At 32.1% G+C, this 57,671-nt stretch carries 49 protein-coding genes (1 of these 49 running past the window's edge); 39 read left to right on the top strand and 10 right to left on the bottom strand.

Going from position 1 to position 57,671, the window contains the following annotated elements:
* A protein-coding gene (locus WA327_RS13290; RefSeq protein WP_336070503.1) for an amidohydrolase family protein crosses the window boundary here: on the top strand, positions 1–248 show its end. Its footprint begins 1,189 nt before the window's first position; the window shows 248 of its 1,437 coding nt (coding positions 1,190–1,437); its start codon lies off the left edge, out of view; its stop codon occupies positions 246–248.
* A 14-nt stretch (positions 249–262) separates the two neighbouring features.
* On the opposite strand, the gene WA327_RS13285 is transcribed toward WA327_RS13290, so the two are convergent.
* Together WA327_RS13285 and WA327_RS13280 are read right to left on the bottom strand one after the other, a co-directional pair.
* Entirely contained in the window at positions 263–733 is a 471-nt protein-coding gene (locus WA327_RS13285) for a hypothetical protein (protein ID WP_336070502.1), read from the bottom strand.
* Positions 734–1,000, bottom strand: coding sequence for a DUF202 domain-containing protein (locus WA327_RS13280; protein WP_336070501.1), 267 nt, complete (start codon positions 998–1,000; stop codon positions 734–736).
* Positions 1,001–1,145: 145 nt separating this feature from the next.
* On the opposite strand from WA327_RS13280, the gene WA327_RS13275 reads away from it, so the two are divergent.
* The gene (locus WA327_RS13275; protein ID WP_336070499.1) at positions 1,146–1,976 is read left to right on the top strand and encodes an alpha/beta hydrolase; all 831 of its coding nucleotides are present in this window, start codon (positions 1,146–1,148) and stop codon (positions 1,974–1,976) included.
* A 73-nt stretch (positions 1,977–2,049) separates the two neighbouring features.
* On the opposite strand, the gene WA327_RS13270 is transcribed toward WA327_RS13275, so the two are convergent.
* The 4 genes from WA327_RS13270 to glmM all read right to left on the bottom strand — a co-directional run bounded on the left by WA327_RS13270 (position 2,050) and on the right by glmM (position 10,566).
* A complete protein-coding gene (locus tag WA327_RS13270) occupies positions 2,050–4,461 on the bottom strand; it encodes a thiamine pyrophosphate-dependent enzyme (protein ID WP_336070497.1) in 2,412 nt (803 codons plus the stop codon).
* A 186-nt stretch (positions 4,462–4,647) separates the two neighbouring features.
* Positions 4,648–7,413 carry a metalloprotease gene (locus tag WA327_RS13265; RefSeq protein ID WP_336070496.1) on the bottom strand — a complete coding sequence of 922 codons (2,766 nt, stop codon included), beginning with the start codon at positions 7,411–7,413 and terminating at the stop codon, positions 4,648–4,650.
* Between the two features lie 237 nt (positions 7,414–7,650).
* Positions 7,651–9,150 (bottom strand): aminotransferase class V-fold PLP-dependent enzyme, encoded by a 1,500-nt coding sequence (locus WA327_RS13260; protein WP_336070495.1) that lies wholly within the window; start codon positions 9,148–9,150, stop codon positions 7,651–7,653.
* 27 nt (positions 9,151–9,177) lie between these two features.
* Entirely contained in the window at positions 9,178–10,566 is a 1,389-nt protein-coding gene (glmM, locus tag WA327_RS13255; RefSeq protein WP_336070494.1) for a phosphoglucosamine mutase, read from the bottom strand.
* Between the two features lie 59 nt (positions 10,567–10,625).
* Between glmM and WA327_RS13250 the strand changes: the two genes are divergently transcribed.
* The 3 genes from WA327_RS13250 (at position 10,626) to WA327_RS13240 (ending at position 13,809) form a co-directional block, all read left to right on the top strand.
* Positions 10,626–11,225, top strand: a complete 600-nt coding sequence (locus WA327_RS13250; RefSeq protein WP_336070493.1) for an acyl carrier protein phosphodiesterase — start codon at positions 10,626–10,628, stop codon at positions 11,223–11,225.
* Positions 11,222–12,910: a gamma-glutamyltransferase gene (gene ggt, locus WA327_RS13245; protein WP_336070491.1), complete on the top strand. Its 1,689-nt coding sequence runs from the start codon at positions 11,222–11,224 to the stop codon at positions 12,908–12,910. The genes WA327_RS13250 and ggt overlap by 4 nt, the downstream gene beginning before the upstream one ends.
* A gap of 170 nt (positions 12,911–13,080) precedes the next feature.
* Positions 13,081–13,809, top strand: coding sequence for a hypothetical protein (locus tag WA327_RS13240; RefSeq protein ID WP_336070490.1), 729 nt, complete (start codon positions 13,081–13,083; stop codon positions 13,807–13,809).
* 149 nt (positions 13,810–13,958) lie between these two features.
* Here WA327_RS13240 and WA327_RS13235 read toward each other — a convergent pair whose 3' ends face one another.
* A complete protein-coding gene (locus WA327_RS13235) occupies positions 13,959–14,483 on the bottom strand; it encodes a hypothetical protein (protein ID WP_027879772.1) in 525 nt (174 codons plus the stop codon).
* A 152-nt stretch (positions 14,484–14,635) separates the two neighbouring features.
* Here WA327_RS13235 and uvrA point away from each other — a divergent pair, with 152 nt between their 5' ends.
* The 3 genes from uvrA (at position 14,636) to WA327_RS13220 (ending at position 18,562) form a co-directional block, all read left to right on the top strand.
* The gene (uvrA, locus tag WA327_RS13230; RefSeq protein WP_336070489.1) at positions 14,636–17,470 is read left to right on the top strand and encodes an excinuclease ABC subunit UvrA; all 2,835 of its coding nucleotides are present in this window, start codon (positions 14,636–14,638) and stop codon (positions 17,468–17,470) included.
* Between the two features lie 88 nt (positions 17,471–17,558).
* The gene (locus WA327_RS13225; RefSeq protein ID WP_027879774.1) at positions 17,559–17,726 is read left to right on the top strand and encodes a lmo0937 family membrane protein; all 168 of its coding nucleotides are present in this window, start codon (positions 17,559–17,561) and stop codon (positions 17,724–17,726) included.
* A gap of 146 nt (positions 17,727–17,872) precedes the next feature.
* Positions 17,873–18,562, top strand: a complete 690-nt coding sequence (locus WA327_RS13220; protein WP_336070487.1) for a TIGR00730 family Rossman fold protein — start codon at positions 17,873–17,875, stop codon at positions 18,560–18,562.
* Between the two features lie 70 nt (positions 18,563–18,632).
* On the opposite strand, the gene WA327_RS13215 is transcribed toward WA327_RS13220, so the two are convergent.
* A complete protein-coding gene (locus WA327_RS13215) occupies positions 18,633–19,523 on the bottom strand; it encodes a lysophospholipid acyltransferase family protein (protein ID WP_336070484.1) in 891 nt (296 codons plus the stop codon).
* A 62-nt stretch (positions 19,524–19,585) separates the two neighbouring features.
* Here WA327_RS13215 and WA327_RS13210 point away from each other — a divergent pair, with 62 nt between their 5' ends.
* Positions 19,586–20,236: a rhomboid family intramembrane serine protease gene (locus WA327_RS13210; protein ID WP_027879777.1), complete on the top strand. Its 651-nt coding sequence runs from the start codon at positions 19,586–19,588 to the stop codon at positions 20,234–20,236.
* A gap of 61 nt (positions 20,237–20,297) precedes the next feature.
* On the opposite strand, the gene WA327_RS13205 is transcribed toward WA327_RS13210, so the two are convergent.
* Complete coding sequence (locus tag WA327_RS13205; RefSeq protein ID WP_407942463.1) at positions 20,298–20,810, bottom strand: peroxiredoxin family protein; 513 nt, start codon at positions 20,808–20,810, stop codon at positions 20,298–20,300.
* 64 nt (positions 20,811–20,874) lie between these two features.
* Between WA327_RS13205 and mnmE the strand changes: the two genes are divergently transcribed.
* The 25 genes from mnmE (at position 20,875) to WA327_RS13080 (ending at position 46,693) form a co-directional block, all read left to right on the top strand.
* Positions 20,875–22,281 (top strand): tRNA uridine-5-carboxymethylaminomethyl(34) synthesis GTPase MnmE, encoded by a 1,407-nt coding sequence (gene mnmE / locus WA327_RS13200; RefSeq protein ID WP_336070480.1) that lies wholly within the window; start codon positions 20,875–20,877, stop codon positions 22,279–22,281.
* A 261-nt stretch (positions 22,282–22,542) separates the two neighbouring features.
* Positions 22,543–22,902 carry a helix-turn-helix domain-containing protein gene (locus tag WA327_RS13195; RefSeq protein ID WP_286493002.1) on the top strand — a complete coding sequence of 120 codons (360 nt, stop codon included), beginning with the start codon at positions 22,543–22,545 and terminating at the stop codon, positions 22,900–22,902.
* A 4-nt stretch (positions 22,903–22,906) separates the two neighbouring features.
* Entirely contained in the window at positions 22,907–24,013 is a 1,107-nt protein-coding gene (locus tag WA327_RS13190; RefSeq protein ID WP_286493004.1) for a site-specific integrase, read from the top strand.
* A 1-nt stretch (position 24,014) separates the two neighbouring features.
* Entirely contained in the window at positions 24,015–25,085 is a 1,071-nt protein-coding gene (locus WA327_RS13185) for a DUF6617 family protein (RefSeq protein ID WP_286493006.1), read from the top strand.
* Positions 25,086–25,206: 121 nt separating this feature from the next.
* Positions 25,207–25,509 carry a helix-turn-helix domain-containing protein gene (locus tag WA327_RS13180; RefSeq protein WP_042292012.1) on the top strand — a complete coding sequence of 101 codons (303 nt, stop codon included), beginning with the start codon at positions 25,207–25,209 and terminating at the stop codon, positions 25,507–25,509.
* A 2-nt stretch (positions 25,510–25,511) separates the two neighbouring features.
* Entirely contained in the window at positions 25,512–25,793 is a 282-nt protein-coding gene (locus WA327_RS13175; RefSeq protein ID WP_336070474.1) for a helix-turn-helix domain-containing protein, read from the top strand.
* Positions 25,786–28,071: a DUF3987 domain-containing protein gene (locus WA327_RS13170; protein ID WP_286493011.1), complete on the top strand. Its 2,286-nt coding sequence runs from the start codon at positions 25,786–25,788 to the stop codon at positions 28,069–28,071. The genes WA327_RS13175 and WA327_RS13170 overlap by 8 nt, the downstream gene beginning before the upstream one ends.
* Before the next feature lie 104 nt (positions 28,072–28,175).
* Positions 28,176–28,469, top strand: a complete 294-nt coding sequence (locus WA327_RS13165) for a helix-turn-helix transcriptional regulator (protein WP_336070471.1) — start codon at positions 28,176–28,178, stop codon at positions 28,467–28,469.
* 4 nt (positions 28,470–28,473) lie between these two features.
* Positions 28,474–29,490 carry a virulence RhuM family protein gene (locus WA327_RS13160; RefSeq protein WP_336070469.1) on the top strand — a complete coding sequence of 339 codons (1,017 nt, stop codon included), beginning with the start codon at positions 28,474–28,476 and terminating at the stop codon, positions 29,488–29,490.
* A gap of 2 nt (positions 29,491–29,492) precedes the next feature.
* Entirely contained in the window at positions 29,493–31,814 is a 2,322-nt protein-coding gene (locus WA327_RS13155) for an N-6 DNA methylase (RefSeq protein ID WP_336070468.1), read from the top strand.
* Complete coding sequence (locus WA327_RS13150) at positions 31,814–33,202, top strand: restriction endonuclease subunit S (RefSeq protein ID WP_336070467.1); 1,389 nt, start codon at positions 31,814–31,816, stop codon at positions 33,200–33,202. Before WA327_RS13155 ends, WA327_RS13150 begins: the two co-directional genes overlap by 1 nt.
* Complete coding sequence (locus tag WA327_RS13145) at positions 33,199–34,926, top strand: AAA family ATPase (RefSeq protein ID WP_336070465.1); 1,728 nt, start codon at positions 33,199–33,201, stop codon at positions 34,924–34,926. Before WA327_RS13150 ends, WA327_RS13145 begins: the two co-directional genes overlap by 4 nt.
* Positions 34,927–34,940: 14 nt before the next feature.
* On the top strand, positions 34,941–36,968 hold the full coding sequence (locus WA327_RS13140; protein ID WP_336070463.1) for a Piwi domain-containing protein: 2,028 nt from the start codon (positions 34,941–34,943) through the stop codon (positions 36,966–36,968).
* Positions 36,969–36,977: 9 nt separating this feature from the next.
* Positions 36,978–37,790 (top strand): AraC family transcriptional regulator, encoded by an 813-nt coding sequence (locus WA327_RS13135; RefSeq protein ID WP_286493031.1) that lies wholly within the window; start codon positions 36,978–36,980, stop codon positions 37,788–37,790.
* 77 nt (positions 37,791–37,867) lie between these two features.
* A complete protein-coding gene (locus WA327_RS13130) occupies positions 37,868–38,344 on the top strand; it encodes a hypothetical protein (protein WP_336070459.1) in 477 nt (158 codons plus the stop codon).
* A complete protein-coding gene (locus WA327_RS13125) occupies positions 38,344–38,922 on the top strand; it encodes a phosphatase PAP2 family protein (protein WP_225604075.1) in 579 nt (192 codons plus the stop codon). Before WA327_RS13130 ends, WA327_RS13125 begins: the two co-directional genes overlap by 1 nt.
* Position 38,923: 1 nt before the next feature.
* Positions 38,924–39,352 (top strand): DoxX family protein, encoded by a 429-nt coding sequence (locus WA327_RS13120; protein WP_225604076.1) that lies wholly within the window; start codon positions 38,924–38,926, stop codon positions 39,350–39,352.
* The gene (locus tag WA327_RS13115; protein WP_225604077.1) at positions 39,349–39,894 is read left to right on the top strand and encodes a phosphatase PAP2 family protein; all 546 of its coding nucleotides are present in this window, start codon (positions 39,349–39,351) and stop codon (positions 39,892–39,894) included. The genes WA327_RS13120 and WA327_RS13115 overlap by 4 nt, the downstream gene beginning before the upstream one ends.
* Positions 39,873–40,988: a chromate efflux transporter gene (gene chrA / locus WA327_RS13110; RefSeq protein ID WP_336070454.1), complete on the top strand. Its 1,116-nt coding sequence runs from the start codon at positions 39,873–39,875 to the stop codon at positions 40,986–40,988. Before WA327_RS13115 ends, chrA begins: the two co-directional genes overlap by 22 nt.
* A gap of 5 nt (positions 40,989–40,993) precedes the next feature.
* Entirely contained in the window at positions 40,994–41,608 is a 615-nt protein-coding gene (locus WA327_RS13105; RefSeq protein WP_336070452.1) for a sigma-70 family RNA polymerase sigma factor, read from the top strand.
* A 124-nt stretch (positions 41,609–41,732) separates the two neighbouring features.
* Positions 41,733–41,978: a thioredoxin family protein gene (locus WA327_RS13100; RefSeq protein ID WP_225573212.1), complete on the top strand. Its 246-nt coding sequence runs from the start codon at positions 41,733–41,735 to the stop codon at positions 41,976–41,978.
* 1 nt (position 41,979) lies between these two features.
* Positions 41,980–42,954 (top strand): permease, encoded by a 975-nt coding sequence (locus tag WA327_RS13095; RefSeq protein ID WP_225573213.1) that lies wholly within the window; start codon positions 41,980–41,982, stop codon positions 42,952–42,954.
* 3 nt (positions 42,955–42,957) lie between these two features.
* Entirely contained in the window at positions 42,958–43,314 is a 357-nt protein-coding gene (locus WA327_RS13090; protein ID WP_336070447.1) for a hypothetical protein, read from the top strand.
* A 390-nt stretch (positions 43,315–43,704) separates the two neighbouring features.
* Positions 43,705–44,730: an ArsO family NAD(P)H-dependent flavin-containing monooxygenase gene (locus WA327_RS13085; protein ID WP_336070445.1), complete on the top strand. Its 1,026-nt coding sequence runs from the start codon at positions 43,705–43,707 to the stop codon at positions 44,728–44,730.
* A 1,528-nt stretch (positions 44,731–46,258) separates the two neighbouring features.
* A complete protein-coding gene (locus tag WA327_RS13080; RefSeq protein ID WP_225604083.1) occupies positions 46,259–46,693 on the top strand; it encodes a DUF6943 family protein in 435 nt (144 codons plus the stop codon).
* Positions 46,694–46,849: 156 nt separating this feature from the next.
* Here WA327_RS13080 and WA327_RS13075 read toward each other — a convergent pair whose 3' ends face one another.
* A complete protein-coding gene (locus WA327_RS13075) occupies positions 46,850–47,653 on the bottom strand; it encodes a hypothetical protein (protein ID WP_225604084.1) in 804 nt (267 codons plus the stop codon).
* Positions 47,654–47,745: 92 nt separating this feature from the next.
* Here WA327_RS13075 and WA327_RS13070 point away from each other — a divergent pair, with 92 nt between their 5' ends.
* The 5 genes from WA327_RS13070 to WA327_RS13050 all read left to right on the top strand — a co-directional run.
* Positions 47,746–48,237, top strand: coding sequence for a thermonuclease family protein (locus tag WA327_RS13070; protein WP_225604085.1), 492 nt, complete (start codon positions 47,746–47,748; stop codon positions 48,235–48,237).
* A gap of 221 nt (positions 48,238–48,458) precedes the next feature.
* Positions 48,459–51,230, top strand: a complete 2,772-nt coding sequence (locus tag WA327_RS13065) for a triple tyrosine motif-containing protein (RefSeq protein ID WP_336070439.1) — start codon at positions 48,459–48,461, stop codon at positions 51,228–51,230.
* 230 nt (positions 51,231–51,460) lie between these two features.
* Positions 51,461–54,613: a TonB-dependent receptor gene (locus WA327_RS13060; RefSeq protein WP_336070438.1), complete on the top strand. Its 3,153-nt coding sequence runs from the start codon at positions 51,461–51,463 to the stop codon at positions 54,611–54,613.
* A 12-nt stretch (positions 54,614–54,625) separates the two neighbouring features.
* Entirely contained in the window at positions 54,626–56,113 is a 1,488-nt protein-coding gene (locus WA327_RS13055; protein WP_336070435.1) for a RagB/SusD family nutrient uptake outer membrane protein, read from the top strand.
* A gap of 16 nt (positions 56,114–56,129) precedes the next feature.
* On the top strand, positions 56,130–57,671 hold a 1,542-nt coding region (locus WA327_RS13050; protein WP_336070433.1), incomplete at its 3' end, for a carbohydrate binding domain-containing protein.

Raw genomic sequence — 57,671 nt, 5'->3', positions numbered from 1 at the left:
CAAAAACACACAAAATAATGAATGATTTAGGAAGTATTGAAGTTGGTAAAACAGCAAACTTTATACTTACTGAAGATAATCCGTTATCAGACTTGTCAACGCTACAAAAACCAAGTTTTGTCTTTATTAGAGGACGAAAATTAGATAGAGAACAACTTAACGACTTTGACCAAAAAGCAAAAAATCGAAGTAATTTAATAGCTACAGGTTTACGTTACGCAGAAAATATGTTTGTTGAAATGCAGTAAATTTTATAGATAAACTATAAATCTTCTAACTCTAAATTGTAATCATACTGTAAGTCTTCATGTAGGTTTTTTACTTTCTTTTTAATTGCTATAATATTTCTGTCGTAAAGATTGGTTAAGGTCGTGTTTCTGGATATTGAAGGTTTCATTGCTTTTAATTTCTTACAGAAATACAAAAGAAGTTCGACTTCGGTTTCTTTATTAAGAGAATAACGGATGTATTTTTTAGTATTGCGTAAAATTTTGCGAACACTTTTCTTTATATAAAAAAAGCTGTTGGTGTTAATTTGCTCAAATTGTTCGTCAATTTCAGCTTTTATAGTTTCAATATAACCAGATTCGTAGTCGGCTTCAAAAAGTAAGTAGGTAAGTAGTTCTTTATTTTCTTTTTTAAACCTTGATAATCGCAGACAAAGCTCGGCTAATTCTTCGTTAGATTTATTTTTTAACTCTTTACGTATATTGGCAACAGTAGCAGATTTCATCTATATTTTGTAGTGTTTTCTAATCGTATTTTTAACTCTAAAGAGTCTAAAAATACCAATTAATAAAATGACAGGAGCAATAGCAATCAAAACAACTCCGAAGGTTTTTAAGTCTTCAAAAAGTTCAATTTTTAAAATAGTTATACCAGTACCTAAAATGACTAAAAAGGTTCTAAAATAGGCTAAAAAAGTCCTTTCGTTAGCTAGTTTAGTACGTTCAATAGCTAGCCAATCTCTTGTTATTAAGTCTTTTTTAGGTGTGCTCATGGTTTGAAAATTTAGCTTAAAGGTATTAAAATATTATCACTCTGTTTGTTTATTATTTAACACAATAGAAGAATAGTTTATCACTAGTTTAACATCAAAACGCGCTTTAATACTTAACTTTAAGTAAACCAATTAAATTTTAATTATGCCTTTTATTACAAATGAAAATACAGAAGAAATAGTAGATATTTTTTATGAAGATTATGGCGAAGGACAACCAGTTATTTTAATTCATGGTTGGCCACTAAGCAGAAAATCTTGGGAGCATCAAGTTTGGAAGATTGTAGAAGCTGGTTACCGTTGTATATCTTATGATAGACGTGGATTTGGGATTAGTTCTTTCCCATGGAATGGGTACGATTACTCATCTTTAGCAAGCGATTTAAATGAAATTATCACTCAATTAGAATTAGAAAATGCCATTATTGTTGGTTTTTCTATGGGTGGAGGAGAAGTTGTTAGATATTGCACCGATTACGGAACAGATAATATTGAAAAAGCGGCATTAATAAGTAGTATAATTCCTTTAGTAAAACAAAAAGGCGATAATCCTTCTGGAGTACCAGAAAAAGACTTGTTAGGCATTAAGGATGCTTTAGAAAATGACCGTGTTGGATTTTTAAAAGAATTCTCTAAAGGGTTTTACAACTACGAAGAAAATAAAGATAGAATTAGTCAAGCTCAATTAGATTATGACTTTATTGTAGCCTCTCATGCATCGCCACGCGGTACAATTGAAGCGGCTAAAGCTTGGATGCACACCGATTTTAGAGACGAATTAAAAAATGTAGACGTGCCAACGTTAATCATTCATGGAGATGCAGACAATACCGTGCCTATTGAAACGTCATCAAAACAAGCTGCTGAAGGAATAGTAAACAATACATTTCATATTATTAAAGGTGCGCCTCATGGTTTAAATATCACACACAAAGAAGAATTAAATAATCTATTAATTAAATTTTTAGAGCAATAGAATTTGATAAAATACAATAAAAAAGCGCATCTAATTTAGATGCGCTTTTTTTTTAATTAAAACTTAAAATTATTTATCTCAATTTAGGAAAATCGGATGGATTAGCTTCGTGTATTACAGCATAAACAGCTTCAAAAACATCTTCTATAGATGGTTTTGAAAAATAATCTCCATCTGTTCCATAAGCAGGTCTATGCGGTTGCGCAGCTAATGTTTTTGGTACGCTATCTAAATATTTAAAAGCGCCTTGTTTATTAATAATTTCATCTAAAATGTATGCTGAAGCTCCGCCAGGCATATCTTCATCAATAACCATTAAACGGTTTGTTTTTGCTACACTTTTTACTATATCATGATTTAAATCGAAAGGTAATAACGATTGTACATCAATAATTTCTGCGTCTATACCGACTTCTAATAATTCTTTAGCTGCTTGCTCTACAATTCTAAGCGTAGAACCGTAAGAAACTAATGTAATGTCAGTACCTTCTTTTACAGTTTCAACAACACCAATAGGTGTTTTAAATTTACCTATATTATTTGGTATAGGTTCTTTTAAACGATATCCATTAAGACATTCTACAATCAATGCAGGTTCATCACTTTCTAATAATGTATTGTAAAAACCAGCTGCTTTAGTCATATTTCTTGGGACTAAAACATGAATACCTCTAACAAGGTTTAAAATACCACCCATTTGTGATCCAGAATGCCAAATACCTTCTAATCTGTGTCCGCGAGTACGTACGATTAATGGTGCTTTTTGTGTTGATTTTGTACGGTAACGCACTGTTGCTAAATCGTCACTAATAATTTGTAGCGCGTACATTAAGTAATCTAAATACTGAATTTCAGCAATAGGACGCAAGCCACGCATTGCCATACCAATACCTTGACCAACAATGGTTGCTTCTCTAATACCGGCATCTGCCACACGTAATTTGCCATACTTTTCTTGTAAGCCTTCCAAACCTTGGTTAACGTCTCCAATATTACCAGAGTCTTCACCAAAAACTAAAGTCTCTGGATACTTACTAAAAATAGCATCAAAATTATCACGTATCACTACACGACCATCAACTTGTTCTGGTCTTTCATCGTATGTTGGTTTTACTTCCTTAACGTGAATTGCAGCTGTTTCTGTTTCGTTTAAAAGGTCTGAGCTGTATTTTGGTTGAATTTCTGCAAAATAGTTTTCAATCCAAGTTACTAATTGATTTTTAGCTTGGCTTTCTTCAGAAATCACATAACGTAAAGCTTTTCTAGCTGTAGAAATGACGTCTTTACGGTTAGGTTCTTTAATATCTTTAAGCTCGTTAGCAAGTTTTTCAATAAATACTTTATTAGCGCTAGTTGCTGCTAATTGAGTTAGTAATGAAATAATTTCTGACTTTTCTTTAAGAATTGGTTTTAAGTAGCTTGTCCAAGCTGCTTTTTTACCATCTCTTACTTGTTTTTTAATGTCTTTTTCAAGAGTTTCAAGCTCGTCTTCTGTAGCAATGTTGTGTGCAATCATCCATTCACGCATTTTTACGTTACAATCGTGCTCTCTTTCCCAAGTTAAACGGTCTTGAGATTTGTAACGTTCATGAGATCCTGAGGTTGAGTGACCTTGAGGTTGCGTTAATTCTAATACATGAATTAAAACAGGCACGTGTTCTTCTCTGGCAATTTTACCTGCCATTTCGTAAGTTTCGATTAGGTTAACATAATCCCAACCTTTTACGCGTAAAATTTCGTATCCTTTATTGTCTTTATCACGTTGAAATCCCTTTAAGATTTCAGAAATATTTTCTTTAGTTGTTTGGTGTTTTGCGTGTACAGAAATACCGTATTCGTCATCCCAAACGCTAATAACCATAGGGACTTGTAAAACACCAGCAGCATTGATGGTTTCAAAAAATAAACCTTCACTTGTACTTGCGTTACCTATGGTTCCCCAAGCAACTTCGTTTCCTTTGTTAGAAAATTTTGCAGCGTCAATACCGTCTACATTTCTATAGATTTTAGACGCTTGTGCTAGACCTAATAATCTAGGCATTTGTCCCGCAGTAGGAGAGATGTCTGAGCTTGAGTTTTTCTGTTTTGTAAGATCTTTCCAGTTTCCGTTTTCGTCTAAACTATGCGTGGTAAAATGTCCGCCCATTTGTCGTCCAGCACTCATAGGTTCTTCTTTTAGGTCTGTATTGGCATACAAACCAGCAAAAAACTGCTCAATATTAAGCTCATCAATAGCCATCATAAACGTTTGGTCACGGTAGTAACCAGAACGAAAATCTCCGTTTTTAAAAGCTTTGGCTAATGCTAGTTGAGGTACTTCTTTACCATCACCAAAAATTCCAAATTTTGCTTTACCCGTTAACACTTCTCTACGACCAAGTAAACTACATTCTCTACTAGTTACAGCTACTTTGTAATCGTTAAGGACTTCAGCTTTAAAGTCTTCAAAAGAAAGGTCTTTTTTTGTGTTAGTTTTTGTTTGCATATTATAGGAATAAGTTACGTGCAAAAATACGTATTAAATCTGATTTTTGCAATGTGTGATTATCTTAAAATAATACGAAAAATTAAATTAAATAAACAATTTTTTGTTAATTTCTTATTATTTAAGAAAAATATCAAATTTGGTTAAGAATTTTTTAATAATCAAAAACTTAAAATAACAGAGTTTTTAATACCATCTTCTTGTAAATAAGCCTAGTAAAGTTTGAGGTGAAAGTGTGACGATAAAACGTATTTTTTGATCGTAGTTTGGTTGACCAATTTCCCAACCTAAATTAGAATATACTGGTAAATAAATTTCAAAATAATCTTCAACAAGATTTAGTCGAATACCTGAATCGTAAACAAATTTAGGACTAAAATTTTGACTTTTTATAACACCTACATCACCATATGCCATGATGTATCTCCAAATTGTAGCACTTGTGTTTACTGTTGTAATCCATTGATTGGTATAAGGTTGTTCTAATTTAGATTTAAAACCACCTTCTGCAATGATTAATTGCTGACTTAATAACCCTTGTTCCTCACTACGTCCTAAATAATCATAATCAAATAGATAATCTGTTGGTCTGTCTAAAGCAAAGCTGAAAAAATCTGAATCTTGATAGGTATTGTTATACAAGAAAATACCAGAGAATACTCTTAAATTAAATTGGTTGTTTTTTTCGGTTAGTGTTCTAAATTCTAATGTAGTAGAGGCTTTTCCGAAATCTTTTGAAAGTTGTAAATCTACATTCCAGTATTTTGAATCTTTTAGATTTCTGTCATTGATACCATATCTGGCATTAAATACGCCGTATTTTGGCTCTCCTTCAGTTTCAAATTCGCCAGTAGGATCAATTTCACGGTCAATGCTTACGTATCTAAAATTAAGAAACTCTCTTTTGTTGTCTCTAAGATTTTTATGATTTCTAAAAGTAAAATCTATATAAGGTGTAAAACTAGTGTAAGATAGGTTTGGTGCATAATTATAGTAATTACCAGAAATACCATAACGTGTTCTAAAGTTATTAGAGTTTTCTGGTCTTGCAGAATAAGAAACCGATGCACTACCAACTAATTGCTTACTTTTTATACCAAATTTTGGACTTAATTTGTAGTTTAATCTTTTACTCAGCAATGTTTTATTATACAGTTTTAATCCAGGTGAAAGTCCGTCATAAAAGTTATACTCAAACTCAGGCATAAAAAATACTTGGCTGTAATTTGGATCTTCTATGTCTTTAAACAATCTAAATTGTAAAGGCTTATTGGTTAAGAAAAATCCATTAAGTTTTTTAAAGTTATTACGCTGGTTAAACTCTGGTACGATATTGTCATAGTTTAAAGCCAATTGATCAGCTTCGGTTTTTTCTACTTTTATTTTTTTTGTGCCTTTAAATCCTTCAATCCATTGTTTAGAAATTACCGTGTCATTTTTTAGCTTAAAAAGTGCAATTGGCATTGTGTTGTCACGAATGTTTTTTATTGTAATTTCTAAAGAATCTTCAGTTTTTTTAACTCTTTTAATACGATAATCTATTTTTTTACTTGTAGATACATAGTCTTCAAAAAACCAATCTAAATTTTTGTCGGTTTTATTTCTAATGAAATTCTCAAAATCTGTAGCTGAAACAGGTTTCATTTTACTAGTTTTTACAAACTCAGACAGACTGTTTTCAATGGTTTTGTTTCCTATATAATCATCTAAATAGTTAAGTCCAACAGCAGCTTTATATTTATTAGATATGTTTTTATTAAACTTAAGTAAGCTGTCTTTTGGCATATCTAACGGTTGATCCAAATTAGTACGTGCCATGTGCATATATAAAAATGGATATTGGTCATTAAACTCTAAATCTGAAGCATGAAAAGAACGTACGCCCCAAATATTAGCTAGTTTACCAAGTATTTTTTGATTAGGATAGTTTTCTTCTACATATTTCATTAAATAGTAAATCTGAATACCATCCAATACCCATTGGTCTTTTCTTGGGTTAATTAGTAAGGTGTTTTCTAAATAGCTTCGTAGAGCTGTTTTTAAGATTTTAAGTTCGTATTGAAACGTATCATCAAACGGTCTTATAAAATCAGGTAATAGGTTAAGACCGTAAATAGGGTCTTTTTTATAATCTATCCACGTTAACAACATTTTATCATGCGGATAGTCGCCTAAATTTGTATTTATAAATTGAGTAACTCTATCTGTAACTATAGCGACTTCGGTTGGATCTAAATCTTCTGTATCAATATTAGATTTGATGTCGAAAAAGTCTGTTTCTATCGTTTTGTAATCATTGTTTTTTACTAAAGAAAACTTGGTTGTTAAAACATCTTTTCCTTGTAAAACAGTAGTAACATTTTCTCCTCTTGTGATGTTTTCTATAGTATTTAACTCAGAAATAGGAGTAAAGGATTTAGGATAGGTTACCGTTAAATTAACATCAGATTTTGGTAAGTATAAATCGTCTAAATCCTTATTGCTATAGTAATGCCAAGTCCCATCAAAAATAGCAGGAGTTATATACCAAAACCGTAAGTTATATTGACCATCATCGGTTACACCGTAACGAGTAAACTTGTTATTTGGGATTTGTACAATGTAATTTAAAGTTAAATTATAACTGCTTTTAGGTTGTAAAGGCTTTTTTAATGCAACTTTAATGATGTCTATATGCTTTTTGTCTAAACGGTCAAAAAACAAAGAAGTATTGTCCTGACTTATTTTTGTAATAGCCGTATAACCACGATCTTCATTTTTTGCAAAGTGAAAAACAGTTTTAAACTCGTCTGCAAAACGCTCGGCTAAAGGAGATGTTTTTGAAGAATAACTATGACTCCAATCGTTAAGGTAAATAGTATCTAAAACCTTGTTAGAATTGTTGTAATAAGTGATGTTTTGAGTGATTGCAATACTGTGATTGCTGGTGTCAAAAACAGCATTGATATCCATTTTATTTTGGCTTAACGCCGAAATGGAAAGCAAGCAAAATACAATGAAAGTGTAGTTAAATTTCAATTTTCTTTTTATAGCTTTTAAAAATTATAGCAATACAATTTTCTTTGAAAATAAGGTTTTCAATTTGAAAAGTGTACAGCAATTAACAATTTTTTTTTGACTTTTATAACGAAAGAAAATCGATATTGTTTTAATTGTCTGAAAATGTTTTAGTTGTATTTGTTTAAAACATTATAATTCAAACCAATCTGAAACTTTAGTTGTTTGCTTTGGGATGTATGTTTTATGAATAAATTCGTTATTTGCTTTGTTATACTCATAGTCTTCAGCCCATTCTTTATGGTTTTTAGCTAAAGCCTCAATACTTTCGCATACATAATCTACTTCTGCACAAGTTGTAGTTGGGTGAATAGACATGCGTATCCAACCTGGTTTGTGCGATAAGTCGCCTGCTGTAATTTCACAAGTTAAAGAGTGAGATTTTTCTTTGTCAACGTGTAATAAATAATGTCCGTAAGTACCAGCGCAACTGCATCCGCCGCGTGTTTGAATACCAAATTTATCATTCAATAATTTAACACCTAAATTGAAGTGCAAATCTTCAATATAGAAAGAAAATACACCTAATCTATCTTCGTGTTCTGCAGCTAAAACATGTACGTTTTCAATATTTTTTAAGCTTTTAAAAATATGATGAGACATTTCATGCTCTCTATCTAAAATATTTTTTACGCCCATTTGCTCTTTCAGCTTAATAGCTAGAGCCGTTTTTATAGTTTGTAAAAAACCTGGTGTACCACCATCTTCACGATCTTCTATATTGTCAATATATTTGTGTTCTCCCCAAGGATTTGTCCAACTAACAGTACCGCCACCAGGACAATCAGGAATCATGTTTTTATATAGTTTTTTATTAAAAACCAATACGCCAGACGTACCTGGTCCACCTAAAAATTTGTGAGGAGAGAAAAATACAGCGTCTAAATAAGCGTCTTTGTCTTCTGGATGCATATTGATATCTACATAAGGTGCAGCACAAGCAAAATCTACAAAACAAACACCACCATGTTTATGCATGGTTTTAGCAATTTCGTGATAAGGTGTTTTTAAACCAGTAACGTTAGATGCAGCAGTAACAGAAGCTATTTTTAAAGGACAATCTTTGTGTTTTTTTAGTAACGCTTCTAAGTTTTTCATGCAAAATAGACCGTCTGCTCCAGCAGGAATAACTTCTACTTTTGCCATAGTTTCTAACCACGATGTTTGGTTAGAATGATGCTCCATATGTGTTACAAAAACCACTGGTCTAAGTTCGTTAGGTATATTAGTGTATTTGCTTAAATTTTCAGGAACTTTTAACCCTAAAATACGTTGAAACTTATTGACAACGCTTGTCATACCATTTCCAGCAACAATTAAAACATCATCTTTATTACTGTTAACGTGTCCTTTAATGATTTGTCTTGCTTTGTGATACGCATTAGTCATTGCGGTACCAGAGACTGTAGTTTCGGTATGTGTATTGGCTACAAAAGGACCAAAATCATTTATTATTTTATCTTCAATCGGTCTGTACAATCTACCAGAAGCTGTCCAGTCTGTATACACCATTTTTTGTGTTCCGTAAGGCGATTCAAACTCTTGGTCTATACCTATAATATGTTTTCTAAATTGAGAGAAATAAGTCTCTAATGTTGAAGTTTCGGTTCTTTTAGTGTTTGCTGTGTACATAACCTGAAAATTTTAAGCTATAATATACTAAATATTAGCGATTTCTTTAATTTCTGAAATAATTTTAGCTGCCAAAGTATCTGCTTCTTCTTGAGATTTTGCTTCAGTATATATTCTAATAATTGGCTCTGTATTACTTTTTCTTAAATGTGCCCAACTTTCAGCAAAGTCAATTTTTACACCATCAATAGTGGTTAAATTTTCATTACTGTATTTGTTTTCCATTGCTTTTAAAATAGCATCAACATCTAAGGTAGGCGTTAATTCTATCTTTTCTTTGCTCATAAAGTAGCTGGTGTATGTTTTTCTAAGTTCGCTAACGCTTATTTTTTTATCGGCTAATAGACTTAAAAATAAAGCTACTCCAACTAATGCATCACGACCATAATGAGAAGCAGGATAGATAATTCCGCCATTTCCTTCGCCACCAATAACGGCGTTGTTTTTCTTCATTAATTCTACAACATTTACTTCTCCTACAGCTGAAGCTTCATAAGTTCCTCCGTGCTTTTCGGTAACATCTCTTAAGGCTCTGGTAGAGCTCATATTACTAACTGTATTACCAGGTGTTTGACTTAAAACCCAGTCTGCACAAGCTACAAGCGTATATTCTTCACCAAACATATTTCCGTTTTCATCCATAAACGCTAAACGGTCCACGTCTGGATCTACAACTATTCCAAAGTCTGCATTATGTTTTTTTACAGCATCACTTAAATCGCCCAAATGTTCTTTTAAAGGTTCTGGATTATGAGGAAAATGACCTGTTGGATCACAATATAATTCAATAGCTTCAACACCTAAACGTTCTAAAAGTAAAGGGATAGCAATACCGCCAGTACTATTTACACCATCGACAACAACCTTAAAATTAGCGTCTTCTATTGCTTTTTTATTCACTAAATCTAATGCTAAAACTTCCTCAACATGCAAATCAAAGTAAGCGTCGTTTTTAGTGATTTTACCTAAATCATCAACTTCTACAAACGTCATGTTATCAGACTCGGCAATTTCTAATATTTTTTGCCCTTCTTCACCATTTAAAAATTCACCTTTCGCGTTAAGCAACTTTAGAGCGTTCCATTGTTTTGGGTTATGACTTGCAGTTAAAATAATGCCGCCATCTGCGTGTTCCATTGGTACGGCAAGTTCTACTGTTGGAGTTGTTGACAACCCTAAATCAACCACATTAATACCTAAACCTACAAGTGTATTCATCACTAAATTTTGAATCATATCACCAGATAAACGCGCATCACGACCAACTACAACTTTATAATCTGTTTTATCGCGTTGTTGTTTTAGCCATGTACCGTAAGCCGATGCAAACTTTACAGCATCAATTGGTGTTAAGTTATCGCCAACGTTACCGCCAATGGTTCCTCTAATTCCTGATATAGATTTTATAAGTGTCATTATGTTAGTTATCTTTGTTTTGTTGATTTTAAAAGTGTAAAAATACATATATTTATTGAATGAACTACTTAGCGCATATCTACCTTTCTGGAAATAACAAAATGCTGACTATTGGTAACTTTATCGCCGATGGAATACGTGGTAAAAAGTATAAAACCTACCCGATAGAAGTTCAAAAAGGTATATTATTACACCGTCAAATCGACACCTTTACAGATGCGCATCCAACAGTTAGGCAAAGCACTAAAAGGCTTCATAAAAATTACGGACATTATTCTGGCATCATTGTAGACATTTTATATGATCATTTTTTAGCCAAAAACTGGTCAAAATATTCTGATGTGCCATTAGAAGATTATGCCGAAAATTTTTATCAAATCTTAACTGATAATATCGACATTTTGCCACAACGCATCTTAAAAATGATGCCACATTTAATTTCAGGAAATTGGTTGTTAAGTTATGCGACAAAAGAAGGCATAGCAAAAGTATTAGACGGAATGAATAAGCGCACCAAAAACCGATCACAAATGAATTTAGCTACAAAAGAACTTGATTTATTTTATGACGAATTTGAAGCTGAATTTACCTCTTTTTTTGAGGAGCTTATCGCATTTTCAGAAGAAAAGCTAATCCAAATCAACCAAGAATTATCATGAAATACAGGTTACTTTTAATAATTGTTTTTCTTTCATTTTTCAATTGTAAAGAAGACAAAAAACTAACAAAAGAAGGTGTAATTGCAGATAAAGCTATGATAGTTTCAGCAAGAGCTGAAGCTTCAAAAATAGGAGTAGAGATTCTTAAAAATGGCGGAAACGCTTTTGATGCTATGGTAGCAACAGATTTAGCTTTAGCGGTATGTTACCCTTATGCTGGAAATATTGGTGGTGGCGGATTTATGGTTTACCGACTAGAAAATGGTGAAATTGGTGCGTTAGATTATCGCGAAAAAGCGCCACTTGCAGCTACAAAACAAATGTATTTGGATAGTTTGGGTAATGTCGTCCCTAATTTAAGTACAAAAGGCGGATTGGCTGTTGGCGTGCCTGGTACTGTTGCTGGTTTATTTGCAGTACACGACAAGTTTGGAAGTTTGCCTATTCAGACCATTATGCAACCTGTGATAGATTTGGCTAATCGTGGTTTTGTTGTCACTAAAAAGCAACAAGCTGTTTTAGATGAAAAACGAAAAGATTTTCTTGAAGTTAATAAAGATACCATTCTGTTTGCTAAACAATGGAAAGCTGGTGATACGATTAAAAACAAACAAATGGCAAAAACATTGGTTAAAATTATGATAGATGGTCGTGATGCCTTTTATAAAGGTGAAATCGCAGATTCTATAGCAAATTTTATCCAAAGGAATGGTGGAATCATCACAAAAGAAGACCTTGCAAAATATGAAGCCAAATGGCGAGATCCAATTACATTTACTTATGATGATTTAAAGATCATTTCAATGTCGCCGCCATCAAGTGGTGGAATTTGTTTAGCGCAAATTATGAAACAAATTGAACCTTATAATTTAGATGAATTTGGGCATAATTCCCTTAAAGCCATTCAAGTAATTACAGAAGCCGAAAGACGTGCGTATGCCGATAGAAGTTTTTATTTAGGCGATCCTGATTTTGTAAACATTCCGCAAAACCAATTAATTAGTGAAAGTTACGCGTCTAATAGAATGAAAGATTTTAGCTTTGAGTCAGCAACGCCTTCAACTAAAATAGCACATGGTGATGTTCAGGTTATTGAAAGTGATGAAACAACACATTATTCTATTGTCGACCAATTCGGTAATGCAGTTGCGGTAACCACTACATTAAACTCTGGTTATGGTTCTAAATTATATTCAAAAAGCTTAGGTTTCTTTTTTAATAACGAAATGGATGATTTTTCAAGTAAACCAGGCGAGCCAAACGTATACGGATTAATTGGAGCTGAAGCTAATAGTATTTTACCAGAAAAACGTATGCTAAGTTCTATGACGCCAACAATTGTAGAAAAAGACGGAAAACTATATATGGTTGTTGGTACACCTGGCGGATCTACCATTATCACTAGCGTGATGCAAGCTATAATTAATGTGCATGAATTTGACATGAGTATGCAAGAAGCAGTAGAAGCGCCTAGATTTCATCATCAATGGTTGCCTGACGAAATTAGAGCAGAACCAAACGCTTTTAATGAAAAATTAACCAATAAATTACAAGAAAAAGGATATATTATAAATATAAATCGTACACCTGTAATTGGTAAAGTAGATGCTATTTTAGTAAAAGAAAACGGGCAATTAGAAGGTGGCGCAGATCCAAGAGGCGACGATACCGCAGTTGGATTTTAAAATATCATCTACGTCAGTTCGAGTGATTTTTTGTAATAACCAAGTGTTTGTAATTAAATGTTGGTCACTGAGCGTAGTCGAAGTGAGTTGAATTGAGTCAAAGTTGAACAAAAAATTGTATCGAGAACAATTTTAATTTCAAATCTAAAGTTTTTGAAAATCGTAATATTATGGCAATAAAAGCAAAGAAAATATTTAAAATAATTTTAGGAGTAATTATCTTTTTTACACTACCATCATTACTGTTTTTTGGATTTGTATACTTTAAATATGCAGAAGATTTACCTCAAATAAACCCAACAGAAAAAGCGGATATTTTAGCTAATAAAATGTTAGAAGCTTTAGATTACGAGGCTTATAAAAATACCGATTATATAGAGTTTACTTTTAAACAAAGACACAAATACCAATGGAACAAATTAGAAAATACTTGTAATGTATTTTGGAGTCATTTTAGAGTAGAGCTAGATTTAAATGACAAAAGCAACTCCAAAGTATTTGTACAAGATCAAGCGTATAATGGCGTAGAAAAAGAGAAATACGTACAAAAAGCAATAGATTATTTTAATAATGATACGTTTTGGTTAGTAGCGCCATATAAAGTTTTTGATGCTGGAACAAAACGAAGTATTGCCAAAAACGAAGACGGAGAAGAAGGTTTGTTAGTTACTTACACAAAAGGCGGAAGTACACCAGGCGATTCTTATTTATGGCATTTAGACGAGAATTATAAACCTAAAAGCTTTCAAATGTGGGTAGATATTTTGCCAATTGGTGGTTTGGAAGCAACATGGAGCGACTGGAAAACTACCGAAACAAATGCGCAATTACCAACCTTTCATAAATTTATGTTTTTAGGTTTAGAGTTGGATGATATTAAAACTTCGAGGTCAGAATAAAACACGAATTATCACTAATATGTTTGGCAAATAATTAATAAGAAAACAAAGTTTAACTACATAATTTTAGTTTTGCTAACTGCTAACTGCTAACTGCTAACTGCTAACTGCTAACTGCTAACTGCTAACTGCTAACTGCTAACTGCTAACTATTTCTTTTTCTGCCCAACAAACTGTTGTTCTTTCAGTTTAAATAAGACGTTAAATGTGGTTAAACTACCATAAATACGTGTAATATATTGCTGTAAATCTATTTTTTCTTGTTCTTCAAGATTGCTAGAGTTTATTTTTTGTTCCATCACACGCAAACGATCACGAACCATTGTAATCTTATGAAAAAAGTCTTCAATTTTTATCTCCTTACTTTTTAAATTGTCGTCAGCTGGTTTTAATTCCATTGTGCCGCCTTTCCATTTGTCGCCAATATGCACAACTTCAGAGACATCACTGTATTTTTTTAAGATACTTACCAAGCTACTTTCAATATCAAAAAAGCTAACTGTATCTACCTCGTTTTCGGCAGCTTCAATAGTTTCAAAATCATCATCTAACGGTATAGTTTCTAATCCGTTTTCAATAAATGTTACCCAATATTGTTGACTGTCAACATTGGTAACAACGCCTTTTCCGTATGATGTATGATTAATTCTTGATCCTATTCCTAAAAGTTTCATTAGTATCTGTTTTTTAATTTCCGTGACAACGAAAATATAAAAAATCACAAAGACTTCATTAAGAAAATGATAACTAATTGCACTTCAAAAAGATTGATAAAAACCGTATCTTTGCAACTTTGCCAATTCACAGATATTTGCTAAAAATTGCTATGACAAATTTTGAAGAAAACATTGAAGTTAAAGGCGCAAGAGCACATAACTTAAAAAATATAGACGTTACCATTCCACGAGAAAAACTAGTTGTGATTACTGGTTTGTCAGGAAGCGGAAAATCGTCTTTAGCGTTTGATACCATTTATGCCGAAGGACAACGTCGTTACATCGAAACATTTTCGGCGTACGCTAGACAATTTTTAGGCGGATTAGAACGACCAGATGTAGATAAAATAGATGGTTTGTCGCCCGTAATTGCTATAGAGCAAAAAACAACCAGCAAATCACCACGATCTACCGTTGGTACCATTACCGAGATTTATGACTTTTTAAGACTATTATTCGCAAGAGGTAGTGACGCTTATAGCTACAATACAGGCGAAAAAATGGTGAGTTACAGTGATGAGCAAATTAAAAAATTAATTAAAGAAAGTTATAAAGGTAAGCGCATTAACGTGTTAGCGCCAGTGATTAGATCTAGAAAAGGACATTATCGCGAGTTGTTTGAGCAAATTGCAAAACAAGGTTTTGTAAAGGTGAGAACAGACGGCGAAATTAGAGATTTGGTTAAAGGCATGAAACTAGATCGTTACAAAACACACGATATAGAAATTGTTATAGATCGCTTAAAGATAGATGAAAATGTAGATAACGATAAACGTTTAACCGAGACAATCAATACAGCAATGTATCATGGTGATGACGTGTTAATGGTGATTGATCAAGATACGCAAGAAGCACGTTATTTTAGCCGAAATTTGATGTGTCCAAGTTCAGGGATTTCTTATCCAAATCCAGAACCTAACAACTTTTCTTTTAACTCGCCAAAAGGTGCTTGTCCTAAATGTAACGGTATTGGAACCTTGTATCAAGTTAACGAGAAAAAAATAATTCCGGATGATTCTTTGTCTATAAAAGCTGGTGCATTAGCGCCACATGGACCAGAAAAAAAGAGCTGGATTTTTAAACAGTTAGAAACTATTGCACAACGCTATAATTTCAAATTAACAGATCCGTACAAGTCTATTCCAGACGAAGCAAAGCAGGTGATTTTATATGGCGGAAATGAGAAGTTTTCTGTTGAAAGTAAAACATTAGGTATTACCAGAGATTATAAAATAGATTTTGAAGGTGTCGCTAATTTTATTGAAAACCAGTACAATACAGCAGAGTCAACATCTTTAAAACGTTGGGCAAAAGAATATATGGACAAAATTGAATGTCCAGAATGTGAAGGTAGTAGATTACGTAAAGAGTCGCTTTATTTTAAAGTAAACGAAAAAAATATTGCTGAATTAGCCAATATGGACATAAGCGAGCTTTCTGCTTGGTTTGGCGATTTAGAACAACATTTAAGCAAAACGCAACTAAAAATAGCAGAAGAAATTATAAAGGAAATTCGTGCCAGAATTCAATTTTTATTAGATGTAGGATTAGATTATTTGTCGTTAAACCGAAGTTCAAAATCCTTATCTGGTGGAGAAGCACAGCGTATTAGATTGGCAACACAAATAGGATCGCAGTTAGTTGGCGTGTTATATATTTTAGACGAACCTAGTATTGGCTTACATCAACGCGATAACGAAAAGCTAATTAACAGTTTGGTGTCTTTACGTGATATTGGTAATTCTGTAATAGTTGTGGAGCACGATAAAGATATGATAGAACGTGCCGATCATGTCATAGATATTGGTCCGCGAGCAGGAAAACATGGAGGAGAAATTATAAGTGAAGGTACGCCAAAAGCGTTATTAAAAGGAAATACCATTACAGCGCAATACCTTAATGGTAAAATGGAAATAGAAATCCCCAAAAAGCGTCGTGAAGGTAACGGTAAGTTTTTAGAGCTTAAAGGCTGTACAGGTAATAACTTAAAGAATGTTTCTGTAAAATTTCCGTTAGGAAAAATGATAGGTGTTACAGGTGTTTCAGGAAGCGGAAAATCGACGTTAATTAACGAAACGTTGTATCCAATTCTAAATGCACATTACTTTAATGGTGTAAAAAAATCAATGCCTTACAAAAGCATAAAAGGTTTAGAACACATTGATAAAGTGATTGATATTAACCAATCGCCAATTGGTCGTACACCACGAAGTAATCCAGCAACATACACTAAAACTTTTGACGAAATAAGAAGTCTTTTTGCCAAAATACCAGAAGCGATGATACGTGGTTATAAACCAGGTAGATTTAGTTTTAATGTGGCTGGCGGAAGATGCGAAACTTGTAAAGGTGGCGGATTACGAGTAATTGAAATGAATTTTCTTCCAGACGTTTACGTAGAATGTGAAACATGTCAAGGTAAACGTTTTAATCGCGAAACTTTAGAAATAAGATACAAAGGAAAAAGCATTAGTGATGTATTAGATATGACCATTAATGAAGCGGTAGACTTTTTTGAAAACATACCTAAGATTCATAAAAAACTAAAGACGATAAAAGATGTTGGATTAGGTTATATCACTTTAGGACAACAAAGTACAACGCTTTCTGGTGGAGAAGCGCAACGTATAAAATTAGCAACCGAGCTTAGCAAACGCGATACAGGAAATACTTTTTACATTTTAGATGAGCCAACAACAGGACTTCATTTTGAAGATATAAGAGTGTTAATGCAAGTGTTAAATAAATTAGCTAATAAAGGTAATACTGTGTTAATTATAGAGCATAATTTAGATGTAATTAAAACGGTAGATTATATTATAGATATTGGTTATGAAGGCGGTAAAGGCGGAGGACAAGTAGTGGCAGAAGGATCTCCAGAAGAAGTTGCAAAACATAAAAAGAGTCATACAGCACGTTTTTTAAAGAAAGAATTAAACTCTTAATAATTAGCTAATTACGATTTTGTTAACATATATTGGTGATTTAGATATGTAACTTTAAGTAACATTAACCATTAAAAACCAATATATTATGAGAAGTATTCTTTGGCTAGTAGCCGTAATTTGTATCATCATGTGGGTTCTTGGATTTTTCGGAATTGTTTCAGGAATGGGAACCGGAAGTTTAATACATGTGTTATTAGTAATTGCAGTAATAGCAGTGCTTTATAACATCATTTCAGGAAGAAAACCACTGTAATTTTTAGTATAAAATATTCATTTTTAGAATGTTATATAAAGGTTAGCAATATTGCTAGTCTTTTTTTGTTTAAAAAATGTGAATAGAACAGCTAAATCCTTTCAAATCTATTAAATTTGTTTGTTTGAATTTTTTAAAACTATAATATGAGAAAAGAACAACATCCTAAAGGTTGGAATGAAAAGAAAACAAACGATTCTTGGGCGATTTTTAAAATCATGGGTGAGTTTGTTAACGGATTTGAAAAAATGAGTGCAATAGGACCAAGTGTATCTATATTTGGATCTGCACGTACAAAACCAGAACATAAATACTATAAATTAGCAGAAGAAGTAGCTTCAAAAATTGTTAATGCCGGTTATGGTGTAATTACTGGTGGTGGACCAGGTATTATGGAAGCAGGTAATAAAGGAGCTCATTTAGCTGGCGGAACATCTGTAGGATTAAATATAGAATTACCTTTTGAACAACATGATAATCCTTATATAGACTCAGATAAAAGCTTAGACTTTGACTACTTTTTTGTAAGAAAAGTTATGTTTGTAAAATACTCACAAGGATTTGTAGTTATGCCTGGTGGATTTGGGACTTTAGACGAATTATTTGAAGCAATAACCCTAATTCAAACTAATAAAATTGAAAAATTCCCAATTATTTTAGTTGGTACCGAGTTTTGGGAAGGTTTAATGGGTTGGGTAAAAACTACACTTTTAGATAGCTTTGGAAACATCAGTCCTGGTGATATAGATTTAATACATTTAGTTGATACTGCAGATGAAGTAGTAGATATATTAGATAAATTTTATGAAGAATACGGATTAAGTCCAAACTTCTAGACAAACAAAAAGTTTTAAAAAAAGAAATTTCAGAAGATAACTAGATGTTGTTTTCTGAAATTTTTTGTTATTACATGAATTCTTTTGGCACTTTATTTCTGTGTTTCCAGCGTTTATGCGTCCATAAATAAAATTCTGGAGCTTCGTGAATTTGTTTTTCTACTAATTCAAAAAACTGATCTGTAATTTCGTAATCTTTATAATCATGCGGGTTTTCTGCAATTGTAGTAATTGTAGTTTCGTAGTAACCTCTTTTAATTCTTTTTACACCAAAAAACACTACGGTCATATCCAAACGTTTAGCCATTAATTCGGCACCAGTATAAGCAGGTACTTTAATGCCCATAAAATCTAACCAATGGTAAGCTTTATCTGGTTTAGGGCTTTGGTCTGCAGCAAAGCCATTAATTGTTAATTCGCCTTTATTTTTGGCTTTTTGTAAAACTTCAAAAGTTTCTTTAGTAGTTATTAAATAAGAGTTGTAACGTGCTCTAATACGTTTTACTAAACGATCAAAATACTTATTGTTTAATCGTTTGTATATAGCATAACCAGTGTAGTTTATATAGGTTTGTAATATAAAAATCCATTCCCAGCTGGCATAATGCGCAGTCATCATTACAATACTCTTACCTTCTTTTTCGTGTTTTTTAAGCTCTTCAATATTTTTAAAAGTGAAGCGTTTCTTCATTTCTTTTTCAGAAATAGTCATTGATTTTATAGCTTCAACAACCATATCACATAGATGATGATAGAATTTTTTTGTTATGGTTTTTATTTCAGCTTCAGATTTTTCAGGGAAAACAAGTCTTAAATTTTCCTTTACGGTTTTTTTTCTGTAGCCAATAATACGGTAGATTAAAATGTACAATCCATCGGAAAAAGCGTAAAGTAATCTAAAAGGTAAGATAGAGATTAACCACAAAAAAGGGTAGATTAATATGTAGGCAATAAATTGCATGATGCGTTCTTAGTTTAGCTTGGCAAATATATAGTATATTTGAATGAAACTTAAATATTGAAATGGGTAATTTAGCAATTGTTACAATAATTATAATCGCTGCAAACGTTATAATATCTTATAAAGGATTTGAAGATTATGGTTTTTTTGATAAGTATAAATTTAATGTTGGTGCCATAAAAAGAGGCGAACAATTTAGATTGTTTAGTTCTGGATTTTTGCATGTAAATACACAGCATTTATTATTTAACATGATTACGCTGTATTTTTTTGCAAACAATGTAATTGCATATGTTGGTTCACTTAAATTTATAATTATTTACGTAGTTAGCTTAGTTGCTGGAGGATTATTGTCGCTATATTTTCATAAAGATGAATACCATTACAGCGCAGTAGGAGCAAGTGGAGCAGTTACAGGTATTTTATACGCTGCAATACTGCTTAATCCAGACATGAGTTTGTTTTTCTTTTTTATTCCTGTTCCAATTCCTGGTTATGTTTTTGGTATTGGATATTTATTATATTCTATCTACGGAATGAAAAAACGTATTGGTAATATTGGACATGATGCGCATTTTGGAGGCGCAATTGGTGGTTATGTAACTACTTTAGTTTTTGTTCCGTACTTGTTTCAAATTAATTTAACAATGGTTGTTGTTTTAGCATTACCAATCATTTTATTGTTTGTAATGAAAAAGTTAGGCAAAATCTAAATAAAAAAACTCCGATGTTTTATCGAAGTTCTTGATTTTCCACGAAAGTGAAATAAAAATTTTAATTCGCTAATAACTCAGAAACTTTATCTTCTAAAGCTTTACCACGTAAATTTTTTGCAACAATCTTACCGTCTTTATCCAATATGTAAGTAGCAGGTATTGATCTTACACCATAAGTTTGTGCAATTGGCTCTTGCCAACCTTGTAGGTTAGATACATGTTTCCAAGTTAGTTTATCTTGCTCGATAGCTTTTAACCATCTGTCTTTTTGTTGTGCTTTATCTAAAGAAATCCCTACAATTTCTAAACCTTTATCGTGATATTGGTTATACATTCTAACTACGTTTGGGTTTTCTTTTCTGCAAGGTCCGCACCAACTAGCCCAAAAATCTAAAATAGTGACTTTGGCATCTACATCGTTAATGCTTAGTACTGTACCATCAGGAGTTGGTGCAGTAAAAGTAGGTGCGTAATCACCAATGTTAGTTCCAAAAACTGTGATTTCCTTTTTTTCCTCTTTACAAGAAAACAATGCTAAAACCGAAATAATTAATATCAAAGTGTTTTTCATTACAAATAAGTTTGCAACAAATATAAACTATAAAAGTTGAATAAAATATGCATATTTTTGCACTATGATATATAACGATACCATAGTAGCTTTAGCAACCGCTTCTGGCGCTGGTGCAGTTGCCATAATTAGATTATCGGGTAAAGATGCCATTAGGATAGCAGCAGGTAATTTTAAGTCTGTAAAAAGCCAAAAGTCGCTTAGCGACCAAAAGACGCATACCATACATTTGGGACATATTATTGACGACAACCGCGTGATAGATCAGGTTTTAGTATCGGTTTTTAAAAACCCAAATTCTTACACAGGTGAAGACGTTGTTGAGGTTTCTTGTCATGGATCGGTATATATTCAACAAGAAATTATTCAGCTATTTTTAAGAAAAGGTTGCCGAATGGCAAATCCTGGCGAATTTACTTTACGTGCTTTTTTAAACGGAAAGCTAGATTTAAGCCAAGCCGAAGCTGTAGCCGATTTAATTGCAAGTGATAATGAAGCATCACATCAAATTGCAATGCAGCAAATGCGTGGTGGCTTTTCTTCTGAGATTGCTAAGTTGAGAGAAGAGCTTTTAAATTTTGCGTCTTTAATTGAGTTAGAATTAGATTTTGCTGAAGAAGATGTTGAGTTTGCAGATCGTACACAATTTAAAGATTTGGTAGATCGTATTTCTTTCGTTTTAAAACGTTTAATAGATAGTTTTGCAGTAGGAAATGTGATTAAAAACGGTATACCTGTAGCAATTGTCGGAGAGCCAAACGTTGGTAAATCTACATTACTTAATGCACTTTTAAATGAAGAACGTGCCATAGTAAGTGACATTGCAGGAACAACCAGAGATACCATTGAAGATGAGCTTGTAATTAATGGTATTGGTTTTAGATTTATTGATACAGCAGGAATTAGAGATACAAAAGATGTTGTAGAAAATATTGGAATTAAAAAAACTTTCGAGAAAATTGACCAAGCGCAAGTGGTAGTCTTTTTATTTTCTGCTAACGAATTTAAAGCGCAAAGCGAACGTTTGATTGTAGAGGTAGAAAAGATTAAAAATAAGTTTCCGTTAAAACCAATGTTAATTGTTGCAAATAAAGTAGATCAATTATCTGCGGAAGAAAAAGAAGAAGTATCACAATCTTTAGGTACAATCCAGCATATTGATGCATTGATGATTTCGGCAAAAAATAACGAAGGTGTCGAAGACTTAAAAGAAAAACTAATAGGTTTTGTTAATACCGGTGCGCTTAACAATAACGAAACTATTGTTACAAATACACGTCATTACGACGCTTTATTAAAAGCTTTTGAAGAAATCCAAAAAGTGAAATACGGTTTAGAAACTGGACTTTCTGGAGATTTGATGGCAATAGATATTAGACAAGCCTTATTTCATTTTGGAGAAATAACAGGAGAGATTACCAGCGATGATCTTTTAGGTAATATTTTTGCTAATTTTTGTATCGGAAAGTAATTATCTTTCTTTTGTTTTCTAACTACTTGTTTTTATTGATTTTATAAGATTTTATCATCTCTTTTTTGTTGCCCAATTGCTCTTTATTTCTTATATTTGTTGTTCAATTGTTGCCCTAATAGCTTATCTGTTGCCCAAATCATAAAGCAACAAATCAAAGCGAAATGATGCACCATATAGCACCACCAAGCAACATTGAGCTACAAGTAGCACCAAATGAGCAGTACAATTAAAATACCGAAATTCTGTCAATTCTGTGGAATGGCTTTTGTTGCACAAAAGACCACCACTAAGTATTGCGGTCATACGTGTGCAAGTAGAGCCTACAAACAACGTAAGCGAGAAGAAAAAGTACAATCCACCCTATCCGAGCAAATAAATAATAGCAAGCCTACATCTTCCGAAAACTTGCAAACTCTGCAAACCTTACCTACACAAGCAGGAAATCATATCAATCTAAGAGATAAAGAATTTCTAAGTATTAGTGAAGCTGCCAATTTATTAGGTGCAAGCAGATGGACTATTCAGCGGATGATAAAACGCAATCAATTGAGCATTGCAAAATTAGGTAGGCGTACTATTATAAAACGGACAGAAATCGATAATCTCTTTAAAATTTAGCCTTATGAAAGTAACATTAAGAAAACGCAAGAAAGGAAACAAAATCAGTTTGTATTTAGATTACTATGCCAATGGTAAGCGAGAATATGAATACTTAAAATTGTATCTAAAACCTGACCCAGAAAAAGGTTCACTTACTAAGGCAGAGAAAGACCAAAATAAAACGATACTACAATTAGCTGAAAGTATCAGAGCCAAAAGGCACTTAGAAATTCAGAATAACATTTATGATTTTCAAGACAAGGAGAAACTAAAAGGAAGTTTCCTATTATACTTTGATGCACTCACAGAAAAGAGAAAAGCCAGTTTAGGTAATTATGGCAATTGGGATAGTGTTGGTAAGCATCTAAGAAAATACAGTCCAAGAGATATTTCATTTGATAGAGTTAATCGTGAATGGGTACAGGGCTTTAAAGATTATTTAGACAATGAAGCTAAAACCAAAAGTGAAAACGAATTATCTCAAAATTCCAAGTACTCCTACTTCAACAAATTAAAAGCAGCATTAAAACAAGCGGTTAGAGATGGGATTTTAAAATACAATCCTGCAGAGCAAGTCCAGGGATTTAAACAAGGAGAACCACAAAGAGAGTTTTTAACCTTAGAAGAAGTTCAAGCATTAGTAAAAGCAGATTGCGAAAGCAAGCAGCTAAAAACTGCGTTTTTATTCGCTTGTCTTACTGGTTTAAGATGGTCAGATATAAATAAGTTAATTTGGTCAGAGGTGCAACATTCTGATGAAATGGGCTACTACATTCGTTTCAGACAACAAAAAACCAAAGGAGCGGAAACCCTACCAATATCCGAGCAAGCTCGTAATATGTTAGGAGAAGAAAAGGAAAAAACGGAGCGTGTATTCAAAGGCTTAAAATATAGTGCTTGGCACAATGTTAAATTAGCTCAATGGGTACTTCGTGCAGGTATTACTAAAAACATCACGTTCCATTGTGCAAGACACACCTATGCAACCCTACAGCTTACAATGGGTACAGATATTTACACCGTATCAAAATTATTAGGTCATAGAGAACTGAAAACTACTCAGATATATGCCAAAGTAATAGATAACAAGAAGAAAGAAGCAGCTAATAAAATTCAACTCGATTTATAATATGGAACTAACTATTTTTAAAAGCATCATTTATGGCGACCTAAAACCTTGGGCAAGTGATGCGGTCAATGAAAAGTTTTACAGACAAAATTTGTCTGCAAAATTTATGAAGCCTACACAGACTATAAACGAGTATTACAAAGCGTTAAAAGAAATCCACAAAAACAAGCCTAATCTATTCAAGGAAGATGGTTTGGAAATCTACCTACTGCAAGCAGATACAGATATTAGCCACGACATTCTGCATCCATTAGTTGAAATCCAATTAGAAGAACCAATCACAGCAACACAAAGGTTTTATCATTACTTGCTTTTAAATGAAGCTACAAGACTATCAGACAGAGTTTTTAAGTGTGTAAATAAAGACATTGGAGAGATTCAGAAAAAAGAGATAGTTCAAAACGTAGTGAAATCTTGCAAAGACCTATTATTAAGAATAGGAACAGACCAAGACAGTTTTACCAAAACCGACTTAACAGCTTATGTTGTTCCTCAACTCATTACTAACGTAATTCGTTTTCTAAAGGAAACCGAAAAGTTATATCCTCAATTCCTTTCGGAATTACCGTCAAATAAAAATGAGCTTTACGGAGAACTACTTCAACAGCCTATTCCAGATATAGATATTGACAAAACAACGCCTGAATTTGAAACTGTAAACAATATTCTTTTAGGTATTGATGATTATAAGTTTGAAAAAGATACTCGTTTGTCTTTTGGTTTTACTGGAGATACAACAAAGCTAAAATCCACCTTATCAGCTTTAAATATACACGTAGAGTTATTGAATGAAGATAAAACCACAGTAGAGCAATTAGTAAGTGTATTAACAAGCAAAGATTTAAAGATAGGTGCTCCTCAAATTCATTTAGGTTGTGAGACAACACAATTCAGTTACATAGTTTCAAAAATGGAGCAACACTTTAGCAATTTCAATCCTACAACTATTGAACAATCAAACCTCTTTTATTCTAAAAAAGGAACGGATTTGAAACGTAATAATTTGTATAAAAATAAGAACAACTACCCTAAAGAACAAGACACTATTGATGACATTCTCAGACAACTGTAAATAAAAACAGTAAGATGAGTAAGATATAGTAGTAAGACGTTACCTTCTTACTGATTACCAACCTGTTACGATAGAAGTTTGCAATAGAATTTATTGTAAAACTTTTAAAAATCGTAACAAAATGAGTAACGAAAATTTAATTTTAGAAAAGCTCAACAGACTTGAGCAAAAGATAGAGGAACAAAACCTCTTAAAGAAAGAAGTACTAAACTTCAATGATGCTTGTAGCTATTTAGATATAAGTGCTTCACATCTCTACAAACTTACCAGTCAGAAATCCGTTCCGCATTTCTGCCCACAGGGTAAAAAACTCTATTTCAATCGTACCGAGTTAGACGAATGGTTACAGCGTAACCGTCAATCTTCTACAGACGAAATCGAAAAAGCAGCAGCCAATTATCTAATTCAAAACAAACGCAGTTAGATATGGGCTTTTATCATCCTTTAGACGAAAAGTTAGAGCAGATAGACGATAGACTATCAGAACTAACGCTTATGCTTAAAGACAAGCAAAGAAGCAATCCTGACCAAGTGTTTTTCGACACCCAAGAGTTTCTACAGATAATGAATGTAAGTAAGCGTACCGCTCAATATTGGCGAGATAGCGGACTCATAGGCTATTGCCAAATTGGGTACAAAATCTATTACCGCTTATCAGACATACTCCAATTGTTAGATAAAAATTTTAAAGCACCTATCAATGGATAATAATCACATAAATACTTCTAAAATGGCATCATCAACTATATATAAACATTTCAATCAACCCATAGAAAATAAAGCCTTACTACTAATAGTAAAGGACGTTATTGAGGGCAAATACAAAGAACCTATAGAAGCTATCCGTATGGCTATTGGAATGGGTAAACCAGAACGAGCAGACCAATTCAAAAAAGAATTAGTAGCCTTTACACCTTCAGCAACTTTTGAAGGCGGTCGTAAAAAGGAATACTTTAAAATGTACAGCGGATTTGTACACTTAGATTTTGATAAGTTAGAACCAGACGAGCTTCAAGAAGCAAAACAGAAAATACAATCCATTCCTTACACTTTTGCTTGTTTCACAAGCCCAAGTGGTAATGGCCTAAAAGTTTTTATTGAAGTAGATTCTACTATGGAGAAGCATAAAACCGCTTATGCACAAGTGCAAGCGTTTTATGAAAAAGAAGTGGGTATTGAAGCAGACCCAAAATGTAAAGACATTACAAGGTTGTGTTTTGTGTCTTATGATCCTAACGGATATAAGAATATACAAAACGAAAAGTTCAAGGTAAAAACCGAAAGGGTTTTAGAACCAATCAAACCAACAGCACCCAATACAGTAGTAACCCAAAATCTAAATTCTAATGAAAACAATAATAGTTCAGAAATCTTTACCGAGTGTATCACATTCACCGAAAACAAAGAAAGCTATGCAGAAGGCAACCGAAACAATTTCATATATCAATTGGCTTGTAATTGCAACAGGAGAGGAATCGTGTATGATGATACTTTGCATCTTATTCTAAATACTTACGACCTAAACCAAGAAGAAATAAAAGCATCTGTAAAATCGGCTTATGATAACAACGTTATGCAATTTGCGAGCTATCCAAGTCATAAGAATACAATACAACCAACTGAGATAGTAAACAATGAAGACTACCTAAAAAATACACCCACTTTTGACGAACAATTATTTGATAATCTACCAGAGATTTTAAGAAAAGGAACAATGGCATTTACAGACCCAAGAGAACGTGACGTGTTCTTTACTGGTGCATTGTCTATTCTTAGCGGTTGTTTACCTAATGTATCGGGCGTTTATGCTCAACAGACGGTATTTCCTAATCTGTTTTCGTTTATCATAGCTCCAGCAGCAAGCGGAAAAGGTGCTTTAAAATTTGCCAAAATATTAGCAGACCCATATCAAGAAAGTGTATTAGAACAAAGCAATCAAGATAAGTCCATTTATGAAGCTGAATTAGCCCAATACAAGGTAGAACAACGTAACCGAAAGAAAGACGACACAGAAACTCCAGAAGAGCCTGTAAAACCACCTTTTAAAGTCGTATTCATCCCTGCAAATACATCTTATGCAGCAATTTTACAACACATACAACAAAATGAGGGTAAAGGAATTATTTGCGAAACAGAAGCTGATAGTATGGGAGCGGTTTTTAAACAAGATTGGGGCGGATATTCTGATATGCTCAGAAAAGCGTTTCATTCTGAAACCATTTCTGTTTCAAGAAAAACAGATAATGAATATGTAATTATCAAAGAGCCTAAAATATCTGTGGCGTTATCAGGTACGCCTGGTCAAGTTGCCAATATCATTGCATCCGCAGAAGATGGTTTATTCAGTCGCTTTTTATTCTATACATTTAAAGTAGAGCAACTTTGGAAAGATGTATCGCCTTTCGGCAATACCTTAAATTTAAACGACCATTTTGAAGCCTTATCGCAGAATGTATTAGAAATGATAAACTTCTTAGAAGCGAATCCAACGCAAATACACTTATCCAAAGAACAATGGCAAACGGTTAATTATACAGGGCAACAATGGTTAACAGAAGTAACCACCTTTACAGCAGAAGAAGCTGGAAGCGTAGTAAAACGATTAGGCTTAATTCTGTATCGTATTTGTATGATATTATCCACGCTTCGCAAGTTTGATAATGGCGATTGTACCGAAAATGTTACGTGTACAGATGAAGATTTTGAAATGGCGTTATTGATTGCAAATGTCTATCTACAACACAGTTTGTTAATGTATAACAACCTACCAAAGAAAGAAGAAACAGGCGTTTTTAAAGGTGCTAATAATAAAAAGCAATTTTTTGAAGCCTTACCGCAAAACTTCAAACGTGAAGAAGCCATCATCATAGGAAAGAAATACCAACTTAAAGACCGTTCTATTGATAATTTGCTCAAAACCTTATTAGGTTCACATCTCTCGCAACCCAGTTACGGACACTATCAAAAAACTACAGATAAACTGTAGTTTGCAATCTTTGCACTTTTTTCAATTCTTCTTGTGGTTTTTGTTCTTGTTTATTTTTTATTTGTCTATATTTGACAAATGCAATTAACACAAATAAGCAAAGGATGAACAAGTTTGGAGACTTAATACGGTCTAAAAGAGAAGAACAAGAAATGCTACTCAGGCACTTATCCGCAGAGTTAGACATTGATACCGCAATGCTTAGTAAAATAGAAAGAGGAGAAAAAACCGCTAAACGAGAACACATAGAGCCTTTAGCAAAACTTTTTAAACTTGACTATAACGACCTGTTTTCACTTTGGTTAGCAGACCAAGTATTTCAGTTGGTAGAGAATGAAGAACAGGCATTGCAAGCCTTAAATATTGCAGAAGAAGAACTCGTAAAACTTAAAAAATAATCAAGTGAGCGAATTAGTACCCAACAACAATAACTTTATTCTATACACCGCCCCAAGTGGTGATGTAAAAGTTCAGGCTATTTTGAATGACGAAACCATTTGGTTAACTCAAAAAGCTATGGCAGAACTTTTTTCGGTAGGTGTTCCCGCTATAAGTAAGCATTTAAGCAACATTTTTGAAAGTGGAGAATTAGAAGAAAAATCAGTTATTTCCATTTTGGAAACAACTGCATCTGATGGTAAAAATTACAAAACCAAATATTACAATCTAGATGCCATTATTTCTGTGGGTTACAGGGTAAATTCCACCAAAGCTACCCAGTTTCGTATTTGGGCTACCAAAACTCTAAAAGAATATATCATTAAGGGATTTGTAATGGATGATGACCGTTTAAAACAAGGTACATCGGCTTTTGGTAAAGATTATTTTAAAGAATTATTAGACAGAGTACGTTCTATTCGTACCAGTGAGCGTAGAATATACCAACAAATTACAGATATTTTTGCTGAATGTAGTATAGACTACGACCCAAAATCAGACATTACCAAAAATTTTTATGCTACCGTACAAAACAAATTTCACTTTGCTATTACAGGCAAAACAGCAGCAGAAATTATCTACCTAAAGGCAAATAGTAAAACCGATAATATGGGCTTGACCACTTGGAAAAATGCTCCAGAAGGTAGAATTTTAAAACAAGACACCAAAGTAGCCAAGAACTATCTACAAGAAAAAGAAATTAAACAATTAGAGCGTACAGTATCAGGTTATTTCGATTACATAGAAAACCTTATAGAACGTAGAAATACCTTTACTATGGAGGCTTTGGCAGACAGCGTAAACAAGTTTTTAAGTTTCAACGAATACAAAGTATTAGAAGGCTTAGGCAAGGTGTCTCATCAACAAGCCGTCAATAAAGCAGCAAAAGAGTACGATAGCTTTAACAAAACACAAAAAATAAATTCCGACTTTGATAAACACATCAAAGCATTGGAACAAAAAAATAAAAAATCTAAATAACTATGTCATTAGAACTACAAATAAACGGTAACAAAATATTTGCTCCCCTATTAGGGAAAGAGTTGATAATGACTCCTGAAGAACACGTAAGACAAAAATACATTTGTAGATTAGTAAATCATTATGAATACACTTTAGAGCAAATGGCACAAGAAGTAAAACTAACAGGCTCTAAAAGAGGAACAGGAAGAGCAAGTGCAGATATTGTAATATGGAGAAGCAAAGAGGATAAACTCAAAAAACTGAATCCAATTATTGTGGTAGAATGTAAAGCCGATTACATTACCATAAAATCAGAAGATTACTATCAAGGTCAAAACTATGCTCGCTTTGCGAATGCTCCGTTTTTTGTAACTACAAACGAAAAAGAAACCAAGGTTTTTAAAGTCAATTTAGCTGTTACACCAAAAACATTAAGTGATGAAATTTTAGATATTCCAAACGCTAAAGAAGCCAATAGTAATGATAAAATTCAGAAGTTATTAGAGCAAACCAAAGCATTTGAAAGAGACGAGTTTTCTAAACTACTGTTTCAATGTCATAATGTAATTCGTAATAACGACAAACTATCTCCAGAAGCAGCATTTGATGAAATAAGTAAAATTCTGTTTATGAAAATCAGGTACGAACGCAATCCTGATGAAGATAATATTTTCACATTAAAGCAATTTGAAAAACAAGAATCTAATTACGAGAAAAATATTCGTCCTGTTAATGTAAAACGTAATGGTCCAAAAGACGACATCCCTTATATGGATTATTGGTTTGAATTAACTAAAGATGAATTTGAAGAAGATGAACTTTTTGATGTCAATGATAAAATAAGAATCAAACAAGGTTCATTTAAAGAGATAGTAAAGAAACTACAGAAATATAACCTTTCTACAACCTCTGATGATGTAAAAGGTATTGCATTTGAACAGTTCTTAGGCGGAACGTTTAGAGGAGAATTAGGGCAGTTTTTTACACCAAGAACAGTCGTAGATTTTATAGTAGAAGTTTTAGACCCTCAAGAAGATGAAGTAATGTGCGACCCTTGTTGTGGTTCTGGTGGTTTCTTAATCAAGGCTTTTGAATATGTAAGAGAAAAGATTGAAAACGATATTAAATTAGAAAAAGACAAGGTTAATAAAACCTTTGACGAGATAAAAACAACAGACCAAGATGAAGAGAAGCTAAATGATATTTCTAATGAAATCATTCACAAATTAGGCTTTGAAACACAAATCAGAAAACGTGAAGAACAAGAAAAAGCCAAAGAAGCTGGCAAGTACATATCTCGTTTAGAAAAATTATCATCCGCTTGTATCTTTGGTACAGATGCCAATCCTCGAATGGCTCGTACTGCCAAAATGAATATGATAATGCACGGAGACGGTCACGGAGGTGTGCATCACAGAGATGGTTTATTAAACATCAACGGAATATTTGAAAACCGTTTTGACGTCATTTTAACCAATCCGCCTTTCGGAGCAAGAGTAGAAAAATCTTTATTAATTACTAAAGCAGACCAATTAAAAGATGAAAAGCGTATCGCAAAATACAAGCAAATGTATGGAGAAGAAACATACGCTAAAGCTATGCTTCAAGTAGATAATAACATAGATAAACCATTACTAAACACCTTGCATATTGGTAAAAATGGTATGAGTGGTTTAACAGAAGTATTATTTATAGAAAGATGTATCCGCTTATTAAAACCAGGCGGAAGGACAGGTATTGTATTGCCTGAAGGGGTTTTGAATACACAAAACTTAGCAAAGGTTAGAGAATACTTTGAGAGTACAGCAAAAATCATCTTAATTACCTCTATTCCGCAAGATGTATTTATGAAAAGTGGAGCTACTGTAAAATCCAGTTTAGTATTCTTAAAGAAGTTTACCAATGAAGAAGCTAAGCAATGGAAAGACTACACCGCTCAAGCTACTAAAACGGTTAAAGCAAAATACAAAGACGAGTTAGAAGAAATTAAAACCAAATTAGCTCTAAGAGGCAAAGATGCTTTAGATGCAGCTACTAAAAAAGAATTACGCCAACAGAAAAAGAAAATTGAAGCTCAAATTCAAGAAGAAATAAAAGCAATTGTAAGAGATAAATTTGATTATGAAATTCCTATTGCAACAGTAGAAAAAGCTGGGATTAGTAGTACTGGGGGTAGTTCAGATAACGAATTAACATTAATTCAAAATGAGTATACTCCATATCGTGTAAAAAAAGAATTATGGAAAGAACTCAAACCAAAGTTTGAGTACAAATGGAGCAGTAAAACAGGCAAAGTAGAACGTATTAAAAATAATACCGAAAACCAATTAATAGAATGGTAATGGAATCTACTCTGCAAAATATCAATTTTATTAAGTTTTCGGAACTTTATAATTGGAGTGTTAGTCATTTATTAGGTCAAGACTTTGAATACAACAAAAAATTCCCATTGGTTAAAATTGGTAAGTTCCTTACCAAAAACAATAATGTTGTTAACCTTGACAATGATACCATTTACAAAAGAGTGACAGTAAGTGGAAATAATGGAGGCGTAAGGCTAAGAAATACAGAAATAGGTAAAAATATTGGAACAAAAAGACAATTCATTGTAAAATCAGGGCAGTTTATATTATCAAAAATAGATGCTCGTAATGGAGCAATGGGCTTAATTCCAGAAGATTTGGAAGGTGCCATTGTTACTAATGATTTTCCAACGTATAATGTAGACACTACAGCTATTTTACCTCAGTTTTTATTACTTATCACAACAACTAAAAAGTTTATTGAGTTTGCTCAAACCTGTAGTAGTGGTACTACTAACAGACAAAGAATAGACCTTAAAAAATTCTTAGATGTTCAAATTCCATTACCGCCATTAAATGATGCTGATGCTATAAGACAAGGTTTAGAAACAGACATTACGCAAGAAAAATTAATAGAAGAGTACAATCAGAAATTAAAGACAGCTGAATTAGCTAAAAAAGAAGCAGTAAACAAAGAAATTGAAATAGAGAATTACCTCTATAAACAACTTGGTATTATAAGAAATGTAGCTATTGAAGAAAAATCAGGTTTAACTTTTGTAAAATTTAAAGATTTAAACGATAGGTGGGATATTTATAAACCATCAATATTGAATGACGCTAAATATGAATTAATACCATTTAAAAATTTAATATTAAAAATTAGTACTGGCACGACACCGCCTTCTGCAAGAAAGGATTATTTTAATGGTTCTGTCAATTTTTATACTCCAACAGATATTGGAAAGGAGATTTACTTATATAATTCTACGAGAACATTAACCCAAAAAGCTATTGATGATAAAAAAGCAAGAGTTTTTTACAAGAATACATTACTGTTTGTTGGTATTGGAACTATAGGGAAAGTTGGTATTGTAAAAAATGAAATAGCCACATCAAACCAACAGATTACAGGGATTGTTGTAGATGAACAAAAAGTGAATCTTGAATTTTTATTTTTTTATATAAATATTTTCAGGTCAGAAATTACAAAGGAACAAACTAAAACTACGATTCCAATATTAAATCAAAAGGGTATTGAGCAAATAAAAATCCCTTTACCTCCATTAAACATACAAAAGTCTATTGCAAAGCAATTAATCTCAATGAGTAAAGCTATGGAAGACCAATACAATTTATCAGAAGATATGAATTTCAAAGCCATTTTAGATTTTGAAAATATAATTTTTAATTCTGACAACATATGAAATTACAAGAATTAAATATTCAAGGGTATAAAAACTTAAAAGATGCTGCAAAAGTATCATTTGACTTTACTAATTGCACTAACTATACAGCTTTAATAGGTTTAAATGGTTCTGGCAAGAGTAATATTTTAGAAGCGGTCAGCTTAATTTTCTCAAGTTTGTATCACAATACTGCAACTGATTTTAGTTATGCTATATCCTACACGTTTGAAGATAGTTTAGTAACTGTAAATAATGGTGTGATGTCTGTTCAGCAAAACGGTTCAGAAGAAGTCACGGCAGTTGCTAAATCAGCTCATAATAAATATTTACCTACCAATGTAATTGCTTCTTATAGTGGGGAAGAATTAAGGATGTGGGAGAATATTTATATAGAAAGCTATTCTGATTTTTTTAAGGATATTAAAAAACAAACTTCGTTTGTTCCTAAACTTCTTTATATCAATAAATTTTCTTGGGAGTTTGCTTTAATTGCTCTATTGAGTTCTGATGCCCCAATTATAAAATCTTTTATAAAGGATATTTTAAAGATTGGAGAAAATGTAGAAGTACAATTTACCATAGAAGAAAAAAACTATGGATTGTATGAAGATAATGAGGCTCTGTCTTTAATTAAGAGGTTAGTTAGTTTGCAAAAAGAATCTGCAAATAATTATATCCCTATTCAAACCATTTCAACTTTAGAACTCGGTCAACAGAATAATAAAGATTTAACACAAAAACTGTTCTATTATCTTTTCATTACTGGTATGCCTGTAAAAGGCGAAAAAATAAAAGCAGATAAAATTATCAGAAAAACTGATATAAAGTTTAATAATATTGATGTTAAAAAATTAAGTGAGGGAGAAAAAAAACTAATACTTATCTACACTATTACACACCTACTTGCAGATAATAAAACACTTATTTTATTAGATGAACCAGATGCACATATCCACATTGAACGTAAAAAAGATATTATTGATATAATCGATAAAGAAGATTGTTTTACGCTATTCACAACACACTCACCAAAGATTCTAAACTGCATTGACGAAAACAATATTAAACTAATCAAAAACACTAAGGAAACAGGTGTAGAAGTATTGAAGTTAGATAGAATTAATGCGTTAAGCGAAATCACAAACGGAGAGTTTTCAATTATTGATGCAACATTAGCATTAAGTACATCTAAAGATATTTTATTGGTTGAGGGTACAAATGATTATAACTACATAATGCAAGCTATTGAAAAATTAAGTCCTGATTATGATGCTTATGATTTTCATATTATCAATTGTGGTGGTGCAGACAATGTTCCTGCGGTTGTTGAGCAGTCTTTATTATCAATTTTAAAAGACTCTCAATTATGCTTATGTACTTTTGACTATGACGGTCAAGGCAGAAGAAATTATGACAAAATAGTAGAGATAGCAACAAGAGAAGGTAAAACCAACTTAAAAGCTATGTATCATACAAAATTGGATGGAACACCTCATATAAATAATGAGGATTTTTATATGGAAGACTATTTCCCTGTTGATGCTTATAAAACTGATATAATCAATACCATTAATGGAAAAACCTCATTTAAGCAACTTGAAGAATATCAAAAACCTAAAAGTATTATTCAAAAAAAATATGAAACTTTTGATAGTTCTAAATACGAGAATTTCAGAGTAATATTAGATGAAACCTTAAAGATTAAAAGAGAATTTCATAATCCACCAGTACCAACAGCTTAAACAAAAAATAGCTTATGAATAACCTTACTATAAATATCATTCCATTCAAACACCCTTCTATTCAGAAGGAGTTTGGATTTTATACCGAGAAAAAAGAAGGTTATTTCCCTATACACAGAACCGAGCTTCCCAATGAGTTATGGGATAATCAAAAAGAAGAAGTTGTAAAACATAAATTCTACTATACCAATTTTGAAGATACAGAAGATTGCATACTCAAAACAAAAGTAGATTTATACAGCAGTACCAAGTTTGCAAAGCACCTTTATACTCGTTTGGTCTATCAATATTTCATTGCTATTGCAGATGCAATACAATTCAATTATGTGGGCGATATAGAAGTATGGTTATTAGATGCTAAAGCATCAACAACCAAATACAACAGCTATAACAAATACACCCTAAAAATTGAATTTTCAGGTTTAACAAAAAGTCCTGCATTGCTTTTATCTTATGATAGCACTTCTAAAGTTGCTACCAAAAGTATTGATGAAATCAATATTCCTACGGAATATTTCAAAACAGTAGTTTACAACAAAGAAATACAGCGTTTTAAATACCTTACAGAAGATGCAAAACAGCATTTAGACCAAGTATATCCATTACTCAATATACCGCTTAAAAACCATTTAGAAATACCGCATACTGTACCAAGAAAAGGCAATAGGTACAAGCCTTACTTTAATCACATAACCACTTTTTACAACAACTATCTAAATACAGATGAATTTAGAGCCATACTACCATTAGATGAAAATGGCTTTTTCGATATTCCAGAAGATGAAGTATTACAAACACATTATCACTCAAACAATTTAAGGTTTTATGATGGTGTAGGTATAGACCCAAAAGCAGGAATGAAAAAGCCTGGTCCCTATAAAGCAAGTCCACACGATAATGTAAGGTTCTTTTTTATCTACCATAAGCCTGATAGAAAAGATTATGTAATTCCCTTGTACAATTATTTTGAAAAAGGTTATAAATCTTACTTTCCACCACTTAAAAAACATATTCGTCAACCATTTTATATGGATAACGATACCAGTTTAGCATTTGATAGTCCTGATACTGCAATAAAAGAAATCAAACATCATCTAATCAATTTAGAGAAACAACCAAATACAAGATATGTTGCGGTTTATGTAAGCCCAATACATAAAGAGGATGAAGATAACAAACACTTATATTATCAAGTAAAAGAAGAGCTTTTAAAGCACGAAATAACCTCACAAGTAATTTACAAAGAGAGTATCAATAATGCCTATTTTGGTGCATTCTTAGAGAATATCACACCTGCATTGTTAGCTAAAATAGACGGTATTCCTTGGCGTTTAGATAGAGAACTGAAACAAGAGTTAATTGTGGGTGTAGGTGCTTTTAAATCAATGGAAACCAATACTCGTTTTGTAGGTAGTGCATTCTGTTTTAATAACAAAGGAGAGTTTAAAGGATTTGATTGTTTTAGAGATAATGAATTTGACTTAATAGCTGGAGCAATAGGAAAACAGATTTTAAAATTTGTTGTGGATAATGATAACAAAGCAGAAAGGCTAATCATTCACTACTATAAGCCAATAAGCAAAGACGAAATAGACCCAATTCAAAAAACTTTAGGTAGATTAAAATTAGATATTCCAATAGTTATAGTAACTATCAATAAAACAGAATCAAGCGACTATGTAGCGTTTGATACCAATGATGATGCCTTAATGCCTTTAAGTGGTACAATCATAGAAATTGCACATCTAAAATATTTGTTATTCAACAATGCCAAATACAGTAGTAACGGTTTTGCAAAAGACCATCCGTTCCCTGTAAAACTAAGTCTATATTGTACAGAACAAGACTATTTTGAGGATATAGCAATTGTAAAAGAGTTGATAGACCAAGTATATCAATTCAGCAGAATGTATTGGAAATCTGTAAAACAACAAAACTTACCAGTAACCATAAAATACCCAGAAATGGTAGCTCAAATATTCCCTCATTTTGAAGGAGATAAACTACCTGACTTCGGTAAAAATAACCTTTGGTTTTTGTAGTAAATAAAGATGGATATTCAAATACAAAATAAGGCTAAAGATGTTTCCCTTTTTAAAATTGCAAAATTTAAGAAGCATATTAGAAAAACATCACCCCACAAACATAACAGTTATTTCGAAATCATTTTTTTAACCAAAGGATCTGGTTCACATACAATTGACACAATAGAATACAAAATTCAACCACCTGTAGTATTCAATATACGTAAAGAACAGGTTCATTTTTGGGACATCAAAACAGAACCTGAAGGGTTTGTTTTAATTATTAAAAAAAACTTTATTGAAAACTGTATAGATAAAGATATTAAAAAGCTAATTTCAGAACTGAGTGCCTTAACTTGTCTATTTCCTAATAATACCACAGTAATTGATATGTCAAATATATTATTAAAGGAATATGAAGGTGCAAAAATTAAAAACCATCAAGTTATAGAAGGATTGTTAAAAGCTCTGTTAGCAAAGTTTCTTGAATCGAAAATTGTAAGTAGTCCTAAAATAAAATGTAGCTCAATCTATCAAGAACTTATTTTGCTTTTAAGTAAAGAAAATGAACTTACAAACAAGGTAAGTCATTATGCAAAATTACTAAATACCACTCCACAAAACTTAAATGCTATATGCAGAAAAGAATCAGGTCAATCTTCTGCTGAGGTAATTTCCAATTATATTATTAACGAAGCTAAACGCCTTTTGCTTTATACTGACTTAACGGTTAGTGAAATTGCAGGCAAACTTGACTTTAAAGATAATTCTCATTTCACTAAATACTTTAAACGAAACGTAGGTGATACCCCAATTGCTTTTCGTAAAGCAAATGATTAAGTACCATACATTTTTCAAATAGACCATATTATTAGTCTTGTGTTGTATAATTTTACACCATAATTAAATCACAACATATGAAATGGCTAATATATATTCTCACAGCACTTCTACTTTCTTCTTGTCGAGAAAACCAACAACAAATAGTAGAAGGAAATTGGATAAAAGGTACGGAACAAGAAAAAATTGAAACCATCGAAAACCAATTTAGGGGTTTTGATATGGCAATGGTAGAAACAGGATACCGCTATCAAGAACTGTATTGGGCAGGACAAGATGAAAATTGGGAATATGCTGATTACCAAATTGAAAAAATCAAAAAAGCGATTGAGAACGGCTTGAAAAGAAGACCCAAACGTGCAAAATCCGCAGAACATTTCTTAACCGTTGCAATTCCAGAAATGGAAAAAGCACTCGAAAAAAGAGATACCCTTGTATTCAACAAAAATTTCCAAATCTTCACCAATAACTGCATTAGTTGCCACGCAATGGGAAAAGTGCCAAGCTTTACTATAAAAAAACCGCTTTATAGACAATCACCAATTAGAAAATAATGATAGAATTTATTAATCAGATAGATATTGAAATTCTATTATGGCTGAATGGTAATCACAATCTATTTTGGGATGCTGTAATGTGGTTTGCAACAGGTACATTCACTTGGCTGCCATTTTATATGATATTGTCATTTCTGTTAATATGGAAATATAAAAGGGACGCAATATTGATGATTCTGTTAATAGCATTACTGATAACAATAAGTGACCAATTAGCTTCAGGCATATTTAAACCATTTTTCGAAAGATTGCGACCAAGCCATAGTCCTTATTTGATAGGTAAACTTCATTTAGTAAATGATTATAGAGGTGGTAAGTTCGGTTTTATTTCTTCTCACGCAGCCAATGTATTTTCATTAGCATTTTACTTGACATTAGTGACTAATGAGAAATTAAAATGGATACCATACGTGCTTATTCCTTGGGCAATCTTTGTAAGCCTTAGTAGAGTTTATCTTGGTGTTCATTATCCATCCGACATAATAGTTCCAGCGATTTTAAGTATACCAATAGCTTGGATAGTAGCTCGAATTTATAAAACGTATAATCCCATATTGATAAAAAAAATTGCTTAAAATGTTTAAAAAAACAATTAGTACTGATATATCAAAAACAACCATCATTATTCGCTTAATGGTTGGTGCTGTTTTTCTATCGGAAGGTATTCAAAAATTTCTATTTCCTGCCATTCGGGGTGCAGGACGATTTGAAAAAATCGGACTTCCATCACCAGAATTTCTCGGTGCATTTGTCGGCACGTTTGAAATTGTTTGTGGCACGTTGATTTTACTTGGCTTGCTTACCCGATTGGCAAGTGTTTTAACACTCGTAATTATGTTGGTTGCCATTGTTACAACAAAATCAGACATTTTAGCCAATGATGGATTTTGGATAATGATGCACGGAAGTCGAACTGATTGGGCAATGCTTTGGGGAAGTCTATTTTTAATTATTAAGGGCGGTGGGAATTGGTCGATAGATAAAAATATGTACAAAACCAAATGAATTTCTTTTTACAAATCGATTATGAATTTTTAAGATGGATTCAAGCAAATAGAATCGTTTTTTTAGATCCATTATTTTATTGGATTTCTTCATATACCTTCATTATTTCAATTATGATATTAGGTTTTATTGGTCTATTTTATATTAAAAATAAAGTAAAGTCATTCCAAATAAAGTACTACAGCCTTTTATTAATATTTATAGCTTCCTCAACATTCAGTTTAATTTTAAAATATATTGTAAAGCGGCCACGTCCATTTGTAGTACATCCTGCCATCATTCAATTGTATGAAACAAGTACCTTTTCATTTCCATCAGGTCACACTTCAATTGCTTTTACCTTAGCATTTAGCTTGGTATTCTTTTCATTAAAAAAATACTATGTGATACTTATTTTTATTTGGGCTCTTTTAGTAGCCTATTCTAGAATGGTATTAGGTGCTCATTATGTCTCTGATATAGTAACTTCAATTTTAATAGGTTTTATGTTTAGTCTATTAATCAAACCAATTTCAAAAGAATGGATAGTAAGAAAAACTTAAAAGAAGTAGCAAAACTTTTTTTTAAATTAGGAAGCATTGCTTTTGGCGGTCCTGCCGCCCATATTGCAATGATGGAAGATGAAGTCGTTAAAAAAAGAAAATGGATGAGTCATCAACATTTTCTTGATTTAGTTGGAGCAACAAATTTAATTCCAGGACCTAATTCTACCGAAATGACAATGCATTGCGGTCACGAAAGAGCAGGTTGGAAAGGCTTGATTGTAGCAGGTGCTAGTTTTGTTTTTCCAGCTGTTGTTATTACAATGATTTTTGCGTGGTTATATCAACAATACGGACAACTTCCAAAAGTTGAACCTTTCATTTATGGAATAAAACCAGCGGTAATTGCCATTATTCTTGGAGCAGTTTACCGACTTGGAAAAAAAGCACTCAAAAATGTAGAACTCGGTATTTTAGGAGCATTGACATTGATTGCTTGTTTGCTTGGTGTCCACGAAATTTTGGCGTTGTTTGCTTGTGGGCTTTCAGGTTTCATTCTATATTTTATTAAAAATTCAAAAAACACATTAAACAGTTTTACTTCACTTCTTTTATTACAAGTAGTAATAACACCGAGTACTCTAAAGATTCTATGGACGTTCTTTAAAGTAGGTGCTTTGCTTTATGGTAGTGGTTATGTGTTATTTGCCTTTCTAGATGCAGAATTGGTTTCTACAGGTTTATTGACTCGTAAAGAATTAATAGATGCCGTAGCAGTTGGACAATTTACGCCAGGACCCGTTTTATCAACCGCTACATTTATCGGATGGCAATTAGGTGGTTTTTGGGGTGCAATAGCTGCAACAATCGGTATTTTTCTTCCTTCATTTATCTTTGTAAGTATTCTTAATCCACTTATTTCAAAAATGCGAAGATCGAGAGTTACAGTAGCTTTTTTAGATGCTGTAAATATTGCAGCAGTTACTGTTATCGTAGCAGTTTGTGTAGAAATGGGAAAAGAAACGTTGACGGACTGGCGGACAATTTTAATTGCCACTTTGAGTCTTATTACTGTTTTCGTCTTTAAGAAAATAAATAGTGCTTTTATTGTAATTGGTGGTTCACTTATAGGATATTTTTTATCTTTGATATAGAATATATGGATTCACTTAAAACAAAAAATAAAGAATGTTGTAACATCAATGAGGTAGTACAAGAATTTTATGAATTCTTGAAAGCTTATATCATAAAGAAAACAAACGATATAAACCTTGCTGAAGATATTGTTCAAGAGGTGATGCTCAAATTGGTAGAGTCTCATAAAAAAAACATAGAAGTTAATAATATCAAAGCTTGGTTGTTTCAAGTAACTCGCAATACCATTGCGGACTATTATAAGGACTATTATAATAAAAACAAAATTGAATTTAATTTTAATGAAGATTGGAAAGAAAATAGTATTTCTAGTGATACAGTTTCTTCCATTTTAGAGTCTGATTTTATCATCCCTATGATTGGTTTGCTGCCAGAAAAATATGCGAAGCCATTACATCTAAGCGATATTGAAAACATTCCTCAAAAAGATATTGCTCTACAACTTAACCTTGGTTTATCCGCAACAAAAATGAGAATACAGCGAGGTAGAGAAAAATTAAAATCCCTATTTATAGAATGTTGTGATATTCAATATGACAAATCAGGTAATTTTTCGTCGTGCACAATAAAACCTCACTGTACACCATTACAAGAAATAGAAAAAAAAATAACTAATTAACCATTGATACATAGTTGGTTATGAGTAATCTCTCAAAAAAATACTTTTTTTTGTTCCTAAAAATGTGTCTTTTTTAAAAGATTTCAGACTTCGTAATAAAGTTTAATAATTAAAAACATTTATTATGAACACTGAAGTTAAAATTTTACACTCTTCTTGTTGTGCAAAAGGTTCCCCTATTAAGGAACAATTAGAAAAATTAGCACAAGAAAACAATCTGTCAATTACTATTGAGGAACTCTCAGAAATGCAAGACACTATGGTCTATGGTACAATGTCTTTTCCTTCATTAGTAATTAACGGTAAGGTTCACGCTTATAAATCATTTAATTCTGATGCAGAACTTCTTGCAGCACTAAAAGCAGCATAATATGGAGAAGTTGACAGAATTATTATCTAGTTTTTCAGACTATATAGTGTTTGAATTATTAGGTTTAGACCAATCAGGGCTGTTTGCAACAGCCCTTCAATACTTTATTGCCACGTTTATTTTAATAGCTTTTTTGGTTGTGATAGTAACCTACGTTATGGGTATCATCACCAGTTATTTACCAATGGATAAAATACGTGACTATTTAGAACGCAATAAAAAATCAGGTTTAGGAAACATATTAGCCTCTTTGTTGGGAGCTATTACCCCTTTTTGTTCGTGCTCATCAATTCCATTATTTGTAGGAATGATGCAAGCTAGAATTCCATTGGGTATTGCATTATCTTTCTTAATAACCTCACCTTTAGTAAACGAAATAGCTATTGTATTATTTTGGGTGTCTTATGGTTGGAAGGTTACTGTAATTTATATTTTATCTGGTATTGTTTTAGGTGTTATAGGTGGGATTATTCTTGATAAAATGGGAATGTCAGCTCATATTGCAGAATGGTTAAAACAATTGCATTCTAAAACTGAAAAAACTATTGAAGATAAAAGGTCTTTAAAACAGAAGTTTCCAGAAATACATAAAGAAGCCTTAAGTACATTAAAAAAATTAGTGCCATACATCTTTATTGGTATTGGAATAGGTTCTTTTATTCACGGTTATGTGCCTCAATCCTTTTTTGAAGAATATATTTCAGAAAGTAACCTTTTTGCTGTACCTATTGCAGTGATTATGGGAATTCCACTTTATATTGATGCTGTAGGTGTATTGCCAGTGGTAGAAACTTTGGTGGATAAAGGTGTACCATTAGGTACGGCTATTGCCTTTATGATGGGATCTATTGGTTTATCGCTTCCCGAAGCTTTACTCTTGAAAAAAGTGATGCAAAAAAAACTAATCATTGCTTTCTTTTCAGTCATCGGAATAGGAATGATTATCTCAGGTTATGTTTTTAATTTAATATTTTAATTTATGAAATCAATTTTATCATCCATAAGTGCTGTATTTGTAGCATTAGTCGCTTGCACTTGTTGTGTTGGTCCATTAATGGCTTTTGCAGGAATGTTAGGAGCAATTGTTTCTCAATTGGTATGGCTAGCAACAATAAAACCGTATCTTATAGCATTCAGTTTAATAGCAGTTTCTTACAATTTATATAGAGCATATTTTCCTAAAAAAGAACAAGCTTGCTGCACCATAGAAAGTCAAGAGACAATAAGTAAACTAGATACTAAACAAAAGAAATCATTATCATTTCTACAATCAAAAACGTTTTTATGGTGCGTTGCCATTATAACATTAATCATATTAATTCTACCATATATTTAAAAATTTAATAATTATTAAATCAATAACATCTCTTATATTAACACTAGTATTTGCTACAAATATTTTAGCTTTTACCCATAATAACGATACAAATATTCATCAGAAAATTGAAGGAAACATTGTTATCTCTGATACTGTTAAAAAAACGTATCAATTAGAAAAATTCACCCAATCTTGTTGTACAGGAATTGTAGAATATTCATTAAAGAAAAACGTTAAAGGTTTTATTAAAGCTGTTTCTAACACTAAAAAAGGTCAAATAACCGTTTGGTACGATAGTACAAAATCTACCGATAAAGAAGTAAAAGAAGCCATTAACAAAACCCCTTATAAAGTAATTAAAGAAATTAAGTAAGGGCTTATTATGGCAATACCTAATAAAATATTTGATTGTATAATAATAGGTGGCGGGCAGGCGGCTTGTCCGTTGCTTATTTTTTAAAAAGAAGTAAACTAAATTATTTAATTCTAGATGCAGAAGGTAATTCCGGTGGTTCTTGGTTACATACTTGGGATAGTTTAAAATTATTTTCACCTTCTCAATATAGCTCACTTTCTGGTTGGCAAATGCCTACAACTAAACAAGAATATCCTACAAAGGAAGAATATTTGAGTTATTTGTCCAATTACGAAAAACGATATAATTTCCCAATACAACGAAGTACATTTGTTGAAGAAGTTGTTAAAGAAGGAGAATTATTTAAATTAAAAACCAATCAAGGAGTATTTATTAGTAAAACTGTTGTAAGTGCTACAGGTACAGCTCGTTCACCTTTTATTCCTATATATCCTAAAATTGATGAATTTTTAGGTATGCAAATACACTCTAGTGCTTATAAAAATAGTTCACCTTTCAGAAACAAAAGAGTAGTTGTTGTTGGTGGGGGTAATTCTGGTGCTCAAATTTTAGCAGAAGTTTCTAAAGTAGCTTATACAAAGTGGGTAACACTAGATAAACCTACGTTTCTACCAGAAGAAATTGACGGTCGTTACTTGTTTAATCAAGCTAATGAAAAGTATCTTAAGAAAAAGAATACTTCAAATACTTTACAAGTTTCTTTGAGTGATATTGTACAAGTTGAAAGTGTGAAAGATGGATTAGCACGTAACGTATTTAAAGATCATCGTCCATTTTCCTCATTTTATAAAAACGGTGTAATTTGGCAAGATGGAAAAAAAGAAGCTTTTGATGCCATTATATGGTGTACTGGTTTTAGACCTTATTTGAACCATTTAAAAAAATTAAATATTATTGAAAATGATAAAGTAATAACAAAAAATACGCGAGCAGTTAAAGAGTCAAATTTATGGCTAGTGGGTTATGGTAATTGGACAGGTTTTGCTTCAGCAACCATTTATGGCGTTGGTAAAACTGCAAAAATTACAGCAAAAGAAATAATTAATTCATTGTCATAACTCCCCATTTGCTTCCAGTAGGTTCTTTTCGTTCGCTCGTACCTTACTTACTACAATCACCCACTTCCTGCAACACTCAGGAAGAGTAGTCCTTTATTTAATTTGCCTAACATTTATTATCTTTGTGTATAGTTAATGACATTTCAATTTTCAAAAGTATATAGGTAATAACATTTGTTAGTTAATAAAGTCAAATGATAATACCAATAATGTAAGTAAACTCATTAGCCAAATATGTTAATTCAGCAGAATGTATTGGAAATCCGTAAAGCAACAAAACTTACCAGTAGCCATAAAATACCTTGAAAAGGTAGCTCAAATATTTCCTCATTTTGAAGGTGATAAACTACCTGACTTCGGTAAAAATAATCTTTGGTTTTTATTACGGATAAATAATAAGGTGTGCCACAGGCACGACTTTAATAACGGTTGGTTCCGTAGGTTTCTTTCCCCAGCCTATAAAAATCCAACGTTATTCGTGCCTCATAACTCCTCTGTCTTTTTATAGGCTTCCGCTCTTCCAACGCTACAGTTGTTATTTTCTGTCACACTTTTTGCAATCCAACGCTAATTATAGCCCATTAATATCCTCGTTCCTTCGGTAGTAAAGAGCTATGCCACCACACAAAAGCAAAAAGGCGTATGCACTCCAAAGTACCGCTCTGTGCAACTTGTGCCAGAAAATAACAACCCAAAGCTACATTAACATAATGTGGCATTATAGTACATACCACAAGGGCTTCATTGCATTACGGGCTAAAGCCTATGTCCTATAATAACATTATGTTAAGTATCCGCTCATTGCCAACGCTTTAAACCTACTTCACCAACCGAAAGACCACAATTCCCCAACCACCCTTTTCAGCGGTCAGAAAAAAAATAAACTATGAGTTAATGTCGGTTTATAGTAGGTACATTTCATTCTCTCATTTCGTGCCTACATTCTTTCATTGCATATACCCACTAACACCTAATAATGCAAGCAAGAGTAGCTCATTCTCTACACTCCACTAAGCGACACACTATTCCATTACGCAATCCGTATGCAAGCCCACCGCACAACAACTTTGCAGTAAATTGTAAAGTTTGCAAAGTCTGCAACCCTGCAATGCATACAGTATTACTTCATTCCATCCCACCGCATTTAGTTCCGTTTCTTTCAATCGCTACACTTGCCACACACCAGCCCACGCTTTTAGAATAGGTATAGTTTATTTTTTTTCTGGTCATATTTCCCCAAAGGAATTGAACAACCAAATAAGCATTTTACAAATAAGAGAGTAAGTAAAAAATGTTATGCCAAAAGAATAAAAAAGATAGCAAATGTAGGTGGTTACAATTGGCCCTTCAAGTTCAAGCCCTACGGGTTTTGAAAAAAATCTCCACCCTATCGGGTAGTATTTTTCCCAAAAAACTTGCTTGTCCAATCTCCACCACCTGATGAGATGGCTTTCTTTTTTTTTCGTTTTTTTCTTTGTCAAAAAATTTTGTGAAGGGGATTTCGGAAGCCAACTAAAATTCTCGGAAAATGACAAAATTCACTCTCAAAACTTACAGACCAGCAGCCGAAACTGAAAAGCCACATTTCTACATTTTGAACAAAGGGATGAACAGCGGAAAGCCACTTAAACAACCTTGCCCGAATTGCTTTATTTTGATAGCACCCACAGAGGAAGCTAAAGAGCAGTTATATTGGCTATGTTTTGGGCTATGGCGTGCAAAATCCTTTCATTACTATTTAAAAGGTTCAGTTATTCCGTTCATCACAAAAAATGACCTTAAACAAGGCATTTTGAACGGATTTGAACAGGCAAATAATGATATTTCTATTTTCAAAAAGTCAGTCAAAGCCTTACAACTTTTAGAAGAACAAGAAAAGGTTTATAAACTCAACCTAAAACTAATTGATGATGCACGTAGGGCGGTTTTCTATCGCTATATTTCTAAAAAGAGGTATTCCTAGGGCTACTCATATTTGAGTACTGTATAAGGCATATTTTAGCCCAATAAGATTGCACCGTCTTAATAAAAAAATGCAAACCCTACAAAGTGCCAAAAAGAAAAGCCTACTCAAATGAGCAGGCTTTCTTCTAATTCCATAAATCTCTAAAATGGCATCTTAGAATATTTCGGAAATCTTTAAGGCGTTACCTTGTGCAAACACATAGTAGTTTGAACCTACTTCTTGATAAAACTCAATACCGATAGAGTTTAAAACACTTACATCAGTTGTCATAGTTGGAGAACCTGGTAATGTAGCAACCAATGAAATTAATGCAGTAACTGAATCAACAGGTAAATAGGCAGAATACTGAACATCTTTTAATTCGTTCAAACTTGCTTCTTTAGGCTCATAAACCTTTGTAGTAGTGTTAAACTCATAATCAGACAATACTGAAATAGCATTGATAATTCTAAAATGAGTTGCACCGGCTGGTATGTTTAAGTAATTCAACGGATTGAATGCGGGAACATCCAAAGTTGAACTATCACGAGAACCAGCAGGAGTAATTGTGAACGGAGCATTAAAAGCACCATTGAAAGAAGTGAATCTGTTAAAGTCAAATCCTTTCAAATAGTTTGGCACTGTCGAAATCAACACAGCTCGTTTACCTCTGGCTTCTGAACCATCTTCTAAATTGATTTTCTTCATTATAGCAGTCAATCTTCCAGTCACTTGACTATCTGCCATATTTTTCATTAGACTTGCTAATCCAACTCTAACGGATTTACCTGCCATAGCACAACCACCAAATTCGTTCATATTTTCACGAGTTCTTTGGAATGCGGGATCAGTTGCAATTTGTTCAGCAGTTGGACCACCAGTCAAACCTGCAAAATAACCTTCATTTCCTTTAATTTTAAAATGTCTAATATCTCCAAGAGTACCGACATATTTTAGGGGACCTTTCTGTCTTGCCATTTCTTTAAATTTTTAAATGTTAATAATAATTCTTACTATTACAAAGATAAACCTAACATATTGAATATCAATTCGTTAATAAACGTAAACAAATGCAAACAAGTGCTAATAAACAAACAAGGATAAGAACACACTATGAAGTGGTTAAAGTTTTGGATGGAGACGGACTAATCGTAAAAAATATTTTCACAAATGATGAAGAAGAAGTTAGGCTATTAGGTATTGATGCTCCAGAGATTAAACTATGCAGAAAATTAAAGCAAGATGAAAGAGAAGTGAATATCTCAGGCACATATTTAATTGAACTGGGTTACAAGTCAATGAAGTTTTTACTAAAAAAAGCCAAACCACAAACAAGCGTTACTATAATTCAAGAACAATCAAATCTTACAGATGCTTTTGGAAGAACATTAGCTTATATAATTTTGCCAAATGGCAAAACGCTTAATGAAATAATGGTCAGAAGAGGTTATGCAAAGCCATACAACAATGTATTCTGCGAAGAGTTACCAAAGTACCAAGCACTTAATTTGAGGGCTAAAACAAAGAAAAAAGGTTTATATTCGCTTATCAATTCGTTCTAATCTCCCTACATTTACTTGCTTTTATTATCTCTTATTTATAGTTTATTGTTGCCTATTTGTTGCCCAATAACCATAACTAACTGATATACAGTACTACTTTACTTTTTGTATCGGGAAGTAAGACTATCAATTTAATACCTTAAAATTTAACCATACATTTTGTATATTGTGATATGCAAAAATGTAATTATACTTCTAGGTTAAAACATATTAAAACCCTTGTGAACATTGGTTTTTTGTTTGTTGTTATGGTAGTGCAATCTCAAAATTTACCACCTATACAATATTATTCACCTAAACAATATAACGCAGCAAATCAAAATTGGGATATATCTCAATCTTCAGATAAATATATCTACGTTGCTAACTCTAAAGGCTTATTAGAGTTTAACGGAGCTAATTGGAATTTATACAATTCACCTAACGAAACTGTAATTAGATCTGTACATGTTTTAGAAGATAAAATATATACAGGTTGTTATATGGAATTTGGTTTTTGGCAAAAAACTGAAATAGGAGATTTGCAGTACACGTCTTTATCTTCAAAAATTAAAGAAAAGTTGCTAGAAGATGAGCAGTTTTGGAATATAGAAAGCTTGGATAATTGGTTGTTATTTCAGTCTTTAGATAGAATCTATATTTATAATATATCGGATGAAACTTTTAATATCATAGATTCTGAAGAGTCTATTTTAAAGATGTTTAAAGTTAATAATGCTATTTATTTTCAAGATAAAACAAAGGGTTTGTTTGCTTTTGAGAATAGCAAACCTAAGTTGATTTCCAACGATGCAGCAATTTTAAATGACATTGTAGTTGGCTTTTTTCCTGTAAAAGAACACTTTTTAGTAATAACTCAAAATAGCGGTGTTTTTCAGCTAAAGAATAATCAGTTATCAAAATTTTCAGATATACTAGACGGATTTTCGGTGTATAGTAGTTTAAAATTGAATGATAAAACACTAGCTATTGGAACGATATCTAATGGTATCATTCATCTAAGTACCAACGGAGAGATTATTAATAAAATTGAACAAGAAAATGGCTTAGGTAATAATACTGTTTTATCTGTTTTTGAAGATGTAGACCATAATTTATGGCTAGGAATGGATAATGGTATTAGTTGTGTTAATATGGAATCTCCATTTTTAATTTTTAATGACGAAAAAGGAGACTTAGGTACCGTTTACACATCAATTATATTTAATAATAAGCTTTATTTAGGTACAAATCAAGGATTGTTTTATAGAGACGAAAAAGATCATAATTTTAAGTTTATAGAAAACACAAAAGGACAAGTTTGGTGTTTAAAAGTGATTGATAGCCAATTATTTTGTGGTCATAACAGAGGTACTTTTTTAATTGAAAATGATATAGCTCAATCTATAGCAAGTGTTGATGGTACTTGGGGAATTTTACCAATTAAAAACCAGCCTAATTTGCTTTTACAGGGTAATTATAATGGGCTTAATATACTTGAAAAGAAAAATGGCAAATGGAGGTTTAGAAATAAAATAAATGGATTTAATAATTCATCTAGATTTTTAGTTTTTATAGACAAAAATCAAGTTTTGGTTAATCACGAATATAAAGGCGTTTTTAAAATAGATATAAATGATGATTATCAGTCAATTAGTAAAGTCCAAAAGCTTAATTTTTTAGGAAAAGGATTATTTTCTTCAATAGCTAAACACAATCAGAAAATCTATTACGCTTCAAAAAATGGAGTTTTTGTCTCTAGTGGTGATAAACTAGAATTTAAAAAGGATACTATTCTTTCAAATTTATTTGAAGAACAAGGATATGCTTCAGGAAAATTAGTTTCTGATCAAAAAACCAATACCTTATGGATGTTTACCCAAAAAGGAATTAACTATATCAAGCCAGGTAAATTAAGCAATGAGCCAGAAATCACGTTTATTCCTTTGTCAAATTCTCTAAGAGAGAATATTTCAGGTTATGAAAGTGTGTCAAGTATTTCTGCTAATAAATTCATTTTAGGAACCTCTAAAGGTTATAAGATATTAGATATTTCAAAATTTGAAGCAAGTGCTTATAATGTTCATATTAATGAAATAAACATAAATCCGCTTTCAAGTAAAAAAGAACTTATAGACATTTCTGAAAATGGAATATTTAAAAATAAACAAAATAATATAGAGTTTAGTTACAGTATTGCAGAATATGACAAGTACTTAGAAGCAGAATTTGCTACAAAACTTGAAGGTTTTTATGAAAAATGGAGCGATTGGAGTAATACATCTAGTATCTCTTATAAAAATTTACCACCTGGTGATTATACATTTAAAGTAAAGGCTAGAGTAGGAGATAAAGATGTTAAAGAAGCAGTAGTTTATAATTTTAGTATTGAAAAACCTTGGTACTTATCAACCACAATGGTTTTTGTATATCTTATTTCAGCGCTTGTAGTTTTATTATTGGTAAATTATCTATACAAGCTTTATTATAGAAAACAAAAAGAAAAACTACTTCAAAAGACACAACGAGAACTAGAGTTAAAAGACTTAGAAAATAAGCAACATTTAATGAAGCTTAATAACGAAAAACTTAAAAATGAAATTGAAAGTAAAAACCGTGAATTAGCTGTTTCTACTATGAGTTTGATTAAAAAGAATGAATTTCTTAATACAATAAAAAACGAGTTAACAGAAAAAGTAGATACATCTAACCTTAAGCCTGTTATTAAAATTATTGATAAAAACATTAACAATAAAGACGACTGGAAGCTTTTTGAAGAAGCTTTTAACAATGCAGATAAGGACTTCTTAAAAAAGATAAAATCTAAACATCCAAAATTAACATCTAATGATTTAAGACTATGTGCTTATTTACGTCTTAACTTATCTTCAAAAGAAATTGCGCCACTTTTAAATATCTCACCAAGAAGTGTAGAGGTTAAACGATATCGTTTGCGTAAAAAGATGGATTTACCTCATGAAACAAATTTAACAGATTATATTTTAGAGTTGTAAAACACTACAACTGTTAAAAATAACTATACAATACCACAACATCTACTTTAAAATTATAATTGTAAAAAATAAACTTTTAAAAGGCGAAATCGTTCAAATGTTAAATTATCACTATGTTTTTTAACATTTTTTAAACTTTTTTTTGTCATGTATGTTTTTTGTAGCGCTAAATATTAAGAATTTGTTAATGAAAGAGGTTAATTTTGAGAAAAGCTCAAAATATATAAAAAATGAAAAAAATATTTTTTTCGGTTTTACTCTCCATTTTTGCTATTAGTGCATATGCGCAAGAGTATACCATTTCAGGAGTTGTAACCAGTCAACAAGATGGATTACCGCTTCCCACAGTTAGTGTTGTAATAAAGAATACAACAAAAGGTACAGTTACAGATTTTGACGGTAACTATACAATTAACAATGTCCAAAAAGGAGAAACACTAGTGTTTTCTTATTTAGGATTTGAAACCAAAGAAATAGTTGTTAATAATGGTAACAACATTGATGTAGCTCTTACAGAAAATGTAGAGTCATTATCAGAAGTCGTAGTGATTGGTTATGGATCACAAAGAAAAGAACTTGTTTCTGGTGCTTATACTAGTTTAGATTCTGATAAAATTGTTGAAAATAACCCAACAAGAATAGAAGAAGCTTTAAAAGGTAGTGCAGCAGGTGTACAAGTAAATTCTTCTTCAGGTTCACCAGGTGCAGCATTAAACATAAGAGTAAGAGGTATTACTACTAACGGAGATAATAGTCCGTTAGTTATTGTTGATGGTGTAAACATTGGTAACGATTTAAGTATTATTGATCCAAATGATATAGCAAAAATAGATGTTATTAAAGATGCTAGTACAGCTATATATGGTGTACAAGGTGCAAATGGTGTAATATTAATAACAACAAAAACAGGTAAAGCAAATCAAAAAACACAGTTTTCTTATAATTCATTTGTGTCTATTCAAGAAGCAGAAAACCGAATAGAATTAATGAATGCAAATGAATATGCAGCCTATGTAAATGAAAATGAAGCGATTGATGGCAATTCTATACCGTACCCTAATTTAAGTGCTTTAAATAATGATACAGATTGGCAAGACGAATTATTTACCACAGCTCCAATAATAAGTCATAGTTTAAGTGCAACAGGAGGATCAGAAAAAGTTAAATATGGTTTTAGTGCAACACATTTTACACAAGATGGTATTATAGCACCAGATAAATCAAATTATAAAAGATGGACACTAAAGAATAATTTAAGTGTAGATTTAACAGATAAGCTTAATGTTAGCACTCTGTTACTTTATACTAATATAAGAAGTAAGGGTATTCCTGAAGGAGGAAGAGGATCTGCATTGTATTATGCTTTAAACGCTTCTCCATTAACACCAGTTTTTGATGGTACAGATGGTTCGGGTATTTCAAATGGGTATCAATATATTGGTACAGAACAAGGTAATGAAATTATTAATCCTCTAGCTTTAATTAATAATACTTTTAACGAAGGAAGAGCAGATAGATTTACTGGTAAAATTGAGCTATCTTATGATATCATTAAAGATTTAAAAATTAATTCTAGATTAAACTTTAATTACTCTGATTTTGGAGGAAGAGAATATTATCCATTGCAATATTATGGACCAAATAAAGTAGTTAATAATGTACTTCTAGATCCAAATAATCCAAATCAATTTGATTTAGATAGAAATAATGATGGACTAAGAGATGTTTATAGTACTGTTGCAGAAAACTCACAACATAGCTTTGACTATACTTGGGAAAACTTTTTAACCTATAATAAATCGTTTGGTAATCATAATTTTACAGGGTTATTAGGTACCTCAATCAGAAGTGTAAAATATAAAGGTTTTTTTGGCTCTGGTCCTTTAGTTAGTGGTCCAGATACTTGGGATAATGCATATTTACAAAATACACAATCAATAATCCAATTAAAAGATGATGTAATCACTCAAAGTTTAGTTACTAGTGCAGATGGAAGAAGTGAATCTCGATGGTACTCTTTATTTGGAAGACTTCAGTATGATTATTTAGGTAAATATATGTTCTCAGGAATCCTTAGAAGAGATGCCTCTACTAGATTTGGACCAAATAATAGAGTAGGGTATTTTCCTTCATTATCTGCAGGTTGGTTAGTTTCAAACGAAGACTTTTTTAAATCAAGCTTATTTAATAAACTAAAACTTAGAGGAAGTTGGGGTATTACAGGTAACGACAAAATAGGTGATTATAGATGGATTGGTTTTTTACAAGGTACAACAGGAGAAGCTAGTTATCCATTTAATGATCTGTTATCCTTTGGTAATGCAACAGGTGCATTATCTAATCCTGATTTACAATGGGAAACTAACTACCAAACTAATATAGGTATAGATTTTTCGATGTTTAATAGTAAATTAAATGTAACTGCAGATTACTATGTAAAACGTACAGAAGATTTATTACTAATACCAGAAGTTTCAGGTCTTTTAGGTGCAAGTGCAGGTGGTAGTTCTCCACCAGTTGTAAATGCAGGGACAATAGAAAATAAAGGTATAGACTTAAGTATAAGCTTTAATCATGATTTTTCTGAAGATTTAAGATTTGGTGTTAGTTATAATCTAACTAGTGTTAAAAATAAAGCTTTAGAGGTTAATAATGCAGCAGGTTTTATACCAGGAGGATTATTTGGGTTAAATCAAAACACATCAAGATTTCAAGAAGGTTTACCAATAGGTGCTTTTTATGGACTACAAACAGATGGTGTTTTTCAAAATCAAGCAGAAATTGATGCGCATGCAGTACAGCCAGGAGCACAACCAGGAGATTTACGTTATGTAGATGTAGATGGTGATGGTGTAATAGAATTTGGTAGTGAAGATGACCTTACAATGATTGGTAATCCAATACCTGATGTAACTATGGGATTAAATTTAAACTTAGATTATAAAGGTTTTGATTTTGGTACAACTTTATATGCTTCAATAGGAAATGATATTGTTAGAAGTTATGAGCGCTTTTTAACTTATAGTAATAAGCCAGACTTTTATTTAGACAGATGGACAGGAGAAGGAACTTCTAATACTGTTCCAAGAGCATCTACTAATGCAGCAAATAATAGGTTGTTTTCTTCTTTTTATGTAGAAGATGGTTCTTATTTAAGAATACAAAATGTACAGTTAGGTTATTCTTTACCAAAGTCAGTTTTAGAAAAAATAAATTTAACTAAGTTAAGACTATATGTAGCTGTTAATAATTTATACACTTTCACAGACTACAGTGGGTATAATCCAGATATTTCAAATGGTGATCCTAATAGTGCAGGTGTAGATTTAGGTCAATATCCACAAACAAGAACCTTTACAACAGGTATTAATGTTTCATTTTAATAATCAAAGATTATGAACAAAAAAGTAAAAATATTAAGTTTAGTAATAGGTCTAATTTTTTCATTCTATTCATGTGATGATTATTTAGAGATATTACCAGAAGGTCAAGAGAATACAGAAAATTATTTTAATTCTCAATCAGACTATGAAGATGCTTTAATAGGTGTCTACGATTTATTATCAACAACGTATTTAAATAATATTTTAGGAGAAATAGCCTCAGACAATAGTCTGTGTGGCGGAGAAAATCCAACAGATGTATTAGAGTGGCAACAGATAGATGATATGATTCACACTGCAGATAATCCAGCTTTAAGAAACATCTGGCAATGGATGTATGCTGGAATTAGTAGAGCAAATTATATAGTAGAATTTAAAGATAAAACAAATTTTGCGGGTAAAAATCAGCTATTAGCAGAAAACTTATTTCTTAGATCATACTATTATTTTGAGTTAGTAAAATTCTTTGGAGATGTTCCGCTATATACAAATGGAAGAATTACAATTGAAGAAACACAATCAATAGACAGAACACCTAAAGCACAAGTTTATGCTCAACTAGAAGCAGATTTAAATACAGCAATACAAGATTTACCTTGGGTGCAAGGTCAAGAAGGTAGAGTAACTAAAGGAGCAGCATTAGCTTTATTAGGAAAAATATATTTATACCAAGAAAAATTTTCAGAAGCTGTAGTTGTTTTAGATCAAGTTATCAATTCAGGACAGTATGATTTAGTTGATGATTTTGATCAGATATTTTTAAATTCAAATGAAAACAATGAAGAATCTATATTTGAAGTTCAATACTTTGGAGGAGAAGGTGGTGGATTTGATTGCTTTCAATGTGTAGAAGGTAATATTGCTGTAGGATTTATGGGACCAAGGTTTAACGGAGGTGACTATTCTCCATATACATCTGGTTTTAGTTTTAATCCACCAACAGAAGAATTATACAATTCTTTTGAAACTGACGATTTAAGAAGAGATGCTAGTATTTTAAATATGGATCAGTTTATAGCTGCAAATCCAGATGTAACATTTGATATAGGTAACCCTTTGGATTATACAGGGTACTACAATAAAAAATATATTCCATATGCAGAGTCTAACGCAGGAGATGTTAACTTAACTCACAGCAATAACTACAGAGCAATTAGATTATCAGATGTAATGTTAATGGCAGCAGAGGCATATAATAGAGGTGATATAAGTGATTCTCAAGCTAGAATTTATTTAAATCAAGTTAGAGATAGAGCGTTTAACGATATGGGAAGTGGTGCGCACGATATTAATCTTTCTGGTACAGCACTTACAGATGCAATATGGAATGAAAGAAGATTAGAGTTAGCAGGAGAAGGACATAGATTTTTTGATCAAGTTAGAACTAATCAAACAAATACAATTGAAGGATTTAGTCCAGACGTTAATGTTTTATTCCCTATTCCTCGTATCGAAATAGAATTAGCTGGTAATCGCTGGCAACAAAATCCAGGTTATTAATTAAAAAATTAGAAAAATGAAAAATTTCAAGTACATCCTTACTTCCTTTTTGGCAGTTTTATTAGTGTTTACATGTGCAAATGAAGATGATGATACAGATTTTGTAAATCAAATTGAAGCACCAAAAAACGTTTCGGCATTAATAACCGTAACACAAGACAATACAGGTTTAGTAACAATTACACCATTAGGTGAAGGAGCTGTTAGTTACAAAGTAAATTATGGTGATGACTCTGAGTTGTCAGAAGATTTAAATCCAGGTCAAAGTACACAACACACATATGAAGAAGGTGTTTATAACGCCATTATCGTGGCAACAGGATTAAATGGAAAAACAACATCTGTCACACAAGAAGTAGTTGTCTCTTTCCAAGCACCTCAAAATTTAGTGGTTACTATAGAAAATGACACAACAATCTCTAAACAAGTGAACATTGATGCAGATGCAGATTTTGCATTGTCTTATGAAGTTGATTTTGGAGACGGTAGTGATCCAATAATGACAAATTTTGAATCTCCAGTTAGTTATCAATATGCAGATGCTGGTATATATACTATTACAGTAACAGCGTTTAGTGCAGCTATCGAAACTACAATTTATACAGAAGATTTTGAAGTTACAGCAATACTTCAACCTGTTAATGCTGCTCCAACACAACCAGCTAGAGCAGATGCAGATGTGATATCAATTTACTCAGGTTACTATGATAATATTGCAGGCACAAATTATTACCCAAATTGGGGGCAAACAACAACTTATACAGAGTTAGACATTAATGGTGATGCAACGATTCAATATAGTAATTTAAATTATCAAGGTATAGAGTACGGTGAAACTATAGATGCTTCTACAATGGAATATTTACATATTGATGTGTGGACTGCAGATGCGCCAAATATTCAAGTTTTCCCAATTAGTATAGCTACAGGAGAGCAACAAGTAACTTTAGATTTAGTTGCAGATCAATGGAATAGTTTTAATATTCCTCTTTCAGATTTCACTTCACAAGGATTGTCAATGGACGATATTCACCAATTCAAATTCGTAGGGTCAGGTACAGTATTTATTGATAATATATACTATTACAGACAGGCATCAGGTCCAACAGGTCCAAACTTAATAGTTAATGGAGATTTTGAAAACGGAAGTTCACCATGGATTATAGGAGTAGATGATAGTACTTCTGCTCCAGTAGTAACCAATTCGGGTAACACATATTATTCTGTAAACGTAACAACAGCAGGAAATCCATACGATGTAAATGTTAGTCAAAAGTTAGAAATAATTCAAGGTAACACATATACATTAACTTTTGATGCTTGGTCAGATGTAAACAGATCTATCATAGCAGGTATAGGATTAAGTGCAGATCCATGGAATAATAATACAGAAACAGTAAACATAACATCTAGTGTTTCAACATATACATTAACATTAACAGCTACAGATTTTGGTGCTACAGATGCAAGGGTAATTTTTGATTTAGGAGCAGATGTTGGGGAAGTAAATATTGATAATGTTTCTTTAGTTGTTAATAATGGTAATCCAGATCTGGTT

The organism is Mesoflavibacter sp. CH_XMU1404-2 (assembly GCF_037029465.1).
Taxonomy (GTDB): domain Bacteria; phylum Bacteroidota; class Bacteroidia; order Flavobacteriales; family Flavobacteriaceae; genus Mesoflavibacter.
This window is presented reverse-complemented; position numbering and strand designations above follow the sequence as displayed.

Coding starts and splice junctions, on each gene's coding strand:
- WA327_RS13285 (WP_336070502.1), bottom strand. CDS start 733: ATGAAATCTGCTACTGTTGCCAATATACGTAAAGAGTTAAAAAATAAA.
- WA327_RS13280 (WP_336070501.1), bottom strand. CDS start 1,000: ATGAGCACACCTAAAAAAGACTTAATAACAAGAGATTGGCTAGCTATT.
- WA327_RS13275 (WP_336070499.1), top strand. CDS start 1,146: ATGCCTTTTATTACAAATGAAAATACAGAAGAAATAGTAGATATTTTT.
- WA327_RS13270 (WP_336070497.1), bottom strand. CDS start 4,461: ATGCAAACAAAAACTAACACAAAAAAAGACCTTTCTTTTGAAGACTTT.
- WA327_RS13265 (WP_336070496.1), bottom strand. CDS start 7,413: ATGGATATCAATGCTGTTTTTGACACCAGCAATCACAGTATTGCAATC.
- WA327_RS13260 (WP_336070495.1), bottom strand. CDS start 9,150: ATGTACACAGCAAACACTAAAAGAACCGAAACTTCAACATTAGAGACT.
- glmM (WP_336070494.1), bottom strand. CDS start 10,566: ATGACACTTATAAAATCTATATCAGGAATTAGAGGAACCATTGGCGGT.
- WA327_RS13250 (WP_336070493.1), top strand. CDS start 10,626: ATGAACTACTTAGCGCATATCTACCTTTCTGGAAATAACAAAATGCTG.
- ggt (WP_336070491.1), top strand. CDS start 11,222: ATGAAATACAGGTTACTTTTAATAATTGTTTTTCTTTCATTTTTCAAT.
- WA327_RS13240 (WP_336070490.1), top strand. CDS start 13,081: ATGGCAATAAAAGCAAAGAAAATATTTAAAATAATTTTAGGAGTAATT.
- WA327_RS13235 (WP_027879772.1), bottom strand. CDS start 14,483: ATGAAACTTTTAGGAATAGGATCAAGAATTAATCATACATCATACGGA.
- uvrA (WP_336070489.1), top strand. CDS start 14,636: ATGACAAATTTTGAAGAAAACATTGAAGTTAAAGGCGCAAGAGCACAT.
- WA327_RS13225 (WP_027879774.1), top strand. CDS start 17,559: ATGAGAAGTATTCTTTGGCTAGTAGCCGTAATTTGTATCATCATGTGG.
- WA327_RS13220 (WP_336070487.1), top strand. CDS start 17,873: ATGAGAAAAGAACAACATCCTAAAGGTTGGAATGAAAAGAAAACAAAC.
- WA327_RS13215 (WP_336070484.1), bottom strand. CDS start 19,523: ATGCAATTTATTGCCTACATATTAATCTACCCTTTTTTGTGGTTAATC.
- WA327_RS13210 (WP_027879777.1), top strand. CDS start 19,586: ATGGGTAATTTAGCAATTGTTACAATAATTATAATCGCTGCAAACGTT.
- WA327_RS13205 (WP_407942463.1), bottom strand. CDS start 20,810: ATGAAAAACACTTTGATATTAATTATTTCGGTTTTAGCATTGTTTTCT.
- mnmE (WP_336070480.1), top strand. CDS start 20,875: ATGATATATAACGATACCATAGTAGCTTTAGCAACCGCTTCTGGCGCT.
- WA327_RS13195 (WP_286493002.1), top strand. CDS start 22,543: ATGGCTTTTGTTGCACAAAAGACCACCACTAAGTATTGCGGTCATACG.
- WA327_RS13190 (WP_286493004.1), top strand. CDS start 22,907: ATGAAAGTAACATTAAGAAAACGCAAGAAAGGAAACAAAATCAGTTTG.
- WA327_RS13185 (WP_286493006.1), top strand. CDS start 24,015: ATGGAACTAACTATTTTTAAAAGCATCATTTATGGCGACCTAAAACCT.
- WA327_RS13180 (WP_042292012.1), top strand. CDS start 25,207: ATGAGTAACGAAAATTTAATTTTAGAAAAGCTCAACAGACTTGAGCAA.
- WA327_RS13175 (WP_336070474.1), top strand. CDS start 25,512: ATGGGCTTTTATCATCCTTTAGACGAAAAGTTAGAGCAGATAGACGAT.
- WA327_RS13170 (WP_286493011.1), top strand. CDS start 25,786: ATGGATAATAATCACATAAATACTTCTAAAATGGCATCATCAACTATA.
- WA327_RS13165 (WP_336070471.1), top strand. CDS start 28,176: ATGAACAAGTTTGGAGACTTAATACGGTCTAAAAGAGAAGAACAAGAA.
- WA327_RS13155 (WP_336070468.1), top strand. CDS start 29,493: ATGTCATTAGAACTACAAATAAACGGTAACAAAATATTTGCTCCCCTA.
- WA327_RS13150 (WP_336070467.1), top strand. CDS start 31,814: ATGGAATCTACTCTGCAAAATATCAATTTTATTAAGTTTTCGGAACTT.
- WA327_RS13145 (WP_336070465.1), top strand. CDS start 33,199: ATGAAATTACAAGAATTAAATATTCAAGGGTATAAAAACTTAAAAGAT.
- WA327_RS13140 (WP_336070463.1), top strand. CDS start 34,941: ATGAATAACCTTACTATAAATATCATTCCATTCAAACACCCTTCTATT.
- WA327_RS13135 (WP_286493031.1), top strand. CDS start 36,978: ATGGATATTCAAATACAAAATAAGGCTAAAGATGTTTCCCTTTTTAAA.
- WA327_RS13130 (WP_336070459.1), top strand. CDS start 37,868: ATGAAATGGCTAATATATATTCTCACAGCACTTCTACTTTCTTCTTGT.
- WA327_RS13125 (WP_225604075.1), top strand. CDS start 38,344: ATGATAGAATTTATTAATCAGATAGATATTGAAATTCTATTATGGCTG.
- WA327_RS13120 (WP_225604076.1), top strand. CDS start 38,924: ATGTTTAAAAAAACAATTAGTACTGATATATCAAAAACAACCATCATT.
- WA327_RS13115 (WP_225604077.1), top strand. CDS start 39,349: ATGAATTTCTTTTTACAAATCGATTATGAATTTTTAAGATGGATTCAA.
- chrA (WP_336070454.1), top strand. CDS start 39,873: ATGGATAGTAAGAAAAACTTAAAAGAAGTAGCAAAACTTTTTTTTAAA.
- WA327_RS13105 (WP_336070452.1), top strand. CDS start 40,994: ATGGATTCACTTAAAACAAAAAATAAAGAATGTTGTAACATCAATGAG.
- WA327_RS13100 (WP_225573212.1), top strand. CDS start 41,733: ATGAACACTGAAGTTAAAATTTTACACTCTTCTTGTTGTGCAAAAGGT.
- WA327_RS13095 (WP_225573213.1), top strand. CDS start 41,980: ATGGAGAAGTTGACAGAATTATTATCTAGTTTTTCAGACTATATAGTG.
- WA327_RS13090 (WP_336070447.1), top strand. CDS start 42,958: ATGAAATCAATTTTATCATCCATAAGTGCTGTATTTGTAGCATTAGTC.
- WA327_RS13080 (WP_225604083.1), top strand. CDS start 46,259: ATGACAAAATTCACTCTCAAAACTTACAGACCAGCAGCCGAAACTGAA.
- WA327_RS13075 (WP_225604084.1), bottom strand. CDS start 47,653: ATGGCAAGACAGAAAGGTCCCCTAAAATATGTCGGTACTCTTGGAGAT.
- WA327_RS13070 (WP_225604085.1), top strand. CDS start 47,746: ATGCAAACAAGTGCTAATAAACAAACAAGGATAAGAACACACTATGAA.
- WA327_RS13060 (WP_336070438.1), top strand. CDS start 51,461: ATGAAAAAAATATTTTTTTCGGTTTTACTCTCCATTTTTGCTATTAGT.
- WA327_RS13055 (WP_336070435.1), top strand. CDS start 54,626: ATGAACAAAAAAGTAAAAATATTAAGTTTAGTAATAGGTCTAATTTTT.